The sequence below is a fragment of the Streptomyces sp. NPDC047525 genome, from assembly GCF_040643025.1.
GTDB classification, from domain to species: Bacteria; Actinomycetota; Actinomycetes; order Streptomycetales; family Streptomycetaceae; genus Streptomyces; species Streptomyces durmitorensis.
Genome location: NZ_JBEYTL010000006.1, coordinates 408274 through 465944, shown reverse-complemented (window position 1 = coordinate 465944; position 57671 = coordinate 408274). Strand labels below are relative to the sequence as shown.

Sequence of the window (57671 nt, the reverse complement as noted above, 5' to 3'; positions counted from 1 at the left end):
GGCGACACGGTCATCGACGGCATCAAGCTGGACGGCACCCGCCTGTGGCGGATCGACCTGGGCAGGAACATCCGCTCGGGCGCGCACTACACGCAGTTCCAGGTGTACGACTACGACGGCGACGGCAGGGCCGAGGTCGCCCTGAAGACAGCGGACGGCACGAAGGACGGCGCGGGCACGGTGATCGGCAGCTCGTCCGCCGACCACCGCAACTCCAGCGGCTACGTCCTGGCCGGGCCCGAGTACCTGACCATGTTCGACGGGCGCTCGGGCGCCGCCCTCGACACGGTCGACTACGTCCCGGCGCGCGGCAACGTCGCGAGTTGGGGCGACAGTTACGGCAACCGCGTGGACCGCTTCCTCGCCGGGACCGCCTACCTCGACGGCAGCAGACCGTCCCTGATCATGGCGCGCGGCTACTACACGCGCTCCGTCATCGCCGCCTGGGACTGGCGGAACGGAGCCTTCACCCGGCGCTGGACCTTCGACACCAACTCCTCGACGAACACCGGCAAGGGCTACGACGGTCAGGGCAACCACAGCCTCTCGGTCGCGGACGTCGACGACGACGGCAAGGACGAGATCGTCTACGGCGCGATGACCGTCGACGACAACGGCAGCGGCCTGTGGACGACCAAGCTCGGGCACGGCGACGCCGGGCACGTCGGCGACCTCGATCCGGCACGCACGGGCCTGGAGTACTTCAAGGTGTCCGAGGACAGCTCCAAGCCGGGCTCCTGGATGGCCGATGCCCGCACGGGACAGCGCCTGTGGACCACGGCGTCCGGCTCCGACAACGGCCGGGGCGTGTCCGCCGACATCTACGCCGGTTCGGCGGGCGCCGAGTCGTGGTCAGCGGCGGACAGCACCCTGCGCTCGCCGTCCGGTGCCTCGGTCGGCCGCGAGCCGTCCAGCGTCAACTTCGTGAACTGGTGGGACGGCGACACCACCCGCGAACTCCTCGACGGCACCCGGATCGACAAGTACGGCACGGGCGGCGAGACCCGCCTCCTGACCGGGGCGTCCGTAGCGTCCAACAACGGCACGAAGGCGACCCCCGCGCTCTCCGGCGACATCCTCGGCGACTGGCGCGAGGAGGTCGTGTGGCGCACCTCCGACAACAAGGCGCTGCGGATCTACTCCACCCCGCACGAGACGAGCACGAAGATCACCACGCTGCTCCACGACATCCAGTACCGCACGGCGCTCGCCTGGCAGAACACGGCCTACAATCAGCCGCCGCATCCGAGCTTCTTCATCGGCTCCGGCATGGCGAAGGCGCCGCGTCCGGTGGTGTCCACTCCCTGAGCCGCCCCGGCGAGCGGACCCTACTTCGCGGGACCGGGCCCCGAGCTCGCCCGCACCGTCAACTCCGGTACGAGCAGCGCCACTTCGTCGGATCCCTGCCCCCGCAGCTTCGCGACGACCCGCTCCACCGCCTGCCGTCCCATCTCCTGTGCGGGGATGGCGACGGAGGTGAGGCGCACCGAGGCCTGGGTGGCGACCTGGTCGGGGCAGATGGCGATGACGGAGACGTCCTCCGGAATGGCACGGCCCTGCCGGCGCAGCAGGCTCAGGAGGGGCTCCACGGCCGACTCGTTCTGCACGACGAACCCCGTGGTGCCGGGGCGTTCGTCGAAGATCCTGGCCAGGGTCGCGGCGAGTGCGTCGTACGTCCCCTCGCAGGGCCGGTGCAGCACCCGCACGCCGAGCTCACGGGCCCGCGCGCGCAGCCCGTCCAGGGTGCGCTCGGCGAACCCGGTGTGCCGTTCGTACACCGCGGGCGCCTCGCCGATCACGGCGATCTCGCGGTGGCCGAGCTCGGAGAGGTGGTCCACGCACTGTGCGCCGGTCGCCACGAAGTCGAGGTCGACGCAGGTCAGGCCCGCGGGGTCGGCGGGCAGGCCGATGAGGACGGCGGGCCGGTCCGTCTCGCGGATCAGCGGAAGCCGCTCGTCGTTCAGCTCCACGTCCATCAGGATCATCGCGTCGGCGAGCGCGCTGCCCTCGATGCGGCGGACCGCCTCGGGGCCCTCTTCGCCGGTCAGGAGCAGCACGTCGTACCCATGGGTGCGTGCGGTGGTGGCGACGGCGATGGCTATCTCCATCATCACCGGCACGTACATGTCGGTGCGCAGCGGCACCATCAGCGCGATGATGTTGGACCTGCTGCTGGCCAGGGCACGGGCGCCGGCGTTCGGGTGGTAGCCGAGCTCCCGGATGGACTGTTCGACGCGGTCCTTGGTGGAGGCGGAGATGGACCGCTTGCCGCTGAGTACGTAGCTCACCGTGCTGGCCGAGACTCCGGCGTGGTGGGCTACCTCGGCAAGGGTGACCATGCGGTTCTCCCAGACAGATCGACAGGTCGTGAGGCGGTGGCGAAGCGCTTCGACTTGGGGCCATCTCGACCCTAGAGGGACACCCATGCGCTGTCCATAGGCGTGTCGAAGCGCTTCGACTGCCCCTGTCAGCCCGGGGAGTTGTCGTCCCCGTAAACAATGCCACGGCCGTTCGTGGACACGTACACCCGCCCGTAGATCCGTGGATCACCGGTGATGGCGGCGCCGGTCCAGCCCCACTGGTGGGCGTCGTCGTTGACGCGCAGCCAGCTCTCGCCGGCGTCGGTGGAGCGGAAGATGCCGCGCACCCCGTCGATCTTCGCGCTGGTGTAGAGCGTCTGGTGCTCCGAGCCCGGCGCGGCCTTGCCGAAGCCGATCGTGTCGGCCTCCTCGACGCCCTGGACGCGGGTGAAGGTCGCGCCGGAGTCCGTCGAGTGCCACAGGCCGTACGTCCCGCCGGCCTTTCCGCCCGCGAGCCAGATGTCTCCCGCCTCTCCCGGCATCGCCTTGAAGCGCACCGCTCCCTCGGCCGGCAGACCGGTGGACGCCTTGGCCGTGAAGCTCGCCCCGCCGTCCGTACTGACGTAGAACGTCCCGGACTTGAAGCCGTAGAACGTCTTCGGGTCGGCCCGGTCGGACTCGACGACCGCGCCCTGCGGGATGCCGGAGGACGCCGTCCACGACGCGCCCCGGTCACCGCTGGTGTGCACGCCCGTGCCGTCCGGGCTCCACACGAAACGGCTGCCGTCGGCGGACGCGGCGACCGTGCCGCCGCCGGAGACTCCCGAAGGCTCCTTGCCCGCCGACCAGTTGGCGCCGTTGTCGCCGGAGAAGGCGATGCGCGGACCGCTGTCGAGCTGACCGACGCGCACGACCGTGTCCGGGTCGGACTCGGCGTGGTCGATGCTGGTCGTGGTGGTGAAGTTCGGCTCGGTGTACATCAGGGGCGGCACTTTGGTGACATCCGTGTGCCGGAAGCCCCCGATGTCGCCGAGCGCGCTGAGCAGCGGCGCCCCGGAGGCCGGCGCCGCGAGGTCGTTGACGGCGGTCTCCTCCAGGCCCTCCACCATCGGGGTGATGGTGAACTTGCCCCCGCTGTCCCACTGTTGGAGGTTCCTGGTGCCGTAGACGGTGGCCCCGGTGCCATACATCATGCGGTCGGAGTCGAAGGGGTCGATCTCCAGGGCCTCGGTCATCCAGCCCAGTTTGGGGCTCTGTTCGGGTGGCGCGGGGTGCGCGCCCCATGACAGCCACGGCACGGACGAGACGTCCATGGTGTAGCGGTTGGTGCGCTCGGGATAGGCGGCGTAGCTCCAGGCGCCGGTCCAGCTTCCGCCGCTGTCGGTGGAGCGGAAGATCTGGGTGTCGGGGAACCACGAGCTGTAGCCGGTGACCATGACGGTGCCCGGACGCTGCCGGTCGACGGTCAGTCCGCTGTAGCCGTAGTAGGTGTCGGCGTCGGTGGCGGGGCTGATGTTCTTCCACTCGCCGGTGCGCGTCGCGTACCGCCACACCTGGCCCTTGCCGCCGTCGTAGGGGCCGCCCTTGTCGCTGTAGGCGAGGTAGAGGTAGCCGTTCTCCGCGTCGAGCACGCCCTTGTGGGCGAGGTGTCCGGTGGGCTGGTCCGCGAGGCGGGTCCAGGTGGCGCCCGCGTCGGTCGAGCGGTAGACGGCGTTCTCCTTGTCGGCGACGCCCACGTAGACGGTCCTGGTGGGCGATCCCGACGTGCCCGTCGACTCGTCGAAGGTGACCCAGGCGATGCCCTGGTTGTCGGAGGCGTAGCCGGTGGAGTCCCCCGGATCCTGCCGGTAGTTGCCGGGGTTGGGGAACGCGGTCACCTCCGACCAGGTCGCGCCGGAGTCGGTGGAGCGCCACAGGCCGTGGCCGCTGGGCGCCCCGAGGTACAGCACGCGGTTGTCGTGCGGGTCGACGGCGAGGCGCTCGCCCATGCCGCGGCCCGGCATGTTCCCGCCGAGCTTGAACGGCAGGTCGGCCTTCTTCCAGGTCTCGCCCCGGTCGGCGGAGCGCATGACGGCGCCCTTGCCGGGGTCCCAGTCGTTCGTGTACGTGCCCACCGCCGCGTACACCTTGTCCGGTTCGACGGTGTCGGACGCGATGCTCACGACGCCGGTGTGGCCCCAGTCGTCCCAGCCCACCGAGTCGAGCAGCGGGGTCCAGGTCCGGGACGACTCCTGCCAGCGGTAGGCGCCGCCGATGTCGGTACGGGCGTACGCGAGGTTCTTCTCGGCCCGGTTGAAGACGATGCCGGGGACGAAGCCGCCGCCGTCCACGCGGACGTTCTTCCAGGTGTACGCGGCCGCCGCCGTCTCCTCGGCGTCGTCGGCCCCCGAGGACGGGGCGGCCACGAGCAGCATCCCCGGGATCAGACAGAGGGCGCCGAGCAGCTTGCCGCCGCGCTTCGTACGGCCGGTCACTGCGACCCCGGCCCCGGTTCGAGGAGCTCCGCGTACGCGCCCATGGCCAGCGCGATGTCGGCCTGCGCCCAGAAGCGGTGGTAGGTGAACTGCGGCGCCGCTCCCCCGGCGAGGTAGGCCTCGACCTTCGGCCAGTCGGGGTCGTCGCGGTAGAAGGAGCGGATGGAGGCGAAGTCGGACCCGGAGTCGATGGTGTCGCCATTGGGCATGGCGCCGGTCCAGCCGTTCGGGACGTACACCGCGCCGTCGAAGCGGTTGTAGTCGGCGCGGGTCTCGGGCACGGCGATGCCCAGCGGGTCCTGGTGGTGCTGCCACATGCCGTCCAGGAGCGCCTTGGCCGTGGTGGCGGCCGCGGTGTGGCCGGTGGCGGCGGCGTAGTACGTGAGGGTCTTGGCGTAGGCGGCGGCCACGCCCACGTCGTCGGTGCGGTCGACGACGGAGACATGAAGTCCCGTGTTGGCCCCGGGATTTGCCGGGGTCCAGGTGTCGGGCTGCCCGGACCACTTCAGGGTCGAGGGGAAGGTGTACGTGCCGTCGGCGGCGATCTTCGTCTCGGACAGCGCCCACGCCACCCACTTGTCCATGACCGTCTTGGCCGCGGGGTCGTCGGTCTCGTGGAGGTACTCGGCGACCCGCTCCATCGACCAGGCCTGGAAGCCGAACCACTGGTTGGACGGCGGGTCGTGGTAGACGGGCTTCTCGTCGTAGGCCATGCCGTAGAAGGTGGGGGTGCCGGCCGGGGGCTCGGCGTAGCTGCCCTGCCAGCTGTTGGTGGCGCCGCCCGCGATGGCGCCCTCGGCGGACTGGAGCCAGCGGTAGAACTCGATCTGCCGGGTCAGGCTCTTGGTCCAGTCGGCCTTGCCCGATGCCGACTTGGGGGCGAGCGGGGCGTAGGCGCTGAGGGCGAAGGCGGCCAGGGGGTTCTGGTATCCGCCGTGGCTGTGGCTCGATCCGATGCGCCAGGCCCAGCCCGCCGAGGTGTCGGTGGCGCCGCCCCAGGCGTAGTACCAGGACAGCAGGTAGTGCGAGCTGTTCTTGCCGCTGCCCGGCGCGCAGCCGGACGGATCGGTGCAGTCGCCGATGGTCTTGAAGTACTTGTCGAAGAGGGCGTAGCGCAGATAGTCGCCCATCTTGGCCGCCTTGGCGACCGTGGCCGCGACCTCGGACTCCTTGCCCTGGGCCGAGGCCCAGACGTGGGCCCAGTAGGCGGCCTGCACGGCGCGGGCGTCGGCGTCGGGGGCGTTGGTGTACTTCCACTGCTTGGCGTAGGAGGCGTCGCCGGTGAAGAGGTCGAGGTAGCCGTTCTTGCCGCCGTGCTCGAACTCGTCGCGGGTGGGGTGCGGGACGGTCTCCCAGACCGACTCCTGGGGGCCGCGCTGGAAGGTGTTGATGTAGACGGGACCCGCGGCGTCGCCGCCGTAGCCGTAGACGTTGTCGACGTCCTGCAGCCAGTGCATGCCGTAGATGTCGTCGGTGCCGTACGCGCTCTTCAGCTCGGCGGCGATCGGGTCGGCGCCGGCCTGGATCGCGGGGTCGAGCCGGGCCGGGTACTGCGCGGGCTGGTCGTGCTCGGGGGCGTAGGTGGCCGGTTTCGCCGCATTGTAGAAACTGTTCGTCGGCTGGTCGGCATGGGTCGGGATCATGAATTTCTCCATGGTTTCCCAGGCCGCGTTGAATCGCGTCCAGTCACCGCTGACCTTGCCGTACATGGCTTGCAGCCAGAGCAGATAGCTGTATGCCTCGGATGTCGTCTCGTGCCCGTGGTCGGGGGCTTCGACAATGAGGGTTTCGACGGAGTGGTACGGAATACCGTCCGGCGAGAAATAGCCGTTCGCGGAATCGGTGATCTTCGCGTAGAGGTCGAGGAAGCGCTGCTCGTACTCGGTGGCCGCGGCCGCTGCGTAGGCGCTGTGACCTGCGGGGTTGAGTGCCACGATGACGGGGGCCAGCGCGGCTCCGGCGCCCAGGGCGAGCAGGTTTCGGCGGCTGATTTCCGGTCTGGAGGGGCCGGGGCGGGGGGAACGGGGGAATGCGGACATGCGGGGGTGTCTCCTGAAGGATCGATGGGGGGGGCGCGCTCCGCTTGGGGAGCGGGGGAACCAGTGGGAGCGCTCCCAAAATTCAGCCGGACGGGCCCGATGTCAAGAGCTCGCACACGAAAGGGAGTTGTCGAATGAATTCGACAGCGGCGATCCGGGAAATCTGAGAAACCCGCCAACCTTTCTGTTCTCGGCGGCGACTTCCTGCTAGCTTCCACGGCACCAGTGGGAGCGATTCCGGTTCGATCCGAGGAGTCGCTCATGCCCCGCCCCCCGCATCTGCTCCGTCCCCCGCGTCTGCTCCGCACCGTTGCCGTGCTTGCGGGCGCCGTCCTCATCGCCGCCGGACTCGCGATGCCCTCCGCCCTGCCGACGGCGGGCGCTGCGCAGGCCGCGGCGGCAGCACCCCCCGTGCTGCACGCCGAGGGCAACCGGCTCGTCGACGCCGACGGCGCCGCGCACCGGCTGCTCGGAGTCAACCGCTCCGGCGGCGAGTTCGCATGTGTCCAGGGCTACGGCATCTTCGACGGCCCCGTCGACGACGCCTCCGTGAAGGCCATCGCGGACTGGAAGGCCAACACCGTACGCATCCCGCTCAACGAGGAGTGCTGGCTGGGAACCGACAACATCGACCCGCGCTACGCGGGCGCCAACTACACATCCGCCATCGAGGAGCTGGTCCGGCGCGTCCAGGACCACGGCATGACCCCGATCGTCGAACTGCACTGGTCCCACGGCCAGTACACCGGCAACTCGGCCGGCTGCCCGGACGTGCACGCCAGCTGCCAGAAGCCGATGCCGAACGCGCGGTACACCCCGGCGTTCTGGACCTCGGTCGCCGACACCTTCAAGGACGATCCGGCGGTCGTCCTCGACCTGTTCAACGAGCCCTATCCGGACCGCGCGACGCCCACCACCGAGCAGGCCTGGGACTGCTGGCGGGACGGCGGCACCTGCCCCGGCATCGGCTACGAGGTCGCCGGCATGCAGGACCTGCTCGACGCGGTGCGCGACACGGGCGCGAAGAATCTCGTGCTCGCGGCCGGCATCGCGTACTCGAACGATCTCAGCGGCTGGCTGGAGCACGCGCCCACGGACCCGGCGGGCAATCTCGCCGCGGCCTGGCACGTCTACAACTTCAACACCTGCTCCACCACCAGTTGCTGGGATGCCCAGCTCGCGCCGGTCGCCGCCGAAGTCCCGCTCGTGGCGGGCGAGATCGGTGAGAACACCTGCTCCCACGGCTTCATCGACTCCGTCATGAAGTGGCTCGACGCGCACCAGGCCTCGTATCTCGGCTGGACCTGGAACACCTGGGACTGCTCGTCGGGGCCTGCCCTGATCAGCTCCTACGACGGCACGCCCACGGCGTTCGGCGCCGGGCTCCGCGACCATCTGGCCGCGCTCGACAGCTGACCCATCCGTCCGACCCATCCGATCCCCCCGATCCGTCCCACCCATCCGATCCGTCCGAAGGGAATCACCCCCACCATGAGCCGCACGCACACCAGGCACCGCAGATCCCGCACCCTCTTCCTGGCCGCACTCGCCACCGTCCTCGCCACGACCGGAGGCACCGCGCTCGCCGTGGGCGACAGCGCGGGCAGCACGTCCGCCTCCGCGGCAGCGGCGGCGCGCGTCGACAACCCGTACGCGGGCGCCAAGCCTTACGTGAACCCGGAGTGGTCGGCGAAGGCCGCCGCCGAGCCGGGCGGCGACGCCATCGCGAACCAGCCCACCGGCGTCTGGCTCGACCGGATCGCCGCGATCGAGGGCGCGGGGGACTCGATGGGCCTGCGCGACCACCTCGACGAGGCGCTCCAACAGGGCGCGGGCGTGATCCAGTTGGTCATCTACAACCTGCCGGGCCGGGACTGTGCCGCGCTCGCGTCGAACGGCGAGCTCGGCCCCACCGAGATCGGCAAGTACCAGACCGACTACATCGACCCGATCGCCGCGATCCTCGCCGACACCAAGTACGCGAACCTGCGCATCGTCACGACCGTCGAGATCGACTCGCTGCCCAACCTGGTCACCAACACCGGCGGGCGCCCCACCGCGACGCCCCAGTGTGACGTGATGAAGGCCAACGGCAACTACGTGAAGGGCGTCGGCTACGCCCTGCGCAAGCTCGGCGCCGTCCCGAACGTCTACAACTACGTGGACGCGGGCCACCACGGCTGGATCGGCTGGGACGACAACTTCGCCGCGTCCGCCCAGGTCATGCACCAGGCGGCGACCGCCGACGGCGGCAGCGTCGACAACGTTCACGGCTTCATCACCAACACGGCCAACTACAGCGCCCTGAAGGAGAGCAACTTCAAGATCGGCGACACCGTCAACGGCCGGTCGGTCCGCGAGTCCACATGGGTCGACTGGAACCGCTCCGTCGACGAGCTCTCCTTCGCCCAGTCGTTCCGCAGCCAGCTCGTCTCCACCGGCTTCAGATCCGACATCGGCATGCTGATCGACACCTCCCGCAACGGCTGGGGCGGCGCGGACCGGCCTGCGGGCCCCGGCCCCACCACGGACGTCAACACCTACGTGGAGGGCGGTCGCAACGACCGGCGCATCCACATAGGCAACTGGTGCAACCAGTCGGGCGCGGGCCTCGGTGAACGGCCGACGACGGCCCCGGAGACGGGCATCGACGCCTATGTGTGGATCAAGCCGCCGGGTGAGTCCGACGGGTCGAGCAAGGAGATCCCGAACGACGAGGGCAAGGGCTTCGACCGCATGTGTGACCCGACGTACGAGGGCAATCCCCGCAACGGCTTCAACCCCTCCGGCGCGCTCCCGGACGCGCCGATCTCGGGGAAGTGGTTCTCGGCCCAGTTCCAGGAGCTCCTGAAGAACGCGTATCCGGCGCTGTAACAGGCGCTCGGGCGGCAACCTCGCGGGGGCGGGCGGCGACAACCACTTGTCGTACCGCCCCCGCGTAACTCCCGTGAGGTCAGGCGGAGTTGCGCCTCACCGCTTGGAGACCGGAGTGAGCCGCACGCCCAGCCGCACCCCCAGCCGCACCCCCACCGCCTTCCGGCGCAGAGCCCTCGTCGCCCTGCCCGCCGCCGCCCTGCTCGCCCTCATCCCGAGCAGCGCCACCGCCTACCCCAACCCCGGCCAGGTCACCGGCGACACCGTCGTGCACGACCCGACCCTGGCCCGCACGTCGTCGGGCAAGTACCTGCTCTACTCGACCGGCGACGGCCTGCAACTGCGCACCTCCACCGACCGGATCGCCTTCGGCCGCAGCGGCTCCGCCTTCCCCACGCGGCCGAGCTGGTGGAACAACTACAACTCCACCGGGGACGTCTGGGCCCCCGACATCTCGTACCACGGCGGCAAGTACCTGATGTACTACTCCGTCTCGTCGTTCGGCTCGAACAAGTCGGCCATCGGCCTCGCGGCCTCCACGACCGGTGAACCCGGCTCCTGGACCGACTACGGCGCGGTGTACACCTCGACCACGTCCAGCGACTACAACGCCATCGACCCGAACCTCTTCGTCGACGACGACGGCAAGTGGTGGCTGTCCTTCGGCTCCTGGTGGACCGGGATCAAGATGATCAGGGTCGACCCCTCGACGGGCAAGCAGTACGCGGGCGACACCGCCCGGCGTTCGCTCGCCTCACGGCCCACCGGCACCAAAGCCGTCGAAGCGCCCTACATCGTCAAGCGGAACGGCTACTACTACCTCTTCGCCTCGTACGACACCTGCTGTGCGGGCACCAGCTCCACGTACAAGATCAAGGTGGGCCGTTCCTCCAGCGTCACCGGGCCGTACGTCGACAAGAACGGCGTCGGCATGATGAACAACGGAGGCTCGGCGGTCCAGGAGAGCCACGGCCGCTACATCGGCCCCGGCGGCCAGTCGGTCATGAAGGACTCCGACGGCGACCTGCTCGTCTACCACTACTACGACGGCCAGGACAACGGCACCCCGAAGCTCGGCGTCAACCTCCTGAACTGGAGCTCCGGATGGCCCGTTGCCCACTGACCCTGCTCGCGGCCCTGAAACAGAGGCGGGCGGGCGGCAACGTCCGCCGCACCGGTGGAGACAGACAAGGGGGCGGGATCGACCCACCCACCGAATGACCGGAGGACAACTCATGCACGGAGCGCGCAGGACGAGCGCGAGGGCCGCACGGATCGGCGTGGCCGCGGTGGCCGGCGCCGCGATCGTCGGGGCGGTCGCCTGGAGCGGGAACGCCGCCGAGACCTCCGGGTCCGACGAGGACGCCATCGCGACACCCAGGGCGGCGCCGGCGGCGGCGGGCGTGCCGGTCGGCTTCGGTGCGGGCACCACGGGTGGTGGCAGCGCCACCGCCACCACGGTGAAGTCGCTCACGGCCTTCAAGGCCGCGGTCGACGGTGACAGCGCCAAGGTGGTGAAGGTGGACGGTCTGATCTCGCTGTCCGGTCAGGTCGACATCGGCTCCAACACCACGGTGCTCGGCGTCGGTTCGGCCTCCGGGTTCACCGGCGGCGGCCTTCGCATCAAGGAGGCCACCAACGTCGTCGTGCAGAACCTCAACATCAGCAAGCCGCTCGCGCCCGCCGACGGCATCACGGTCCAGGAGTCCACGAAGGTGTGGATCGACCACAACTCCTTCTCCGCGGACCGCGAGCACGACAAGGACCACTACGACGGGCTGCTCGACATCACGCACGCGTCCGACGACGTCACCGTCTCCTGGAACACCTTCAAGGACCACTTCAAGGGCTCCCTCGTCGGGCACAGCGACAACAACGGCGACGAGGACACCGGCCACCTGAAGGTGACCTACCACCACAACCACTTCAGCAACGTGTACTCGCGCATCCCGAGCCTGCGCTTCGGCACCGGGCACTTCTACGACAACTACGTCCAGGGTGCCGACACCGGGGCACACTCCCGGATGGGCGCGCGGATGCTGGTCGAGAACAACGTCTTCCGTGACACGAAGGTCGCCATCACGACCAGCCGCAGCAGTGACGAGGACGGCTACGCGGTCGCGCGCGGAAACGACCTCGGGGGCGCCGCCACCGAGATCTCCCAGGAGGGCGACTTCACCAAGCCGCCGTACGCCTACACGGCCGAGCCCGCCTCGTCCGTCGTCGGCACGGTGACGGAAGGGGCGGGCGCGGGCAAGCTCTGAGTCACTGGGAACAGGGGCTCAGCCCAGCCGGATCACGTTCCATGACAGCGGCTCCAGGACGGCGCTCAACATGCCGTCCTGGAGTGCTGTCCCGGTGACGCCGTGCGGGGTGACGCGCTCGGGCTCCGCGAGGGTGTTGCGGGCGTCCGGGTCCGCGTCGGCGAGGGCGCTGTGCTCGACGACGGTCGTCAACTCAAGGCCGTGGAGCGCGACTTCGAGCGGCATGGGTTCGCTCTGGCTGCGGTTGACGGCGAAGACGGTGACGGATCCGTCGTCGGCGCGGACGGCCGTCGCGTGCAGCAGGGGCACCTCTCCGAACTTCCGCGTCTCGTGCGCGGGCGATTCCACGCGTACGTCGAGGACCTGGCCGCGGCCGTGCCGGGAGGCCTGCGCGAAGGGGAAGAAGGTGGTCTGCCGCCAGGCGGGGCCGCCCGGCTCGGTCAGGATCGGCGCGATGACGTTGACCAGCTGGGCCAGGCACGCGACGGCCACCCGGTCGGCGTGCCGCAGCAGGGCGATCAGGAGTGAGCCGACGACGACCGCGTCGGTGACGGTGTAGTTGTCCTCCAGGAGCCGCGGCGCCTCGGGCCAGTCGCGCAGGCTCTCCTCGATCTCGGGGTGCGGCCGGGACTGGTACCAGACGTTCCACTCGTCGAAGGACAGGTTGATCTTCTTCTTGGACTTGAGGCGGGCGCCCACGTGGTCGCAGGTGGCGACGACGTTCTCGATGAAGGACTCCATGTCGACGGCGGAGGCCAGGAACGAGTCCCGGTCGCCGTCGGTCTCCTCGTAGTAGGCGTGCAGGGAGATCTGGTCGACGAGGTCGTATGTCTCGGCCAGGACCGTGGCCTCCCATTCGGCGAAGGTCGCCATGGACTGGCCGGAGCTGCCGCAGGCGACCAGCTCGACGTCCGGGTCGATCTGGCGCATCGCGCGGGCGGTCTCGGCGGCCAGGCGCCCGTATTCCTCGGCGGTCTTGTGGCCGGTCTGCCACGGACCGTCCATCTCGTTGCCCAGGCACCACATGCGGATGCCGAAGGGGTTCTTGTCGCCGTGCGCGGCACGCAGGTCCGAAAGCGCGGTGCCGGCGGGGTGGTTGGCGTACTCCTGGAGTTCCAGGGCCTCTTCGACGCCGCGCGTGCCGAGGTTCAGGGCCATCATCGGCTCGGCCTGCGGGCCGATCTTGCGCAGGAACGCGATGTACTCGGAGAGCCCGAAGCGGTTGGTCTCCGTGGAGTGCCAGGCCAGGTCGAGACGGCGCGGCCGCTCGTCGACGGGCCCGACGGAGTCCTCCCACTTGTACCCCGAGACGAAGTTCCCGCCGGGGTAGCGCACGGCCGTCACGCCGAGTTCGCGGATGAGGTCGAGCACGTCGGTGCGCAGCCCCGCCTCGTCGGCCGAGGGGTGGCCCGGTTCGTGGATGCCGGTGTAGACGCAGCGACCGAGGTGCTCGACGAAGGAGCCGAAGAGCCGGGGGTCGACGTCGCCGACGGCGAAGGCGGGATCGAGCGTGAAGCGGGCGGAACGGGTCATGATCCCCTCAACTTGGTTCGATATACCGGACGTTGAACGAATTCCCGGACAGACCGTAAGGCGGGCGCCGCCGCGGGTCAATGGGTTCAGTGGCCGCGGCGGCTCTTGATGTGCCGTCACACCCCTTCGTCAGGGAGCCGCATCAGGCGCAGGATGTTGCGGTGGTAGATCTGGTCGCGTGCCGTTTCCGTGAGGTCCAGTGCCTCGATGACGCGGATCGTCTCGCGGACGTAGAGGGGGCCTCCCTCGGGGTCGAAGGGGCAGTCGGTGCCGAACAGGACGTGCTCGGTGCCGAAGAAGTCCAGGCCACACCGGGTGCCGATGGCGGAGCCCGACAACGCCGTGTCGGCATAGAACCGGCGGAAGTAGTCCAGCGGCCGCTTGGGCAACCGCTCGCGGCAGAGCCGTTCGTATTCCTCCCCGGCCGTGCGGCTGCCGAGCTGGTCGCTCCATCCCAGGCCGATCCTGCCTTCCAGGTAGGGGATCATCGCTCCCAGATGGTGCGTGATGATCTTGATGTCCGGGTGCCGCTCGATGAGGCCGGAGAAGACGAGCCGGGCCATGGCCACGCTGGTCTCGTAGGGCCAGCCGAGAGCCCACCAGATCTCGTACGCGGAGGTGTCCTCGGTGGCGTAGTCCGCGAAGGCGGCGCTGCGGGTCGGATGCATCCAGACCGGCAGGTCTCGCGCCGCCATCTCGGCGAACACGGCCCGGAAGGCCGGGTCGTCCAGCGGCCTGCCGTTGACGTTGGTGAAGACCTGCACGCCGCGCGCCCCCAAGTCGTCGATGGCGAAGGCGAGTTCGACGAGCGCGGCATCGGGGTCGTTCATCGGCAGGGCGGCCACGAATGCCGGGAACCTGTCGGGGTGACGCGCGCACAGCTCCTGCATCGACGTGTTGGCGAGCCGCGCGAGGGCCGGGGACCGTGACGGTCCCGCGAGCAGTTCGACCGGCGGCGACGACAGGGTGAGCACCTGCTGGTAGCCGTCGCCGAACTCGTCCATCATCCGCAGCCGCGCGTCGAGATCGTGCAGCGCGGACAGGTCGAACCACCGCTTGAGGGCACCCCTGTCGACAGCGAGCTCGCGCATGCGCGCGAAGTACGGTGCGGGCAGGATGTGGCTGTACGCGTCCAGCTTGCGGGCGGTCATCAATATCCCCTCGACGTCTTCGGAACCCAGCGGGTGACCCTGCGGTCGACGGCCTGGACCAGTGCGGTGGCCGTGAGCGCGACCGCGATCACGACCAGGAGCACGGCGAGGACGCCCGCGCTGTCGAAACGCCCGCCCGCCTCGGTGACGACGTGCCCCAGACCGACGACGGCGATGAACATCTCGCCGTTGATCATCCCGGTGACGGCACGGCCGACACCGAGCCGCACCCCGGCCAGGATCAGGGGAGCGGCGGCCGGCAGCACGACGCGCAGCAGCACCTGGCCTTCGCCCGCGCCGTAGGAGCGCGCCATCTCCACCAGCTGCGCGGGGGCGGACTGCACGGCCGACGCCGTGTTCACGATGATGACGAACATCGCGTACATGACCACCACCGCGACGATCGAGGCGCGGCCCGCGCCGAGGAGGGCGAAGAAGACCGGCGCGAAGACCAGCGACGGGGCCGTGAGCAGCGCGTACACATACACGCCGAGCGCCGCCTCGACCTTTCGTGAGCGGCCCATGGCCATGCCGATGCCGAGCCCCGCGACGAGCGAAACGGCGAACCCCAGGGCCAGGTTGACCAGACTGTCGCGCAGACTTGCGTAGATCAGTCCGTCCGCCGCAAGCTCACGCAGCCGGGCAAGGACCGTGCTCAGCGGCGGGAAGAACGAGGCATCCGCGAGGCGCCCGGTCAGCTCCCAGGCCGCGGCGCCGACAGCGAGGCTGATCGGTGCGGCCGGCGCTTTCACCGGACCGCCTTCGACGGGCGGTGCTCCGTGTGCATGTCGCGGAGCCGGTCCCAGAGGTACGCCGTGATCTCGGTGTACCTGCCCGACCGTTCCAGGGAGCCGACGTCACCGGAGCGCGGCCGGGGCAGATCCACGGGCACGATGTCCGCGATCCGCCCTGGCCGGGCGCTCATCAGGACGACGCGGTCTCCGAGGAGCACGGCCTCCGCCATGCTGTGGGTGATGAACACGACGGTCAGCCGGTGTTCCTCCCAGAGCGACAGGAGCTCCTCCTGCAGCAGGCGCCGGGTCTGCTCGTCCACCGCTCCGAACGGCTCGTCCATGAGCAGTACTTGGGGCTCCACCGCCAAGGCCCGTGCGATGCCCACGCGTTGCTGCATGCCGCCGGACAACTCTCCGGGCAGCTTGCTCTCGAACCCCGCGAGGCCCACCGTACCGATCAACGAGTGGGCGCGTTCCTCGCGTTCGGCCCGGCCGACACCGCGCATCCGCAGACCGAAGGCGACGTTGTCGAGGACGGTCGCCCAGGGCAGCAGCGCGAAGTTCTGGAAGACCACGCTGCGGTCGGGGCCGGGGCCGCGCACCGGCGCGCCGTCGATGCGGATGTCGCCGGCGTCCCAGGGCGTAAGACCGGCGACGGCCTTCAGCAGGGTGGTCTTGCCGCAGCCGCTGGGGCCGAGCACGGTCAGGAACTCATTGGCGGCCACCTCCAGGTCAACGCCCCCCAGCGCTTGGACGGTGGTGCCGTCCTGTCCGACGAAGCTCTTGCCCAGTCCTCGGATCGAGATCATCGAGCGCCTCCGGCCGTCTGTGTCCGTGCCCATCGGGTCAGCTTGCGTTCGCCCCACCGGGCGAGAGAGATCAGGAGCAGCGCCTCCGCCAGGATGATCACGACGGTGCCGTAGAGCTGCGGCGCCTGGAGCAGGCCGCGGTATCTCAGGATCAGCCCGCCCAACCCGTCGGAGACCATGAGCAGTTCGACGATGACCATGCCGGTGACCGCGCGGCCGATGCCGAGCCGGGCGCCGGTCATGATCGCGGGAAGGGCGCCCGGCAGCAGGATCCGGGTCCAGATCCGTCCCTCTCCGGCCCCGAAGGAGCGGGCCATCTCGATCAGCGAGGGGTCCACCTGCCGCACGCCGGCCCGGCAGTTCACGACCACCATCACGACCGAGAAGACCGTGACCAGAAGGACCCGCGAGGCCAGACCCACACCCACCGACATCACGAGCAAGGGAATGATCGCGGCCATCGGCGTGACGAGGAGGATGTTGAGGTAGACGTCCGTGTACCGCTCGAGCAGCCGGAACCGGCCGAGGACGATGCCCGCGGGGACACCGACGACGAGGGCGAGGCCGAAGCCGAGCACGAGCGCCTGGTTGCTGACGTACAGGGCACGCCACAGCTCCGCGTCGGCGAGAAGCCAGGACGTGGCCCGGACCGTCTCGGCGAAGCCCGGAAGGAGCAGGCCGCCCCGCTGGCGGGCGTAGAGCTCCCAGGCCGCGGCGAAGAGCGCGAACGTGAGGAGCCGGTAGGGCCAGTTGGCGTCCAGGATCCTCCGGCGTGCCGCACCGGCCGTCACGGCCCCGCCCCGATGAACCGTCATGACGCCCCCTCGATGAAGCTGAGGTCGGCCGCGTCCCGCGTGGTCATCCCCCGTTCGATCACGCCGGCGCGGGCGAAGAAGTCGATGGTGCCCTGGACGTTGCGCCGCGTCAGGGCCGCCGCGTCGAAGAGCTTCGCGTCGCGGTAGCGCCGTGCGGTCGTGGCCACGTCCTCCTGGTCCTCCTCCGGCAGGTACTTCTGCACCAGGGCCACCAGGTGCCGCGGATCGGCGTTGATCCTGCCGTGCTCCTGCACCAGGGCGGTGACGAACTCCTGGGCCACCTCGCCGTGTCGGGTCAGGAACGCGGCGTTCGCGTACACGGTCTGCGGATGCAGGTCCGGCAGCGTCTCGGCGAAGTCGACGACCTTGGTGAGCCCGGAGGTGCCCGACGACTCCAGGGCGACCGCGTCGGAGATCTCCAGCGGCGTCGCGTCGATCTCCCCCGAGGCGAGGGCCTGTGCGCGCACGTCCGAGCCACCGATCGTCAGGTAGTCGGGACGCTTGCCCGCACCGCACTCGCCGGCCACCCAGTCCTTGGCGATGGCGGTCGCCACCGCGCCCTCGCTGAAGATCCCGAACGGGCGTCCGTTCAGGTCGTCGCAGGACGAGACGGCGGACCTGCCGTACAGCGCCCACTGGTTGCCGACGACATCGGCGATGATCTTGATGGGGGCGTCCTGTTCGATGGCGCTCAGCGCCGGGCCCGTCGCCTCGGCGGAGATCGCGTAGTCGCCCTTGGCCAGCCCCTCGACGGCCAGTTCCGGTTCTGCCAGTTCCACGACATCGACCTCGTGGCCCTGGTCGCGCAGGGTGTCGACGGCCGCCAGGAGCGGCACGGTCGTGAGGTCCGGTTCGATGAGCGCCACGGTGAACGAGAGCTTCCCGTCCGCGCGGACATGGGTGCCCGGACCGCCACAGGCGGTCGCGGCGACGACGGACAGGAGCGCGACAGCGGCGAGCCGTTTCGCGCGGGTCCAGACGTGCATGATCTCCCCCTTCGTTCTCCTCCACTTGCTTCGGTGCTTGCTTCGGTCGCCTGCTCGTACTCGTACGTTCTCCAAGGTCATCGCCTAGGAAAACGTCTTCCTTTCTCGGATGGTAGCGAGCCGGCACGGGCAACCGTCAAGAGGTCAACTCAGGTCATCGAGCTGGGCGTTGCACGCCACCATTGCGAACCATCAGCGTCCTGTGCCATGTTGAGGCAAACGTTTCCCGTGGAGGTGGGCCGTGACGTCACTGGTGGATGTCGCACGGGCGGCGGGTGTGGCCGTGGCCACCGCATCGCGGGTGCTGAGCGGGTCCGACCATCCCGTCTCGGCGAAGACACGCGCCAAGGTCATGGCGGCCGCCGAGAAGCTGGACTACTCGCCGAGTGCCCTTGCGCGGGCGATGGTCTCGCCCAACAGCCGTCTCATGGGCGTTCTGGTGAGCGACATCGTCAACCCGTACTTCTCCGTGATCGCCCGAGGCGTGGACGACGTGGCGACCCGGTCCGGCTACGTGACCATGCTGTCCAACGTCGACCGGAGCACCGCCACGGAGATCAGCCGGCTGCAGGCGATGCGGGACTACCGCGCCGCGGGAGTGATCTTCGCGGGCAGTGGCTACGTCGACGACCCGCACAGACCGGGCCTGCTCAAGGCCGTCCGCAAGGCGCGGGAGCAGGGCATCTTGGCCGTGTCACTCGCCGACCGCGACCTCGGCTGCCCGACCATCACCGTCGACAATCACGCCGCCGCCCACGACATCACGGACCACCTCGTCGCGCTCGGCCACCGCCGGATCACGTTCATCGAAGGGCCGTCCGGCATGACCGTCACCCGGCAGCGCAGGGAGGGATTCCTCGCCCGCATGCGCGACGCGGGACTCGGCGGCGGCGCGTACTGCGTGCCGGGCGGTTTCGACTACGAGGCCGGTCACACCGCGACCCTGCGGCTCATCGCACGCCGGCCACTGCCCGATGCCGTACTCGCGGCCAACGACGAGGTCGCGGTCGGTGCGCTCGGCGCCCTGCGTCAGGCGGGCATCGACGTGCCGGGCGAGATCTCCGTCGCCGGCATCAACGACCTCAGGGTCGCCCAGCACGTCGGCCTGACCACGGTGAGCCTCCCGCTGTACGAGATGGGCTCCCTGGCCGCCCGCCACATCATCGATTCCGCACCGGGCGCCGCCACCGATGGCGCTGCGACCACCACGCTCAGCCATCGGCTTGTCCCCCGGGAGACCACCGCCCGGCGCCCGCCGGAGCGATGAGGTCCCGCCGCTTCCCGGCCCGCTACTGCCCGGCCAGACCGGTATGGGCCACGCCGCTGACGATCTGGCGCTGGAAGAAGACGAAGACGATGACCAGGGGCAGGCCCGCCATGAGGCCGCCCGCCATCAGCTGCGCCCACTGGATCCCGTAGGAGTTCATGACGGTCGCGATGCCGTTCGGCATGGTCATCAGGTCGGGGTTGTTGGTCACCATGTAGGGCCACAGGAAGTTGTTCCACGACGCGATGAACGTGAAGATCCCGACGGCCGAGAGCGAGGGGCGGGACAGCGGCAGGACGATGGTGAAGAAGACCCGCCAGCGTCCGGCGCCGTCGATGTACGCGGCCTCCTCCAGCTCGTGCGGGATCGACTGGAAGAACTTGTAGAGGATGTAGACCATCGCGGCCGGCGCGCACTGCGGCAGGATCATGCCCCAGTAGGTGTCGACCATCCCCATGGACTGGACGGTCGTGAAGAGCGGCACGCCGAGCACGGCGGGCGACACCATCAGGCCCGCCATCACCAGGCCGAGGAGTGCGTTCTTGCCGCGGAACTCGGTGCGCGCGAAGCCGTATCCGGCGAGCGCGCTGACGAGTACGACGATGAAGGTGACGCAGACCGAGACGATGACCGAGTTCACGAACCAGTTGGTGATGTTGCCGCTCTCGAAGAGCGCCTTCCACGCCTGGCCCGTCCACTCCTGCGGCACCCAGTGGGTGGGCACCTCGACGGCCTCGGTCTCCGACTTCAGGGACGTGAACAGGGCCCACAGCAGCGGCGTCATCCACAGGGCGGAGACGGCGACGCCGAGCGCGGTGAGCACGATCTGGCCCGGGGTCCACTTGCTCTTCCTGGACACTGCGGCGGTGGTCATCGCACGCCCTCCTCACGCTTGCGAAGGAGCCACATCCGGCCGAGGGCGACGGCCGCGATGAGCACGAAGAAAATGATGGAGATCGCGGAGGCGTAGCCCACGCGGTAGGCGGTGAAGCCCTCTTCGAGCGTGTACTGGACGAAGGTCCGGGTGCTCTCCTCGGGCCCAGGGCCGAAGTCCTGCATCACCACGGCCTGGTCGAAGACCTGGAGCGAGGCGAGGATCTGCAGCGTGATCACGAGGCCGGTGATGTTGCGCAGCATCGGCAGGGTGATGTGCACCATCCGCTGCCAGGCGCCCGCGCCGTCGAGCTCCGCGGCCTCGTACAGATGCCGCGGGATGTTCTGCAGGGCCGCGAGGAAGAGCAGGAAGCTGAAGCCGACGGTCCACCACAGGGTGGTGATCACGACGGCGAGCAGGGCGGTGGACTTCTGGGTCAGCCAGGGCGTGTCGAGGCCGAAGACGTGGTTGATCATTCCGGTGCCCGGGTTGAACAGCCACTGCCACAGGTTGCCCGCGACCGTGGACGGCAGCAGGAAGGGGGCGAAGAAGCACAGCCGCCACAGCCACTTGGCGCGCTCGATGTGGTGGGCGAGCATCGCGAGCAGGAACGCGAGGACCACGATGCAGGGCACCACGAGCAGGGTGAAGTACGCGCTGTGGCCGAGGGAGTCCCACAGGAGCGGGCTGTCGAGGGCCTCGCGGTAGTTGTCGAGGCCGACGAAGCGTTCGCCCGTGCCGGAGATGTTGGCGTCGGTGAAGCTCAGCCACAGGCCGCGGCCGATCGGGAACAGCACGAAGAGGGCGAACAGGGTCAGGAACGGGGCGACGAACCAGCCGCCGTGCTGAAGACGGCGGGTCAGCCGGGCCCGGAGCGCATCGGTGCCCGCCGCCGGGACGGTCCGTACGGCGGCCGGTGCGACCGCGGTGTCGACGGCGCTCACGCGGCGGACCCTCCCTCGGTCGCGGAACGGCCTTCCATCGGGTTCTTCATGGCGACCAGCTTTTCGAGTACGTCCTTCATGCGGCGGGCCGTGGCATCCGGCTTGGCGGAGCCGACGTTGGAGGAGGCGATGACGGGGCCGATGCGCTGGGCGAGGAGTCCGGTGGATCCCGCGAACCAGGCGGACGGCTCGACCGCCATGTGGTCCATCGCCGAGACGTACTCGGACTGCGGCTCCAGTGACACGTACTTCTTGTCGTCCAGCGTGGGCAGGTAGGCGGGGATGTGGCCGCCGCGCGCCCAGGCCGTGGCGTTCTTGACGACGTACGCGGCCAGTTGGTGCGCTGCCTCGTTCGTGGCGCCGCCGCGCTGCGACTGGTGCGGCAGGACGAAGCAGTGCGACTCCGTGTGCGTTGCGGGTTCGCCGAAGACGGGCGGCAGCGGGGTCGCGCCGTAGTCGAGCTTCGCGCCGCTGAAGACGGGCACCGACCAGTTGCCCTCCCAGGTGAAGGCGGAGCCGTTGACGAAGGACTCGCCGTCGGCGATGCCGATCGCGGTGGAGTAGCCGTCGGTCAGGTGCTGCCGCAGGAACTCCAGGACCTGGGTGGCCTTGTCGGTGTCGAGGGTGACCTCCCGGCCGTCGGCGCTGAGGCAGGTGCCGCCGAGCTGGGTGTAGAAGGAGAGGAAGAACCACCAGGAGAAGTTGGGTTCGTCGGCCTTGATGCCGATGGTGTGGACGGCTCCCTCGACGGCCTTCTTGGCGGCCTTGAGCGCCTTGAACCAGTCCTCGGGCGAGGAGACCTTCGCCAGGTCACCGTCCGAGCCGAGCAGTCCCGCCTTCTCGCACACGTCCCTGCGGTAGAAGCAGAGCTGGGCGTGGATGTCGAGGGGAAGGCCGTAGAGCTTGCCGTCGACCACGGCGCGCTTCCACAGGACGGGGTTGAAGTCCGCCTCGCGCACCCCGTACTCGGCGAGCAGCCGCACGTCCCAGGGGTCGAGCAGCTGTCCGGGAGCGAAGCCGGGGATCCGGCCCAGGTGCATGACGGCGAGGTCGGGGGCGCGGTTCCCGGAGGCCGCCATGGCGAGCTTGGTGTAGTACGGATTGCCCCACTGGAGGGTCGAGTCCTTGACGTCAACCCGGGGGTTCGCGGCGCGGAAGGCGTCAAGCATCGCGATCATGTTGGCGCCGTCGCCACCGGAGAACAGATTCCAGTAGCGGACCCGTACGTCCGCGTCCGACGCCAGCGCGGAGGCGCTGCGATTCGCGGCGGCGAGTCCGAAGCTGCCCGCGACGGCGAGCGCTCCGATGCCGCCGAGCACACCTCGTCGGCTGGGGAGGGGTGGTGACATTGCGGCTCACTTCTGTTCGATATTTCGAATGCTGCTCGCAACTTCGAACGGGACCGTAAGGTCGAACGCCGGGCACGTCAACGGTTCGGACAGAGCCGGGGCCGAAGTCCCAGGAATTTCACGGAAGTTGTTCGACATCACGAACCCCGGCACGCACCTCGGCCACTTCCTGCGCAATGCGTTGACGTGCCGCTCCGCGCTACCTAAGTTGCCGTTCGACCTACTGATCAGCGTTCGACATACCGCACACAGACTGGGGTACGCATGGCACGCAGACGCTGGAGACTCGGGCTCACCCTCGGAGCCCTGCTCGCCGGAACGCTCGCCGCGGGACCCACCGCCGCGGCCGAACCCACCGACTACACCCTCTCCGTCGACCCGGCCCGCACCGGCGCGAAGATCGACGACTCGATGTACGGCGTCTTCTACGAGGACATCAACCGCGCGGCGGACGGCGGCCTCTACGCCGAGCTCGTCCAGAACCGCTCCTTCGAGTACACCACCGCCGACAACTCCTCGTACAAGCCGCTGACCTCGTGGGACACGTCCGGCTCCGCCCAGGTCCTGAACGACGACGGTCGCCTAAACTCCCGCAACCGCAACTACCTCTCCCTGGAGGGCGGTTCGTCCGTCACCAACTCCGGATACAACACCGGCATCGCGGTCACCAAGGGCAAGCGGTACGACTTCTCGGTCTGGGCCCGCAGCGGCGGGGCGGGGAGCGCGCCGCTGACCCTCGGCCTGCGCGACGCCTCCGGCGACCTCGCCCCGGCCCGCCGCGTCACCGCGCGCGGCGGCTGGGCGAAGTACAAGGCCTCGTTCACGGCGGGCCGCACCTCCGCCACCGGCAGGCTCACGGTCGCCTCCGGCACCCCCGTCGCCCTCGACGAGATCTCCCTCTTCCCCCGCGACACCTACAAGGGCCGCGCGAACGGCCTGCGCGCGGACCTCGCCCAGAAGATCGCCGACCTGAAGCCCGGCTTCCTCCGCTTCCCCGGCGGCTGCCTGGTCAACACCGGCTCCCACGAGGCGTACGACGAGCAGTCCGGCTGGCAGCGCAAGCGCTCCTACCAGTGGAAGGACACCATCGGGCCCGTCGAGCAGCGCGCCACGAACGCCAACTTCTGGGGATACAACCAGAGTTACGGCCTGGGGTACTACGAGTACTTCCAGTTCGCCGAGGACACCGGCGCCATGCCGCTGCCCGTGGTGCCCGCCCTGGTCACCGGCTGCGGCCAGAACAAGGCCACCGACGACCCCGCCCTGCTGAAGCGGCACATCCAGGACACCCTGGACCTCATCGAATTCGCCAACGGCCCGGCGACGAGCGAGTGGGGCAAGAAGCGGGCGGCGATGGGCCACCCCAAGCCCTTCGGCCTCACCCACCTGGAAGTCGGCAACGAGGAGAACCTCCCCGAAGAGTTCTTCGCCCGCTTCAAGGAGTTCCGCGCGGCCATCGAGGCGAAGTACCCGGACATCACCGTCATCTCCAACTCGGGCCCCGACGACAGCGGTTCGACCTTCGACAAGGCCTGGCAGCTGAACCGCGACGCGGACGTCGCCATGGTCGACGAGCACTACTACAACAGCCCGCAGTGGTTCCTGGAGAACAACGACCGCTACGACTCCTACGACCGCGAGGGCCCCAAGGTCTTCCTCGGCGAGTACGCGTCGCAGGGCAACAAGTTCTCCAACGCCCTGTCAGAAGCGGCCTTCATGACCGGTCTTGAACGCAACGCCGACGTCGTCAAGCTCGCCTCGTACGCCCCGCTGCTCGCCAACGAGGACTACGTGCAGTGGAAGCCGAACATGATCTGGTACGACAACGACCAGTCATGGGGCTCGGCCAACTACGAGACGCAGAAGCTCTTCATGCGCAACGTCGGCGACGAGGTCGTGCCCTCCACGGCCTCCGGCACCCCCGCCGCGTCCGGTCCCATCACCGGCGCCGTCGGCCTGTCCACCTGGGCGACCAGTGCCGCGTACGACGACGTGAAGGTCACCGGCGGGGACGGCAGAACGCTCCTGACCGACGACTTCTCCGGCGGTGACGGCCAGTGGAGCAAGGCGGCGGACAAGGGCACCTGGGCCGTCCAGGACGGCGCCTATGTCCAGTCCGACGAGGCCGCCGAGAACACCCTGGTCACGGCGGGCGACAAGGGCTGGCAGAACTACGACCTGAACGTGAAGGCCACCAAGAAGGCCGGCAAGGAAGGCTTCATGGTCGCCTTCGGGGTCAAGGACACCGGCAACCACTACTGGTGGAACCTGGGCGGCTGGAACAACACCCGGTCGGCCGTCGAGAAGACCGCCGACGGCGCGAAGCAGACCATGGTCCAGGACACGACGACCGTCGAGACGGGCCGCAGCTACGACCTGCGGGTGGAGGTGCGCGGCCGCCAGGTGACGCTCTTCCTCGACGGCAAGAAGTGGGGCTCCTTCACGGACGACAAGCCCGCCGAGCCGTTCCGCCAGGTCGTCACCCGCGACAAGGCCACCGGGGACCTCATCGCCAAGGTCGTCAACGCCCAGGGCACGGATGCGCGCACCAAGGTGGGCCTGGGCTCGGGCACGAAGGTGGAGCGGAACGCGAAGGTGACCACGCTCGCCGCCGACCCGGCCGCTGAGAACACGAAGGACGCGACGCCGGTCAAGCCGGTGACCTCGACGTTCAGGGGCGTGGCCGACACCTTCTCGTACACCTTCCCGGCGAACTCGATCACGTTCATGAGGATCAAGACGGCGGACTGACTCGCGCGGCAACCTTTCCTGCGCGCGGCGGGGACAAGGGGGTGCCCCCTGTGGGCACCCCCGAGCACCCCCGAGGAAAGGAACGACCGCTGTGAGCAGCAGCACCGGACGCCACCGCAGGACCCGCACGATCACCATCGCCGCAGCCGTCGCCGTGGCGGCGGGCGCGGGAGGCGTCCACCTGGGTCTGGCCCCGGACGACGCGGACGCGGCCGCGGCGAGCAGCACCGTGGTCGTGTCGACCTCCGCGGCGCTCGAGTCCGCGGTGGCGAGCGCGTCGGCGGGGACCACGATCCAGGTCCGCGGCGGCACGTACCACCCGGCCAAGACCCTCAAGTCGACGGCGGACGGCAGCGCGGCCGCGCGCATCACGCTCGCCGCGTACGGCACCGAGAAGGTGAAGATCGACGGTTCGAAGCTCGCCGAGGGCTCCTGGCTCGCCGGGATCTACGGCGACCACTGGACCGTGCAGAATCTCACCTTCCAGAACTCCCCCGCCCAGGGCTTCGTCGCCACCTCGTCCGTGGGTGGCATCTTCAAGAACCTGGTCACCGCCGACAACGGCGACTCCGGGTTCACCCTGCGCGGCGACGGCACGACGGACAACCTGGTGCAGAATCTCGACAGCCACGGCAATTACGACGCCGCCACCCACGGCCAGAACGCCGACGGCCTGGCCGTGAAGTTCGGCTCGGGCACCGGCAACAAGATCACCGGGGCTCGTCTGTTCAACAACGCCGACGACGGCATGGACCTGTGGCAGTACGCGTCCCCCGTCACCGTCGAGCACTCCTGGGCCTTCGGCAACGGCAAGAACCGCTGGAACGACTCCGCCTGGGAGGGCAACGGCAACGGGTTCAAGCTGGGCGGCGGCGGAGCGAGCGCCGCACACCTGGTGAACAACAACGCGGCCTGGGACAACACCCTCCACGGCTTCACCGAGAACTCCAATCCCGGCGCCGCCGGCCTCAACCGCAACACGGCGTACGCGAACAAGGAGACCGGCTTCTACTTCGCCACGGGCAAGGGCCGCCTGGCCCGCAATCTGGCCGTGGCCAACGGCACGGGTACGGCCAAGCTCGGCTCCGGCACGGTCTCGGCCGCCAACAACTGGGACAGCGGCGTGGCGACCCCCGCCTTCAGGTCCACGAACGCGGACACGGTGTACGGCGCCCGCCAGGCGAGCGGGGCGCTCCCCGCGACGACGTTCCTGACGACGGGCAGCACCGCCATCGGCTCGACCATGGACTGAATGCCGACGACATCATGCCTGGTCAACAGGGTGACGGAGGTCTCACCGGGGGGTTCGGTTGGCGGCCGGGTAAGGGGCAGTGACAGGATGAGGTCCATGACCACCAAGGCTTATTTCGACATCACCATCGACGGCCAGCCCGAGGGCCGCATCACGTTCAACCTCTTCGACGACGTCGTGCCGAAGACCGCGGAGAACTTCCGCGCGCTCGCCACCGGCGAGAAGGGCTTCGGTTACGCGGGTTCGAAGTTCCACCGCGTCATTCCGGACTTCATGCTCCAGGGCGGCGACTTCACCGCCGGCAACGGCACGGGTGGCAAGAGCATCTACGGCGCCAAGTTCCCCGACGAGAACTTCCAGCTCAAGCACACCAAGCCGGGCCTGCTCTCGATGGCCAACGCGGGCCCCGACTCGAACGGCTCGCAGTTCTTCATCACCACGATCGTGACGAGCTGGCTCGACGGCAAGCACGTCGTGTTCGGTGAGGTCGCGGACGAGGAGAGCATGGCCCTCGTCAAGAAGATCGAGAGCTTCGGCTCGCAGTCGGGCGCCACCAAGGCCGAGATCGCCATCGCCGCCTCCGGCACCCTCTAGTTCCGGCTGGCACCTGGCACGAGCCCCCGCCGCACCGGCGGGGGCTCACCCATGTCCCGGTCAACGGCCCGGGTCCGGCCATGGGTCGTCTCTACTGGGCGCGGCCGGTCACATAGCGCAGGCCGCCCAGAAGGTGGGCGCGGAAGTCCGGGTCCGCGTAGGCCTCGTCGGCGTGGCCAAGGGCCGTGTAGAACATCGGGCCGCCCTGGTTCTCGTGGCACCACACCAGGGGGTGGTCCGCTCCCATCCCGCCGCCTTCGTACGAGGATTCGTCGGCGGACGCCAGGACCCGCACCGCGCCGCGCGGCGAGGTCCGGAAGTCGTACCACTCGTCGGTGAACTCCCAAGTGGCGGGGAGGTGTTCGGTGGCCGGGTGTGTGCGGTCCTCGACGGTCAGGCGGCCTGGCTGGTAGGCGGGGTGGCGGGCGAAGCGCGCGCCGAGGAGCTCGCCGTAGTACGGCCAGTCGTACTCGGTGCAGGCCGCGGCGTGCACGCCCATGAAGCCACCGCCCGCCGAACGGTGTGCGCGCAGAGCCGCACGCCCCGCAGCGGTGAGGACGTCGCCGCTGGTGGAAAGGAAGACGATCGCCGCGTAGACGGACAGGTCCTGCTCGAAGGCGGCCGGATCCTCGGTCGCGTCGGCGGAGCAGCCGATCCCGGCGGCGAGTTCCCGCAGGGCGGTGACTCCCGCGGGGATCGACGCATGGCGGTAGGCGGTCGTTCGGCTGTAGATCAGCAGGCGGGGGCTCATGGGACCGATCGTAGAGACCAGTGGGTCACGTGCCGGAGGAGTCTTCGCCGGACAGTGGCACGGACGCGGGCGGCGCGGCGGCCGTCGTGGCCCGGTGTGCGTAGGAGAAGACCGCCGCCAGGCACAGTCCGAAGACCGCCAGCGAAAGCAGCGGACTGTCGAGGGAAGCCCACGGCACGTCCCAGCCCGCCCACTTGGGCACCGCGGCCGAGAGGCCGACCAGGGACTCGCCGGTGATGATGCCCGAGCTGAGCAGCACGACGCGGTCGCGGGACGCCTGTGCGGCGCGGTCCGGCGACGACGCCTCACCACTGGAGCCCTCATCGCCGCTGGGACCACCACCGGCCCGCCGTCGCGCCGCCCCCCGCAGCAAGGAGCCGAGCAGACCACCGACGAACAGCGGCACCGAGAGGCTGAACGGCAGATACATCCCGATGGCGATGGGCATGACGAAGAGCCGGAACGAGCTGCCGTACCGCTTGAGCACCGAGTCGGCGACGACGAGCGCGACCCCGACGGCGACACCGGTCCACAGCATCCGCTCCGGGAAGCGGCCCGCGTTGAACACCCCGTCGGCCAGGTGCGCGAAGATGGCCGCCTGCGGCGCCTTCAGGGCGTCGGCGTCCGTGGTGCCGATGCCGTAGCCGCGCTGCAGCAGCACCACGATCGGCGCGACCACGAAGGCGAAGGCGACCACCCCCAGGAGCTGGACGAGCTGCTGTCGTCTCGGTGTCGCCCCCACCATTGCTCCGGTGGCGAGGTGTTGGGCGGTATCGCCCGCAGTCGCCGTCGCCGTGCAGACGAACAGGGAGGTCAGCAGCGCGCACAGGGCAAGGCGTGCGTCGAGGTCGGCTCTGGCCACCACGAACACGAGGGTGAACAGGAAGAAGGCGCTGATGGCCATGCCGGAGATCGGATTGTTGGAGCTGCCCAACTGGCCGACGATGTAGCCGGAGACCGCGGCGAAGGCGACGACGAGCACCAGGATGACGATGGCCGTGGCCAGGGCCAGTGACGGGGAACCCACCGCCCACCAGATGAACCCGAAGGTGGCGAGCGCGGTCAGCGCGATCGCCGTCAGTACGGCTCTCATCGGCAGATCGGTGTCCGTTCGCTCCTGCGCCGCGCCGCGGGCCGGGCGCAGTCCCGCGAAACCGGCCCTGACACCGCGTGCGATCGATGTCCTGGCCTGCACGATCGACCAGCAGCCGCCGACGATCATGGCGCCGATGCCGACGAACCGGATGTCGGAGCTCCAGGTCTGCCGGGCGAGCCCGACCAGTTCCGTGTGCGGCACGCCTGTGGGGTCGGCGACCAGAGGGATGGCGACCAGCCAGGACAGCGCGCCGCCCATCAACATGAGCGAGGCGAAACGCAGTTCCAGAATGAGGCCGACGCCGACCAGCGCCAGGGAGAGGTCGATACCGCCGTAGAAGACCCGGCCGCCGATCCTGACCGCCCCCTCCACCGCGCCGGAGATGACACCGGCGAAGCTCTGCAGTGCCTTGAACACCGCGCCGCCGACGACGGCAAGCAGCGCCGGGCGCAGACTGTTGCGACCCACCGCCCCGGCCCGGGAGACCTTGGCGCAGGCCTCGCTCTCGGGAAAGCGCAGCTCGGGCGAGAGGCGTGTCAGCGAACGCCGCAGCGGGATCACACACAGCACGCCGAACACACCGCCGAGCGCGGCCGCAAGGCTCACCTCCCAGTAGTCGAGGTCCTGGCGGACTCCGCTCAGGACGAGCGCGGGCGCGGTGAAGACCACGCCTACGGCAAGCGCCTCTCCCGAGGAGGCGATGGTCTGGGCGAGGTTGTTCTCCAGGAGGGTCGTTCGGCGTCGTACCATCCGGATGACACCCGTGCAGATGAGAGCGGCGGGAATCGCGGCGGACACGGCCAGGCCGGAGTAGAGGGCCAGATAGGTGATCGCCCCCGTCAGGGTGAGCCCGATGGCGAAGCCGAGAGCGACCGCGGTGAGGGTCAGCTCCGCGGGTCCGCGCGCGCCCCGGTCGGCCCTCACTCGACACGCAGCCGCATCAGGGCGTGCACCGCCTCCGCGTCCCGGTCCAGTTGGGCCGGGTCTTCGTGCACCAGGCGGACCAGCCCCCAGGCAGTGGACAAGTCCTCGGTGACCGGCCAGTCCGCGCCGACCTTGGCGATCATCCGGTCGCCGTCGTACGAAGGCAGCTTCGCGACCTCCGCCGCGCCCTCGTGGCCGAGCACCCGGCCGGGCCGGTCGTTGATCAGGCAGCAGACGCAGTAGTGCCGCTGGAAGCGGTACTCGGGCGGCCGGGTGTATTCGTCGAGGAAGATGCGGACGTTGTCCTGGAAGGTATGGAGACCGGAGCACTTCTGGATCATCAAGGGAGTGCCGGCGCCGGGGAGCCGGTTGTTGACCTCGATGGCCCGGGGCCCGCGGGAGGTCATCTTGAACTCGGTGTCGTTGATGCCGTACCGCACACCGATCGCCGTGTTCGCCGACCGGATATAGGGCAGCACCTCCTGAGCCAAGGGGTCGTCGAGGGGCAGAGACCTGAAGGTGCGGTAGATGCTGGGGTGGCCGTCCCGTTGGATCTTCTCGTAGCGGGCAACCGATACGAGGGCAGCCTCGGGGGTGCCGTCGTGCAGAAGGTTCATGAAGTACTCGTCGCCGTCCAGATACTCCTCGGCCAGCACGGCATCGGACATACGGTCGTAGACATCAGGGGAGTGGAGGATGGTGCGGAACGCCCCGGCCACCTCACGCTCGTCGGTGCAGACATAGACGTGCGAGGCCCCGGCGGAGGCGGGGGGCTTGAGGACGATCGGGTAACCGGCCGCCTCGGCCCAGGAGAGCACGGCGGTGAGGCTCGTGGACTCCATGTGGTCGGCGCAGGCGACTCCGTGGGCTCGCCAGTACTCCTTCATGACCCGCTTGTCCGTACGGGCTCGTATGCTCGATACCGGGTTGCCGATGAGCCCCAGCCCCTCGGCGAACAGGTCAGTGACGTCCAGGGCGGTCTGCGCGCCCGGGACGACTGCGGCAACGGCGCGGTCCTTGAGGAAGGCCAGGGTGTCGGCCACTGATGTGTGGCGATGGATCTCGCTGAAGGTGTCCCCGAGGAACGAGTCGGCGATGTACGGAGTCCGGAACTCCTGGGTCATGACGGCGATCGGCCGCAGCCCCATGGCCGTTGTCTCGGCTCCGTAGGGCACCGCCGCCGACACCGGGTCCACGATGGCGATGGCCTGTCCTGGTACGGGCATGGGCGTTTCCTTTCCTCGGTTCCGGTGGTGGCGGTCAGGAGATGAACTCGAAGTAGCCGTTGGCCGAGAAGTCGAACCCGGCCCGCTTGAACCGCTCTCCCGGCATGGGGAATCCCGCGGCCAGATATTTGTTCAGGAAGAAGTCGCCCTCGGGGGTCTGCATGTCCAGGCCGCCGCCGGTGTTCGGCCTGGTGGCGTCCGGATGCGGGGAGTACGGCCCGGCCGCGGTGGCCATCGCTTCGCGTGCGTACTCGACGAGGGTGTTCTGCATCCCGCTGCCGTCCGGCATCCGCACCTTCGGGCGCAGCCTGACATAGTCCGGCAGGCTGTCCGCGAAGGCCGCCCTGAGCAGCCACTTCTCCTGTCCTTCGCGCATCTTCAGGCTCATCGGCAGGGCGTAGGCGAACTCGAGCAGCGCACGGTCCATGAACGGTACGCGGGTCTCGACCGAGTTGAGCATGCTCGACCGGTCCACCCGTTGAAGGTCCGTGCGGTGCAGATTGCCCACCCGGTAGCGCATCAGGTCCTGCGGATCCGGATGGGTGCGGAAGAGGTCGTATCCGGCCATCACCTCGTCGCTGCCTTCGCCGCACAGTGCGAGCCTGAAGCCGTTCTCCTTGGCCAGCAGGAAGGCGAAGTAGCCGACACAGGTGTCCATTGCGTCGATCGGCTCGAAGAACTCCGCCCCGTACACGATGTCGTCGATGACGTCGATCAGTGCCGCCCGGTCCAGCTGCGCCACCAGGTGCGGGACGTCGAACTCCTTGCAGTACCGCTGAGCGACCTCGACGTCGGCGGCGCCCTCCAGGCCGATGGTGACCGCGGTGACGTCTGGGTGGTACTTCATCGCGGTGTGCAGCACGGCCGCGCTGTCGATGCCCCCGCTGAAGGTCACGGCCACCGGGAGGTCGGTGTCGACCTGTTTGCGCACGGCGGTTTCGAACAGTTCCCGGTAGAGAGCCACTGCTCGACGCTCCGGCAGTGGCTTTCCCGTCGGCTCAGCGAGGCCGTAGTAGCGGGTGGTCCCGGTCTCGGTCACATAGGTGCCCGGCAGCACGGTGCGGATCCGGGTGCCGTGCTCGAGCAGGCACTTCTGCTCGGAGGCGAAGTAGTGCACCCCGTCCTCGACCGCGTAATAGAGCGGCTTGATGCCCACGTGGTCCCTGGCCGCCAGAAAGCGACGGCGCCGACCGTCGTAGAGGACGAAGGCGAACATGCCGTCCAGCCTGGCCACGCACTTTTCGCCCCACTCCAGGTAGGCGTGCAGCACGACTTCGGTGTCCGAACGGGTGCGGAACTCATGGCCGAGAGACCGTAGTTGATCGCGCAGCCGGCCGAAGCCGTACAGCTCGCCGTTGTAGACGAGTTGCACCTGTCCGCTGGGATCGCACTGCGGCTGGCGGCCGTGCGCCCGGTCGACGATCGCCAGGCGATTGGTGCCCAGGGCCACACCCGGACCGCTCCAGCGTTCCGCGAAGTTCTCCGGATCCCCCCGATACCGGATCCGGTCGAGCATCGACACCAGGGCGTCCTCCCGGGCCGCCGTCCGTCCGGCGCTCTCGGTGTCCCGGTGGAGGTCCACGATTGCCGCGATTCCACACACGCTGATCCACTCCTTCCGGCCATGGCCTAGGCGGTGACCGTGCCGCCCAGGCGCCGCAGGTCGTCGAAGAAGCCCGGATAGGTCTGTGCCACGTACTGCGGATCCTTGATGGTCAGTCCCGACCTGCTGCGCAGCGCTATGACGCTCATGGCCATGACGACGGCGTGGTCGTAGTGGCTTTCCACCACGGCGTCGCCGGGTGAGCCCGCGCGCGAACCATGCACGATGAGGGTGTCCCGCTCCTCCTCGGTCGAGATGCCCGCGCGCTGCAGTTCCCGCCGGAAGTCGCTGATGCGGTCGCACTCCTTGTACCGCAGATGCTCGATGTTGTAGAAGCGGCTGGTGCCGTCGGCGTGCGCGACGAGCGCCGCCAGCGGAAGCACCGCGTCGGGTGCCTTCGAGCCGTCGAAGTCGCACGGGCTCAGATCGCCGCCGCCGTGTACCCTCAGGCTGCTCTGTTGCTCGGTCACCGGCACCCCGATCTGAGCCAAGTACCGCAGGACGCCGCTCAGTTCCTCCAGGCCGTTGTGCCGGATCTCGACGCTGGAGTCGACCGCGGCGGCCACGGCGAGCAGGGCCGCGGTGCTCGCCGGGTCACTGCCCACGGTGTAGTGCGCCGGGTGGAAGGCGGTGTCGGCAGGTATGCGGTAGTGCATCAGCTCGTCGTCGGCGTCGACCCGGATGCCCGCGGAACACAGCACCCGTAGCGTCGTATGCACCATGGGCCGGGCCTTCAACTCGTCCTCGACCCGCACTTCGAGCGGTGCGTCCAGGAGCGCGCCGAGGTAGAGCAGACCACTGAGGAACTGTGAGCTGCGGCGCCCGGAGATGCCGACCGCGCCGCCGTGCACGCCCGGGCCGCCCTCCAGGGTGATCGGCAGTCGGCCGTGGTCGCCGTCCAGGGTGCAGCGCACTCCGAGCGTGCGCAGCGCGTCGACCATCTCCTGGTTGGAGCGCCGGCCGAGCGATTCGACGTACGGGGTGATGAAGGTGGTCCGGCGCAGGTGTGCGGTCGCGCCGAGCAGGAGGCGCAGGACGATGCCGGAGTTGCCGGGACAGAGGGTGGTGCCGTCGCGCAGCCGGTCCGGTCCGGTGACGTCGACGGCGCCGGTGTCCGTGCGGCGGATCTGGGCGCCCAGGGCCTCACAACAGTCGATCATTGCCTGGACGTTGAGGCTGTCGGCGAGGTTGTCGATGCGGCTGGTGCCGGGCGCCAGGGTGGCGGCGAGCACCGCACGGGCCGAATAGCTCTTGGACGCCGGCGGTGCGAGGGTGCCCTCGAGCTTGTCCACCGGGTGTATCTGCACTTCCTTGTACTGGAGAAGGTCCACGACGCTGGCTTCCTTCCTTCGTGGCATGTTGTGGTCCGACGGATCAGATCCTGGTGCGGTGTGCGGGGCCGAGCTCGGGCTCACCCCACTCCCAGCGGATGCCGAGAGAGCCGAGCGATCGGAGGTAGCCGGGGTAGCTCGCGTGCAGGTACTCGGCCCCGTCGACCGGCGTCGGCCGCCGCGCGCCGAGCGCTGCCGTGGCCAGACTCATGAAGATGCGGTGGTCGCCGTGGCCGCTGAGCGGGACGCCCCCGGCCGGGCGCTGGGGTCCCGACGTGGTGAAGCCGTCGACGCTGCCCGTGCGGTCGTACGTCGGCGAGATCGCGCACCCCAGTCTGCGGAGCTCGGCGATCATCACCTCGATGCGGCGGCTCTTGTGGTTGTTCACATGTGCCGCGTTGCGCAGGGTCACCCGGGCGTCCACGAACGGGGCGAGCGCGGCGAGCGTGGGCACGACCGTGGGGATGTTGCGTCCGTCGATCTCGACGTGCCGTCCCTCCGGTGCCGTGCACTCGATCCGCAGAGTCTGCTCGACCGGGTCGTGCCGGGCAGCGATGCCGAGGCGGTTCAGCGTGGCCAGGAATTCCGTCTCCGAACTCAGGGCGGAGGGGCAGTAGTCGAGAACGGTGACGGTGCCGCCGCCTCCGGTCAGTACGGCGCACGCCGGGTAGGACAGGGCGGTGAAGTCGGAGGCCAGGTGGTAGAGCCTTGACTGGTATGACCCGGGGTGGACGGTGTAGCTCCCGCCGTCGGCCGTGACGTCGATGCCGTGGTCCCGCATCATCGCGAGGGTGAGGCCGACATATCCGGAGCCAACTGGCCGGGGTCCTGCGCCGTGGATACGGACGGGGCGTTCGGCGAGCGGAGCGATGAGCAGGACCGAGGTCAGGACCTGGGAGCTGTGCAGGGTGTCGACGGTCGTCTCGCCGCCCAGTCCGCTGCCGCCGGACACCCGAACCCGCAGATGGGTGGCGTCACTGAGGTCTTCGATGTCGGCGCCGAGATCCTGCACGAAGCGCAAGTGCTCCAGGACGGGCCGGGCGAGCATGGAGGCGTCGGCTTCGAGCACCGTCTCCTCGCTGAGCAGACATGCAAGCGCCGCTACGGTGCGGAAGTTGAATGCCGAGCCCTCCATCGAGAGCGGCGATGGCGCCTTGTGGCGGGAGAGGGACTTGCCGACCCCGGTGAGGACCAGCCGATGGTCGTCACGCTGCCCGACGCCGAGGCCGAATCCCTGCGCGGCCCGGAGCAGGCTCTCGGCCTCGGACGACCAGGCCGGGTGCACCACGACGCTGGGGGCGTTGGCCAGGAGGCTGAACAGGATCGCGCGCTGCATGTGGGGCTTGGAGTACGGCACCCGGACCTCGCCTGCGGGGGCGGATCGCGGGGGGTGGATGCGGATCTCTGTCATGTCGCGTCCGAGCCGATGGCGGTCGCGGTTATCTCGACGAGCAACTCCGGCCGTACGAGCGTGGCCTGGACTGTGGTGTTCACCGGCGTGCTGACGCCGAATGAGTCCTTGAAGGCCCGGGAGTAGTCGTCGAAGTACTTGAAATCGGCCAGATGGGTCACTGTGCTGACCACGTCCTCAAGATCCGAGCCCAGCTCGCGCAGGGCACGCTGAATCTTGCGGATGATGAAAAGCGTCTGCTCGTAGGCGTCGTCGCCCTGGGGTTCGCCCGTGCCGTCCGCGGCGACGGTGCCGGCGATGAAGATCTGGTCTCCGTGGCGCACGCCTCGTGCGTAGCCCATCTGCGTCTCCCAGATTGACTCGCTGAAGACCTCTTTCCTGCCGAAGGGAGTGGGAAAGGGATCAGCAGTGCCTCGGTGTTGGGTCACGGTTCCTCCTGGACTCGTCGCCATTGATGTGCCGCAGCAGCGCACGCCAGCAGAATGAAGCCACTCCGGCAGGGGGTGCGCCCGAGGTCGGACGCTTCCGGACCGTCCCGGACGCGGGGAGATCCTGCCGGACGCCATCGCCCCCACCACGGCAGGACCGCCAAGGCCCCGCAGCGGCCGCTACGTTCGCCGCCTCCCGCCCCGCCAGTTGAGCGCACCCTCATCCGCGTACGTATGTACGGGAGACACCACCTTCACCATCCGGAGCTCTCCCATGGCAGACGCGGGCAACGTCACCGCCCTCTTCCGCGCGTCGACCGCGCACAGCCCCTCGTACTCCGCACTGAACAGGGCGGCGACGGACGGCGGTCGGCCGCTCGTCGACTTCTGCATCCCGTGCAATCCCTACTTCCCGACGACCGAGATGTACGAGGAGCTCGGCGGGCGGCTGCGGGACATCCTCACCTACTACCCGAGCGGCGCCGACACCATCGCGGCCGAGCTCAGTGCCGTGCTCGGGCTCAATCCGCAGACCGTCGTGATGGGCAACGGATCGACCGAACTCATCACCTGGATCGACCACTTGCTGGTGCGCGACGCGCTCGCCGTGCCCGTGCCGACCTTCGGGAGGTGGACCGACCAGTCGATGGAGACCGGCAAGCGGGTGGACATGTACCTGCTTCCGGAGGCCGACGGCTTCGTGCTCGATCCGGCGGCCTACGTCGACTTCGTGCGCGCCCGCGGCTCCCGCACCGCGGTCATCTGCAACCCCAACAACCCGGACGGAGGCCTGCTTCCGCGCCGCTCCGTGCTCGCGCTGCTCGACGCGCTGCAGGATCTCGACCTGGTCGTCGTCGACGAGTCGTTCCTCGAGTTCGCCGACGCGGGACCGGAGTCGAGCGTCGCCGACGAGGCGGTGCTTCGCCCCAATGTCATCGTGCTGCGCAGCCTCGGCAAGAACTTCGGGCTGCACGGCGTGCGCTTCGGCTATCTCGTCGCCAATCCGGGCCTGGCGGGACGGGTGCGGGCCGCGCTGCCGAAGTGGAACCTCAACTCCTTCGCGGAGACGGTGGTGTTCATGCTGAAGCAGCACCGCCACGCCTATGACCTGAGTCTGCGTCAGGTGCGTCGCGACCGCCAGGAGATGATCTGGCACCTCGGCCGGCTTCCCGGACTCACCAGCTATCCCTCGCAGGGCAACTTCGTGTACGTGCGGCTGCCGGACGGCGTCGACGGAGCGGTCCTGCGGGACCGGCTGCTCGCGGAGCACGGCATCCTGGTGCGCGAGTGCGGCAACAAGATCGGCAGCTCCAGCCGCTTCCTGCGCCTGGTCGTGCGTCCGCCGGTCGACGTGGAGCACCTGGTGATCGGTCTCGAAAAGGTGCTGTACGCGACCGGGGACGCCGGACTCCTGCCGGTCCCCTACGGCTCGGGGAACCCCGCGGTGGACCGCCTGGTGATGCGGGCCTGAGTCAGGTCACCGGTGCGCGAAGCCGCTCATCGCCTCCGTGGGCACGCCGTCGTAGTCGAAGAGCGCCTGGTTCTCCCAGGCGTTGCCCGTCGAGGGGTCCGTCGGGTCCCAGCCGTTGCCGTCGACGGCGGTCCAGGTGGCGTCCCACCAGAAGACGCCGAGCCCACGGCCGGACGGGACCGCCTCGACGACGCTCTGGATGTCGCGGAACCAGGCCGCCTGGCCCGCCTCGGTCGCGGGGTAGCCACCGACGAGTTCGTCGGCCTTGTCGATGACGTTCTCCCAGTCGTCGTCGCTGTCCAGGCGGAAGGGGTAGGCGGTCTCGGCGACGTAGAGCGGCTTGGCGTAGCGCGCCGCGAGGTCGTCCATGTTGGCCTGGAGGTCACTGAGCGCGCCGTGCCAGTAGCCGTAGAAGGACAGGCCGATGACGTCGAAGGGCACGTTGCGGGAGACCGCGTTGTCGAACCACGTGCGGTACAGGGCGTTGTCGCCGCCGTTGGCGAGGTGGAGGGCGACGAGCGTGCTCGACGAGACGGCCTTCGCGGCCGTGGCCCCCGCCGTCAAGAGACCTGCCAGCTGTGCCCAGTTGGAGGTCGAACCCGTCGGCCACAGCATTCCTCCGTTCAGCTCGTTGCCGATCTGCACCATGTCGGCCGTCGTGCCCTGCGCCTCGAGGGCGCTGAGGACGTCGTACGTGTGGTCGTGGACGTCTGTCTTCAGCTGGGCGTAGGAGTGTCCCGACCAGGCCGACGGGATGGTCTGGGCGCCGGGGTCGGTCCAGGTGTCGGAGTAGTGGAAGTCGACGAGGAGCTTCATGCCCCGCGCCTTGACGCGCTTGGCCACGGCGAGCACCTGGGCCTTGTCGCAGTAGCCGTCGGCCGGGTCGACCCATACGCGCAGGCGGGCGTAGTTCATCCCGGCGGACTTGAGCACGGCGAGCGCGTCAGCCGTGGCGCCCGATCCGGTGCGGTAGACGCCGCCGAAGTCCTCGCTCTTCTTGAGTGAGGAGATGTCAGCACCCTTGACGGGCAGGCTGGTTGAGCCCGGCGTGAGCGTGATGTCGTCGAAGTTCGCCCAGTTCCCCGCGTTCGCGTCGGAGTACAGGCGAACGGTGCACGCGTTGCCGGTCACCCTGACGGAGGTGACGAGGCGGATCCAGGTGCCGTTCGGGGTGGGCGGCAGGTCGGTGCGCTGTTCGGCGGAGCCGCTCTTGAGGGCCAGGTACGCGGAGTTCTGCCCGCCGCTGGAGCGGACCCAGGCGGTGAGCGTGTACGTCCCGTCGGCGAGGCCGGTGAGGTACTGGTACGTCTCGACCTTGTACGCCGACGCCGACCAGTGCGCAAGGCGCAGGCTGCCGCTGCGGCCGCCCGCCTCCGTGAAGGAGGCGCCGGTGCTGCCGTAGGTGCTCCAGCCGGTGGTGCCGCTCTCGAATCCCCCGTTGGTGAGGGTGGACGCGGCGCTCGCGGACCGGGCGGGCAGGGCCATGACGGCGGCGCCTCCGAGGGCGGCCGCCAGGACGGCTCTGCGGGTGGCGCGTGATCCGCGTACGTCGCACCAACCGGGTGTTGTTCCGTTTCCGTGCATCGTCGATGTCCCTTCGACTTCGCGGTACTTGGGGTGGGGATGGGGGACGGTGGCGCCGCGCTGGAAGACCTCCGCGCTCGAAGGTCTCCGCGCGACGCCACCGGGCCGGGTGGGGTCCCCCACGGACCCGCCCGGCGTCTGGGGGACGGGTCAGCCGTCGAGGCGGACGACCCGTACGGCGCCCGCGGGCACCGCGAGGCGGCCCGCGGCGCGCTCGCCGGTGAGGAGTTCGGTGCCATGGGCGTCGAGCGGCACCTTGGCCTCGGACTCGGTGTGGTTGATCGCGAAGACGTAGGTGCCGCTGCCGCCCCGCCGGGTCACCACCTCGACGTCACGCGGGAGTTCGGGCCGCTCGGTGACGCCCGCGTCGGCGCAGGCGTCGGCGAGCAGGGCGTCGAGATCGCGGGCGGTCAGGCGCGTGGAGACGTACCAGGCGGTGCCGTCGCCGATGCGGTGCCGGGTGACGGCGGGGCGCCCCGCCGTCAGGCCGTCCGCGTACGTCCACACGGTCTCGGCGCCGCGCGGCACGACGAACTCCGTCCACACGTCGCCGGTGAGTTCGGTGCCGCCGGGTCCCGTGATGCGCACCGACCGGCCGTCGAGCAGCGGTGAGAACTCCTCGACGGTCAGGCCGAGCACGTCGCGCAGGGCGCCGGGGCAGGGGCCGGGGTGCACGGCGTCGTGCTCGTCGACGATGCCGGAGAAGTAGGAGACGAGGAGGGTGCCGCCCTGCGCCACATACTCCTTGAGGTTGAGCGCGGCGGCCTCCGTGGCCAGATACAGCGCGGGCACCACCACCAGGGGATACGCCGACAGGTCGGCCTCGGGGTGGGCGAAGTCGACGGTGAGGTGGCGGTCGTAGAGGGCCTCGTAGAACGTGTCGGCGCGCTCCCGTGCGTCGTGGTCCTCGCTGGGCCGCCACTGCAGGGACTGCGCCCACCAGGAGTGCCAGTCCCACAGCATCGCCACGTCGGCGACGGTCCGCGTGCTCTTCAGGGACGCCAGTTCACCTACTGACGCGCCCAGTTCGACGACCTCGCGCCAGACCCGGGAGTCCGTTCCCGCGTGCGGAAGCATCGCCGAGTGGAACTTCTCCGCGCCGCGCCGCGACTGCCGCCACTGGAAGAACAAGGCGCCCTCGGAGCCGCGCGCGACGTGGGCCAGGGAGTTGCGGGCCATCTGCCCCGGCGCCTTCGCGGGGTTGCGGGGCTGCCAGTTGACGCCGGACGTGGAGTGTTCCAGGAGCAGCCAGGGGGCGCCGCCCGCGACCGAGCGGGTGAGGTCGGCGGCCATGGCGAGGTTGACGTGGGTGCGGCGGCCGTCGGTGATCAGGTAGTGGTCGTTGGTGACGAGGTCGACCTCGCGGCCCCAGGCCCAGTAGTCCAGGGAGTCGCACTGGCTCAGGGCGGTCATGAAGTTGGTGGTGACGGGGGTGCCGGGGGCGAGGCGGTGCAGGATGTCGCGTTCGCGCACGAAGTTCTCGCGCAGGGTGGCGTCGGCGAACCTGCGGTAGTCCAGGGCCTGGGCCGGGTTGCCGACGGTGGGCGTGACGCGCGGCGGTTCGATCTCCTCGAAGGAGCCGTAGCGCTGCCCCCAGAAGGCCGTGCCCCACGCCTCGTTGACCGCATCCACGCTTCCGTACGCCGCCCGGAGCCAGACCCGGAAGTGTGCGGCGCAGGACTCGCAGTAGCAGGCGGAGACCGGCACCCCGTACTCGTTGTGGACGTGCCACATCGCGAGCGCGGGGTGCTCGGCGTACCGGCGGGCCAGCTGCTCGGTGATGGCGGCGGACGCCTCGCGGTAGGCGGTGTTGCTGTGGCAGATGGCGCCGCGTGAGCCGAACTCGTAGCGCACGCCCTCGGCGGTGACGGGCAGGGCGTCGGGGTGCGCGCGGTAGAACCAGGCGGGCGGCGCGACCGTCGGGGTGCCGAGGTCGGCGCGGATGCCGTTCTCGTGCAGGAGGTCCATGACCCGGTCGAGCCAGCCGAAGTCGTGGGTGCCGGGGGACGGTTCGAGCAGGGCCCAGGAGAAGATCCCGACGCTCACCATCGTGACGCCGGCCTCGCGCATCAGCGCCATGTCCTCGCGCCAGACGGTTTCCGGCCACTGCTCGGGGTTGTAGTCCCCACCGAAGGCGAGCCCGGTCAGGCCCGTGGGGGTGGTCTCCGGCATGGATCTCTCCCGAGTCATCGATCAGTTGGGTCCATCAAATGGGAACGTGCACACACACTTTCACGGTTCTGAGTTCAACATAACCGCACAGCAACAACCATTGACAAGTGTCCTGGATGTTTCTCTACTGTGAACGCTCACAGATGCGTGGCAGGCCGCTCGACACAGCAGGCACAGCCACCCGGTAAGGGGAGACCATCCATGCCGTTCACGAAGCACCGCCGCTTCTACGCCACTTCGCTCACCCTCGCCCTCGGCGCCGCCGCCCTCACCGCCTGCGGCTCGACGGACGACGGGAGCAAGGGGGAATCGGGCCCCGCCTCCCTGACGTACTGGGCCTGGACGCCCGGCATGGACAAGGTCGTCGACCTCTGGAACAAGGGCCCCGGCAAGAAGGAACAGATCGACGTCACGGTCAAGAAGCAGGCCTCCGGCGACACTCTGGTCACCAAGATCCTCACCGCCCACAAGGCCAAGAAGGCCCCCGACCTGGTCCAGGCCGAGTACCAGGCGCTGCCGACCCTCGTCAGCAACGACGCGCTCGCCGACATATCCGGTGAAGTGGGCGCGGTGAAGGGCGAGTTCCCCGAGGGCGTCTGGCAGCAGACGACACTGGGCTCGGACGCGGTGTACGCGGTGCCCCAGGACTCGGGGCCGATGATGTTCTACTACCGCGCGGACCTCTTCAAGAAGTACGACCTCAAGGTCCCCGCCACGTGGGACGAGTTCGCCGAGACGGCCCGAGCGCTGAAGAAGAAGGCGCCGGACAAGGACCTCACCACGTTCTCCGCGAACGACTCCGGGCTCTTCGCGGGCCTCGCCCAGCAGGCGGGCGCCAAGTGGTGGACCACCAAGGGCGAGAAGTGGAAGGTCGGCATCGACGACGGCGCCACGCGCAAGGTCGCCGACTTCTGGGGCGGCCTCGTCAAGGAGGGCGCCGTCGACAACCAGCCGATGTACACCCCCGCCTGGAACAAGGCCCTGAACACCGGCAAGCAGATCGCCTGGGTCAGCGCCGTGTGGGCGCCCGGCACCCTCACCACCGCCGCGCCCGACACCAAGGGCAAGTGGGCCATGGCGCCGCTTCCGCAGTGGACCAAGGGCGCGAACACCACGGGGAGTTGGGGCGGATCCTCGACCGCCGTCACCACCGACAGCGGGCACAAGGAGGCCGCCGCCAAGTTCGCGGCCTGGCTGAACACCGACCCGAAGGCACTCGACGCGCTCGCGAAGGAAGGCGGCATCTATCCCGCCGCCACCGCGGCCCAGACCAGCGGCGCCTTCACCGAGCCCCCTGCCTTCTTCGCCGGCCAGAAGGACTTCTACCCCCAGGCCGCGAAGATCGCGAAGACCGCGGCTCCCGGCGCCTGGGGCCCGAACGTGAACGTCGCGTACACCTCGTTCAAGGACGCCTTCGGCTCGGCCGCCAAGAACAAGTCCGACTTCGGCGGCGCCCTGAACACCATGCAGGACACGACCGTCGCCGACCTGAAGAAGCAGGGCTTCGGAGTCGCGCCGTGACCTCCGCACGCCCCCGCCCCCGCCGCCGCACGTCCCACGGGGTCAAGAGCGCTCCGTACGCCTTCCTGCTCCCCGCCACGCTGCTCTTCGCCCTCTTCTTCGCGCTGCCCATCGGCTACGCGCTCTGGCTCAGCCTCCACAAGGTCGAGGTGAAGGGCCTGGGCCTCGGCAAGGACGCCCGGCGCGAGGTGTGGGCCGGGATCGGCAACTACACCGACGCGCTCACCGACTCCGAGCTCCTGCACGGCGCGCTGCGCGTGCTCGGGTACGGCGCCATCGTCATCCCGGTGATGCTCGGCCTCGCCCTGCTCTTCGCGCTGCTCCTGGACACCGAGCGGGTGCGCCTCACTCCTTTCACACGCCTCGCGATCTTCCTGCCGTACGCCGTGCCCGGGGTCATCGCCGCGCTCCTGTGGGGGTTCCTCTACCTCCAGGACGTCAGCCCCTTCTTCTACGTCCTCGACGCACTGGGCCTGCCGCAGCCCGATCTGCTCGACGGCGGCCCCCTCTATCTCGCGCTCTCGAACATCGCGGTCTGGGGCGGCACCGGCTTCAACATGATCGTCATCTACACCTCGCTGCGGGCCATCCCGGCCGAGGTCCACGAGGCAGCGAAGCTGGACGGCTGCTCGCAGCTGCAGATCGCGCTGCGGATCAAGATCCCGATGGTGGCGCCCTCGCTGGTGCTCACCTTCTTCTTCTCGATCATCGCGACGCTCCAGGTGTTCAGCGAGCCCACCACGCTCAAGCCGCTCACCAACTCCGTCTCCACCACCTGGAGTCCGCTGATGAAGGTGTACCAGGACGCCTTCGGCAAGGGTGACATCAACTCCGCCGCCGCCACCGCCGTGATCATCGCCGTCGCCACGCTCGTCCTGTCCTTCGGGTTCCTGCGCGCCGCGAACTCCCGTACGAAGAAGGAGGCGGCCCGATGAGTTCGCCGAGTTCGCTCGCCGTCCGCGAGACCCGGCCCGCCGCGGGCACCACCCCCGGCACCGCACAGGGCCCGCCCCCGCCCCGCCGGTTCGCCGTCCTTCCGACCGCCGTCCTCGCGCTCGGCGCCCTGTACTGCCTGCTGCCCGTGCTCTGGGTGGTGATCGCCTCCACCAAGTCGGGCCGCGAGCTGTTCTCCACGTTCACGTTCTGGCCCGGCAGCGGCTTCGCCGACAACGTCACGGACCTGTCCGCCTACCGCGACGGCATCTACTGGCAGTGGATGGGCAACTCCGCCCTCTACGCGGGCCTGGGCGCGCTCCTGTCCACGGCCGTCTCCGCGGTCAGCGGCTACGCGCTCGCGATCTACCGCTTCCGCGGCCGCGAGACCGTCTTCAACATCCTCATGGCGGGCGTCCTGATGCCGCCGGTGATCCTGGCCGTGCCGCAGTACCTCCTGCTCGCGAAGGCCGACCTCACCGATTCGTACGCATCGGTCCTGATGCCCCTGATCCTCTCCCCCTACGGCGTGTACCTCGCCCGGATCTACGCCGCTTCGGCCGTGCCCGGCGATGTCGTGGAGGCCGGGCGGATGGACGGCGCGAGCGAGTGGCGGATCTTCACGCGGATCGCGCTGCCGATGATGGTGCCGGGCCTCGTGACGGTGTTCCTCTTCCAGTTCGTGGCGGTGTGGAACAACTTCCTGCTCCCCTACATCATGCTCAGCGACGACGAGAAGTTCCCCATCACGCTGGGTCTGTTCACGCTCCTGGAACAGGGCTCCAACACCCCCGCGCTCTACACCCTGGTGATCACCGGGGCCCTTCTGGCCGTCGTACCGCTCATCGCCCTCTTCCTGGTCATCCAGCGCTTCTGGAGCCTCGACCTGCTGTCCGGAGCCGTAAAGTCGTGACCATGAACGCAACGGGGGGCAGGCGCAGGCCGCCGACGATCCACGACGTGGCCCGCGAGGCCGGCGTCTCGCGCGGCACGGTGTCCCGCGTCCTCAACGGCGGGCACTATGTGAGCCCTTCCGCCCAGGAAGCCGTCAACGCGGCCATCCGCAAGACCGGTTATGTCGTCAACCGGCACGCCCGCTCGCTGATCACCGGGCGCTCCGACTCGGTGGGCTTCCTGCTCACCGAACCGCAGGAGCGCTTCTTCGAGGACCCCAACTTCAACGTCCTGCTGCGGGGTTGCACCCAGGCGCTCGCCGCGCACGACATCCCGCTGCTCCTGATGCTGGCCGGAACCCCGGACGAGCGGCGCCGCATCATGCGCTACATCACCGCGGGCCACGTCGACGGGGTGCTCCTGGTCTCCAGCCACTCCGGTGACCCCGTCGCGGACGAGCTGCGGGAGGCCGGGGTGCCGCTCGTGGCGTGCGGGAAGCCGATCGGGCAGGCCTCCAAGGTGAGCTATGTCGCCGCGGACGACCGGGACGGCGCACGCGACATGGTGCGCCATCTCCTCTCCCTCGGGCGGCGCCGTATCGGCACGGTGACCGGGCCCCTCGACACCCCCGGCGGCGTGGACCGGCTCGCGGGCTACCGGGAGATCCTCACCGAGGAGGGCATCGCGGTCGACGAGCGGCTCATCACGTCCGGCGACTACAGCCGGGCGGGCGGTGAGGCCGCCGCGACCCGGTTGCTCGCCCAAGCCCCTGATCTGGACGCCGTGTTCGTCGCATCCGACCTCATGGCGCAGGGCGTCCTCACCGCTCTGGACCGCGCGGACCGCCGCGTCCCGCAGGACATCGCGGTCGGCGGCTTCGACGACTCGCCCGCCGCCCTGACCGCCCGCCCGGAGCTGACGACGGTCCGCCAGCCCTGGGACCGCATCAGCGCCGAGATGGTGCGGGTGCTGCTGGCCCAGATAGGCGGCGAGGACCCGGCCGCGGTCATCCTGCCGACCGAGCTCGTGATCCGCGGCTCTGCCTGACGTACAAGGAGGAGGCCGCGGGGTGGGCTTCTCCCCCCACGGCCGTGAGGGAAGGACCCGAACATGACTGACGCCTTGGCCACCGGCCGGGACGGCGCCGTGACCAACTGGGCCGGGAACATCACCTTCTCGGCCCGTGAGCTGCACCGGCCCGCGTCGCAGGCCGCCCTGCGGGCCCTCGTCGCGGGCAGCCGCCAGGTGCGGGTGCTCGGCAGCGGCCACTCGTTCAACCGGATCGCCGACGTGGACGGCGACGGAGCGGACACCGTCCTGCTCTCGCTCGCCGCCCTTGAGCCGTCCGTCGACGTGGACACCACGGCGCGCACCGTGCGCGTGTCAGGTGGCGTGCGGTACGCCGAGCTCGCCCGGCACGTCGCCTCACACGGGCTCGCCCTGCCGAACATGGCCTCGCTGCCGCACATTTCGGTGGCCGGTTCGGTCGCCACCGGGACGCACGGCTCGGGCAACGGCAACCGGTCGCTCGCGGAGGCCGTACGCGCGGTGGAGCTGATGACCGCCGACGGGGAGACGCGCGTACTGAGCCGGGGCGACGACGGTTTCGACGGCGCGGTGGTCTCGCTCGGCGCGCTCGGCGTGGTCCTCGCCCTCACCCTCGACCTGGAGCCGGACTTCGCGGTGAGCCAGCACGTCTTCGGGGAACTTCCCCTGGCGGGGCTCGACTTCGGTGCGGTGTCGTCGGCGGCGTACAGCGTGAGTCTGTTCACGGACTGGCGCGGGCCGCGCTTCAACCAGGTGTGGCTGAAGCAGCGCGGCGATGCCGCCGCCGGTTTCCCCTGGGCGGCGCCCGTGAGCGAGCCGCGCCATCCGGTGCCGGGCATGCCCGCCGTCAACTGCACCGAGCAGCTGGGCGTGCCGGGGCCGTGGCACGAGCGACTCCCGCATTTCCGGGCCGAGTTCACGCCGAGCAGCGGGGCCGAGCTCCAGTCGGAGTATCTGCTGCCGCGCGAGCACGCCATCGCCGCGCTGCACGCCCTGGATGACCTCAGGGGCGAGGTGGCGCCGGTCCTCCAGGTCTGCGAGGTGCGCACGGTCGCCGCCGACACCCAGTGGCTCAGCCCGGCACACGGCCGGGACACCGTGGCGTTCCACTTCACCTGGGTGCCGGACGCGGTGTCCGTCCTGCCGGTGGTCGCGCTCGTCGAGGAGCGCCTGGCGCCGTTCGCGCCCCGGCCGCACTGGGGCAAGGTCTTCGCCGCCGATCCCGCCGAGCTGGGCAACCGCTATCCGCACGCGGCAGACTTCGCGACGCTCGCCCAACGCCTCGACCCGCAAGGCAAGTTCCGCAATGCCTTCGTGCGCTCTTTCGTGCGTCCCCTTCTCCGGTAACCCGGCTGCGTGAGAGCCACGGCCACTCCGGGCCATCCTCGGAGTTCCGGCGTAGAATTGCAGCAAACCGGTCAATTCGACCAGCAGTGGCAGAGCGCCCCGCCCGCAGCTTCCTGGCCGAAGGATGGGGAGCGAAATGACCGCGCAGACACATGACCTCGACCCGGTGCGACAGGAGCGGTTCGCGGAGCGGATGGTCGAGGTGCTCAATGACTCCTGCCTGGGATACCTGTGCAGCCTCGGGCACCGGACGAGGCTGTTCGACGTGCTGTCCGGCCTGCCTCCGGCCACCAGCGAGCGGATCGCCGAGGCCGCGGGCCTGGATGAGCGCTACGTACGGGAGTGGCTAGGCGGGATGACCGTGGGCGGCTTCGTCGAGTACGCCCCGGAAGACGGCACGTACCGACTGCCGCCCGAGCATGCCGCCTCCCTCGTCCGGGCCGCCGGCCCCGACAACATGGCCTCCTTCCTCCAGGACCTCGCCCTCTTGGGCATCGTCGAGGATCAGGTCCTCGAGTCGTTCCACCAGGGCGGCGGCGTGCCGTACTCGTCCTACCCCCGTTTCCAGGAGCTCCAGGCCGAGGAGACCGCGAGGGTGTACGACGCCGCTCTTGTGGAGGCCATCGTTCCGGTGGCGCCCGGCCTGCCGGAGCGGCTGCGTGAAGGCATCGACGCGCTGGACGTCGGTACGGGGCAGGGGCATGCGGTGATCCTCCTGGCCGAGGCGTTTCCCGCCAGCCGCTTCCGGGGCGTGGACATGTCCGAGACCGGCATCGCGGCGGCTCGCGCCGAGGCTGCGCGGCGCGGTCTTGCGAACGTCCGGTTCGACGTGGCGGACTCGGCCGAGCTGACCGGCTCGTACGACTTGATCACTGCCTTCGACGTGATCCATGACCTGGCCCGACCGGCGCGCACTCTGTCGGCGATCGCCGACGCCCTGCGCGACGACGGTGTGTTCCTGATGGGGGACATCGCCGCGTCGAGCAAGCTGGAGGAGAACCTCGACCATCCGCTGGGCCCCGCCCTTTACACCTTCTCGGTCTTCTACTGCATGACCGTCTCCCTCGGCGAGGGCGGCGCCGGCCTCGGCACGGTGTGGGGCAGGCAGACCGCCCTGCGCATGCTGGCCGAGGCCGGATTCGGCGACGTCGACGTCCGCCAGGTGGAGGGCGACATCCTCAACGTCTACTACGTGGCACGACCGGGGCACTGACGGGGCTTACGCCCCTCCGGCGGCATCGGCGACGGGAACGCCGAAGTCCGGTGTTCCGTCGGCCTTCCAGCCGAGCCTCTGGATGCGGGTGTGGCGGTTGGGATCGTGCAGGGGGTCGCCGACGATGTCCTTGTACTGGCGGGCGTGGTAGACGAGGACGTCGGTGCGGCCGTCCTCGGCGACGGTGAAGCAGTTGTGGCCCGGACCGTACTGCTTGGTCGTGTCGTTGCTGGTGAAGACGGGGGTCGGCGACTTGGCCCAGGAGGCGGGGTCCATGAGGTCGCTGCGGGTGTCGGCGGTGAGCAGCCCGATGCAGTAGTTGAAGTCGGTCGCGGACGCCGAGTACGAGAGGAAGACGCGGCCGCCCCGCTGGATGACGGAGGGCCCTTCGTTCACCTTGAAGCCGACGCACTCCCAGTCGTACTCGGGTGTGGTCAGGCGTATCTGAGGGCCCGTCAGTGTCCAGGGGTTCGCCATCCGCGACAGGAAGACTCCGGTGTTGTTGTCCATGCCGGGCTCGTACTGCGCCCAGGCCAGGTAGCGGCTGCCCCGGTGCGTGAAGGTGGTGGCGTCGAGCGAGAAGGTGTCCCAGGCCGTGGTGAGCTGCCCCTTCTCGGTCCAACTCCCCTTGAAGGGATTGGCGTTGGTGTTCTCCAGGACCCAGATGCGGATCTTCCACACGTCGTCGGCCGGGGCCGCGGCGAAGTAGATGTACCACTTGCCGTTGATGTGGTGGAGTTCCGGCGCCCAGATGTGCGAGGCCATGTCGCCGCTCGTGTGCCGCCGCCAGATGACGGACTCGTCCGCCCGTGTCAGGCCCCGCAGGGTGCGGGAGCGGCGCAGGATGATGCGGTCGTACTCGGGAGAGGTCGCCGTGAAGTAGTAGTGGCCGTCGGTGTGGCGGCGGATGTGCGGGTCGGCGCGCTGCTCGACGAGCGGGTTGCGGTAGGCGGCGGCCGCCCGGGACGCGGCGTGGGCGGGCGCCTGGGCGATGACCGGCGCGGCGGCGATGGCGGCGCCTGCGGCCAGCGTTCCTCTCAACAGGTTTCTGCGGCTGGGTACTTCGCTGTGACTCATGCGGCTCCCTGGTGGGCGGGGTGGGACCGGGTTACGGGACGGACTTCTCGGCGGCGGACGGCGCCTCGGGACGCGGTGCGGCCGAGGGTGCGGACGTCGCGCTCGGTGCGGACGTCGCGGTCTGCGGAGGCGGTGTGCTCAGCGCGCGCCTCAGCAGGGGGACGGCGAGCAGGCCGAGCACGGCCACCGCGAGCAGGAACAGCAGGCCGGTCAGGGCGCTGCCGGTGGAGTCGACGACCGCCGCGATGCCGAGCGGGCCGAAGCCGCCGCCGAGATTGCCGACCGCGTTGACCGCGGCGATGCCCGCGGCCGCCGCGGCGCCCGTCAGGAAGCGCGGGATCAGCGCCCAGAAGGCGGGCTGCGCCGCGTATCCGCCGACAGCCGCGGCACACAGGCCGAGCATCTGCACGACGGGGGACCCGAAGAGCGCGGTGACGGTGAACCCGGCGACGGTCAGGCCGAGCATCGCCGCGGTCCACAGGTAGGGGGTGTCGCGGCGGGCCACCAGGCGGGGCACGACGACCAGTCCGGCGGCGACACACACGTACGGGATGGCGGAGACGAATCCGACCTCGGTGCTCGTCAGGTCGCCGAAGCCGTCGATGATCGTGGGCAGCCAGAAGGAGAGGCCGTAGGTGGACAGGGGGAAGGCGAGGAAGAACACGGCCGCCGTCAGGACGCGGCGGTCGCGCAGGACCGCGAGCGCGTGCTGCGGCTGCTGACCCGCTTCCGCCCGGTCGGCGGCCAGGGCATCGGTGAGCCACTGGCGTTCGTCGGCGGCGAGCCAGCGCGCCTTCTCCGGTCCCGCGGGCAGCCGGGCGAGGACGACCGGGGCGACCAGCACGGCCGGGATGCCGGTGGCCAGGAACACCCACTGCCAGCCGGTCAGGCCCCAGGTCCCGTCGAGGTCCATCAGGACACCCATCAGCGGGTTGCCGACGATGAAGGAGACCGGCGCGGCGAGCATGAACGCACCGATGGCGCGGCCCCGGTGGCTGCCGGGGAACCAGCGGGAGAGGTAGTAGAGCACTCCGGGGAAGAACCCGGCCTCGGCGGCGCCGAGCGCGAAGCGGGCCAGGTAGAACTGCCAGGTGCTGTGCACGAGCGTCGTGGCGATGGTGACCAGGCCCCAGGTCAGCAGGATCCGCGCGATCCAGCGGTGCGCGCCGACGCGGTGCAGCATCAGGTTGCTCGGCACTTCGAAGAGGGCGTACGCGGTGAAGAAGAAGACCTGGCCGAGGGTGAACGCCGTGGCGCTGACGCCCAGTTCCGCCTGGAGCTCAAGTTTCGCGAAGCCGACGTTCGAGCGGTCGATGTAGGCGATCACATACAACAGGCCGAGAAACGGCAGCAGCCGCCACGCGGTCTTCTTGAGCACTGTGCGCTCCATGGTGCGAGCGTCCCCTCATACCGACGTTCGTGATTTCGAACGCCATCTGATACTCCGAACGCCGAAACGGTAAGGGGGTGTTGGGGCAAGGTCAACGGTTGCGACGAGATACGCCCGCGCGCTGCTGTTCCGCCTGCCAGGCGCTCCTACTCCGCCCGCCCGAGCGCCTCCTCGCACGCCTTGATGTACGCGCTCACCAGCGGGCGGCCGTCGTCACCCGCACGCCAGGCCAGGGCGAACCGGCTGGGCGTGATGCCGCGGACCGGGCGCGTGACGACGCCGCCGAGCGTGATCAGGGGCGCGTTGCCCGCGGCCACCAGGCAGACGCCGCGACCGTCCACCAGCGCCTCGTACGTCTCGTCGGTACTGGCGATCTCCGCGCCGATGCGGGGCGCGGTGCCCTCGCGGGCGTCCAGGGCGAGCCAGTAGTCCCGCAGCGCGCCCGCGCTCTCGGGCAGGGCGAGGAAGGGCTCGTCGGCGAAGTCGGCGAAGTCGACCTCGTCCAGGCCCGCGAGGCGGTGGGTCGCGGGCAGGGCGACATGGCGCGGCTCGTCGGCGACCACCACCCACGCGTAGCGCTCCAGGCCGGGAAGCGGCAGCCAGACGAAGGCCACGTCCGCCGTGCCGTCCGCGAGACCCGCGCTCGCGTCCTCCCAACTCACCTGCCTCAGCCGGATCGTGGCCGCCGGACGGGCCTCGGTGAAGCGGGACCGCACCGCGGGCAGGAGACCGCCGCGTGCCGGTCGCGTGCTCATGCCCACGGTGAGCGTGGCCCGCTCCTCGGTCTTCGCGCGCTCCACGGCCCCGACCGCCGACTGCCATCCCTCAAGCACCTGTTGGGCGTATGGCAGAAGCGCCGCACCCACAGAAGTGAGCCGCACGCCGCGGTGGTCCCGTACGAACAGCTCGGCCCCCAGCTGCCGTTCCAGCGTCCGTATCTGCTTGCTCAGGGCGGGCTGCGAGACGAAGAGCCGCTCGGCGGCCCGCGTGAAGTGCAACTCCTGCGCCACCGCGACGAAGTAGCGCAGATCTCTGCTGTGTACGTCCCTGCCGTGTAGGTCCATAACCATCAGCTATCACGTCAGGTCTTGGACGGGCCACCAGATTCTGCCGCAGGATGATCCACACAGCCGGGGAACGGATGAACCGGCCGACATCTCAAGGGAGTTCGTGATGACGAAGGTATGGCTCGTGACGGGCGCGAACAGCGGATTCGGCCGGGCGATCACCGAGGCGGCCGTCGCCGCGGGCGGCGTGGTCGTGGCCACCGCCCGCAACGCGTCCTCCCTGGACGACCTGGCCGCCGCCCACCCCGACCAGGTCGAGGCACTCACCCTGGACGTGACCGACACGGCGGGCATCGAGGCCGCCGTGCGCGACGTCACCGACCGGCACGGGCGCATCGACGTCCTGGTGAACAACGCGGGCCGCAGCCACGTCGGCGCCCTGGAGGAGGACTCGGACGCCGAGCTGCGTGCCCTGTTCGACGTGCACGTCTTCGGTCCTGCCGCGCTGACCCGCGCCGTGCTTCCGCACATGCGGGCACGGCGCTCGGGCGCGATCGTGCAGATGAGCAGCATGGGCGGGCAGATGTCGTTCGCGGGGTTCTCGGCTTACAGCGGCACGAAGTTCGCCCTTGAGGGAATGTCGGAGGCGCTGGCCGCCGAGGTGGGCCCGCTCGGCATCAAGGTCCTGGTCGTGGAGCCCGGCGCCTTCCGCACCAGCCTGTTCGGCAACACCAGCGCGAGCCCCGTCGAGATCCCGGACTACGCGCAGACGGCGGGCGCCACCCGCACGATGGTCGCGGGCGGCGACGGCGAGCAGCCCGGCGACCCGGCGAAGGCCGCCGCCGCGATCATCACCGCGCTCGACGCCGACGACACTCCGCTGCGGCTGCCGCTCGGCGACGACGCCGTGGACGCGGTCGTCGGCCACCTCGACTCCGTCCGTGCGGAGATCGCCACGTGGGAGAAGGTGACACGGGCGACCGCCTTCGACGCCTGAGGCAGTCTCAGAACCGGCGTCAGCGGTCGCGCTTGACCGCCCGCAGCACCACGAACTTCGGGTCGCTGGCCACCACTTGGGAGTTGCCGAAGAGCTTGCGCAGCTTCACGTGGTACCCGAGGTGGCGGTTGCCGACGACCCACAACTCGCCGCCCGGACGCAGCGCGGCGCGTGCCCCGTTGAACATCCGCCAGGCGGTCGCGCCGGAGGTCGCCTGGTGGCTGTGGAACGGCGGGTTGTTCAGGACGAGGTCCACCGTCCCGTCGGGGACGGTGGACAGCGCGTCGCCCGCGACGAACTCCGCCCGCGTGGACGCGGCGGCATTCGCGCGGAAGGTGGCCTTCGCCGACGCGACGGCGGGATACGACTCGTCGATGAAGGTGACCGTGGCCTCGGGGTCCGCGACGGCGGCGGCCGTGCCGAGCACGCCGTTGCCGCAGCCCAGGTCCACGATGTGCGCGGCGCCCCTGCCGGTCGGCAGGTGGTGCAGGAAGAAGCGGGTGCCGATGTCGAGGCGGTCGGCACAGAACACACCCGCGTGGTTGACGACGGTAAGACCCGCGCCCGCGCCGGAGTCGGCGTCGAGGACGTAGCTGCGCGGCCAGGGGCCGGCGCCGGGCTCGCGCTCCGGATCCGGCGTGCTGAAGATGAGACGTGCCTTCTGCCGGGCCAGCGACGTCCGCGTAGGGCCGATGATCCGCTCGAAGAGGTCGAGCGTCGAGGTGTGGATCTCGTTCACCATGCCGGTGCCGACGACGACCGTGCCCGCGTGCAGGGCGGGCGCGAGCCGGTGCAGCTGGTCCTCCAGGAGCGACAGGCTCTTCGGCACACGGACCAGGAGTACGTCGATCCTGCTCGGCGCGGCGTCGTCGGTCGTCGCGAGCCGCACCGCGTCCGGCGCGAAGCCGGCGCGTGCCACATTGGCCCGCGTCGCCTCCCGCGCGAGGAACGAATCGGTGATCAGCGTCGGCCCGTGCTCGGCCAGCGAGGTGGTCAGCGCGCCCCAGCGGTCGCCGACGACGGCCACGGAGCCGGAGAGGTCGACGGGCTTCGCCCCGTCCTCCGTCTCGCCCGCCAGATGCCGCAGCAGATAGGCGTCGGCGGCGGACCAGGCGCGCAGCGGATCGCGGGAGTCCTCGGGAAATCGTGTGAGGTCGTACGCGCCCCATGACGTGCTCAGTCGGTTCATCGTGCCTTCAGGCTAACCGAGTGGCGGGCGGACGATCTTCGCGGATGCCTGTTCCCGCTGGGGCGGACCGGGACCGCTGCGCCGAATAGCGGCTCATGTAGTGCGGACGCGGCCCATTCTCCTTACCGTCCTTTCGTGGAGCACCCGCGCATCCCACCCCCGAGGAGCCGTCATGCCGGAGCTGTTCATCGGCGGAACATGGACCACTGCCGTGGACGGGCAGGTACGGGAAATCCGCTGCCCCGCGGACAACACCCTGGTCGCGACCGTCGACGAGGCCGGGCCGAAGGACGCGGCGGCGGCGATCGCCGCCGCCCGTGAGGCCTTCGACCGCGGACCGTGGCCCGCCACTCCGGCGGCCGAACGCGGCCGCCTGCTGTTGCGCGTGGCCGATCTCCTCGAACGCGACAAGGACGCGCTCGCCCGCGCCGAATCCCTGGACACCGGGAAGCGGCTCGTGGAGAGCGAGTACGACATGGACGACATCGCGAACTGCTTCCGCTACTTCGGCAACCTGACGGCGGCGGGCGGCACCGACCGGGTCGTCGACGCCGGCAGCCCGGACGTGGACAGCCGCGTGGTGCACGAGCCGGTCGGGGTGTGCGCGCTGATCACTCCGTGGAACTATCCGCTGCTGCAGACCGCGTGGAAGGTCGCCCCGGCGCTCGGCGCGGGCAACACCTTCGTCCTCAAGCCCAGCGAGCTGACCCCGCACACCTCCATCATCCTGATGCGGCTGCTCACCGAGGCCGGGCTGCCTGCCGGGGCGGCCAACCTGATCCTCGGCGCGGGCCCCACCGCGGGCGCACCGCTCAGCGAGGACCCGCGGGTCGACATGGTGTCGTTCACCGGCGGTCTGGTGACCGGACGGCGCATCATGGCCGCCGCGGCACCCACGGTGAAGAAGGTCGCCCTGGAACTGGGCGGCAAGAACCCGAACATCGTCTTCGCCGACGCCGACTTCGAGGCGGCGGTCGACTACGCCCTGATGGCGATCTTCCTGCACTCGGGCCAGGTCTGTTCGGCAGGGGCGCGGCTGCTCGTCGAGGACTCGCTGCACGACAGGTTCGTCGACGAAGTGGTCGAGCGCGCGCAGCAGATCCGGCTCGGCGGTCCCTTCGACGACAACGCCCGCACCGGTCCGCTGATCTCCGCCGCGCACCGCGACAAGGTCGAGGCGTACGTGGCGGCCGGCATCGCCGAGGGCGCGGTGCTGCGTTGCGGCGGCGCGCGCCCCGACGACCCGGCGCTGAAGGACGGCTACTACTACCCGCCGACCGTGCTCGACGAGTGCACCCCCGGCATGTCCGTGGTCACCGACGAGTCGTTCGGCCCGGTGCTCACCGTCGAGCGTTTCCGGGACGAGGCCGAGGCGATCGCACTCGCCAACGACACCGTTTACGGCCTCGCGGGCGCCGTCTGGACGCAGGACACCGGCAAGGGCCAGCGCGTGGCGGCCGGGATGCGCGCCGGAACCGTCTGGATCAACGACTTCCACCCCTATGTGCCGCAGGCGGAGTGGGGCGGCATGAAGCAGTCCGGCTTCGGGCGCGAACTGGGGCCGGCCGGCCTCGCCGAGTACCAAGAGGCCAAGCACATCTGGCGCAATCTCGCAGCGACACCGCAGAGGTGGTTCGAATGAGCACAGAATCCGGCCCAGGAACGGGCCCCGCCGTCCCGGAGAGGACGCAGGGCCAGCAGGACGACGATGCGCTCGGCGAGCTCGGCTACCGCCCGGAACTCAAGCGGACGCTGGGCAACTTCCACACCTTCGCGGCCGGGATCAGCTACATCTCGATCCTGACCGGCACCTTCCAACTGTTCTACTTCGGCGTCAGCTTCGGCGGCCCCGCCTACTGGTGGTCCTGGCCGATGGTCTTCGTCGGTCAGCTGATGGTGGCCCTGTGCTTCTGCGAGCTCGCCGCCCGGTATCCGGTCGCCGGCTCCATCTACAACTGGGCCAAGAAGATGGGCGGCCCGCACGTCGGCTGGCTCGGCGGCTGGATGATGATGACGGCCACCATGGTCACGCTCTCCGCCGTGGCACTCGCCTACCAGATCACGCTGCCGCAGATCTCCGACTGGTTCCAGTTCGTGGGTGACGGCAGCGGCAAGAACGACGCGGCCGCCAACGCCGTGCTCCTCGGCACGGTCCTCATCGTGTTCTCCACCGCGGTGAACGCCTTCGGGGTCAAGCTCATGGCCCGGATCAACTCGGCGGGTGTGTTCATCGAACTGATCGCCGCGGTCGCGCTGATCATCTTCCTGGCGGCGCACATCACCCGTGGCCCCAGCAGCGCCCTCACCGAGACGAACGGCCTCGGCAGCGGCCAGACGCTCGGGTACTTCGGCGCCTTCCTGACCGCGTCGCTGGCCTCCGCCTACGTCATGTACGGCTTCGACACGGCCTCTTCGCTCGGCGAGGAGTCGCACAACCCGGGCCGCAACGCACCCCGCGCCATTCTGCGCGCCCTCATCGCCTCCTTCACCATCGGCGCGTTCATCCTGCTGTTCGCCCTGCTTGCGGTGCCGGATCTACAGGCCGAGGAACTCTCCACCGGCGGACTGCAGTACGTGGTACTCGAAACGCTCGGCTCGACCATCGGTGAGATCTTCCTCTGGGCGGTGGTCGTCGCCATCACCGTCTGTGTCCTTGCCGTGCAGGCCGCCGGCATCCGGCTGATGTTCGCCATGGCGCGGGACAACAACCTGCCGGCGGGCACACATCTCGCCAAGGTCAGCCCCCGCTTCCAGACTCCCGTGGTGCCCGCCGTGCTGATCGGCATCGTGGGTGTCGTCATCCTGGTGATCAACATCAACCAGCCGCAGATCTTCTCGGTGATCACGAGCATCGCGATCATCATGATCTACGTGGCCTACCTTCTGGTCACCGTGCCCATGCTGCTCAAGCGGCTGCGCAGGGGGTGGCAGCCCGCCGAAGGGCAGTTCTCGCTCGGCCGGTGGGGGCTGCCGATCAACATCGTCGCGGTGATCTGGGGCCTGGCCATGTCCATCAACCTCGCCTGGCCCCGCGCCGAGGTCTACAACGCGACCGGACCGCAGCACTGGTACCTGCGCTGGGGCGCCTTCCTGTTCATCGGCATCGTCGCCCTCGGCGGCTTCGCCTACTACTGGTTCGTGCAGCGGCACAAGACGGGCGTCCTCGCCGAGCACCGCTTCGAGGAGATGGTCGACCCCACCACTCCCCCGTCACCGCCCGCCGCCCCCTGAACCCCCTGTGATCTGGAGTCACCATGCCCGCAGAGAGTCCCCAGGCCGAGTTCGACTACGTGGTGGTCGGCGGCGGCACGGCAGGCGCCGTCGTCGCCGCGCGGCTGACCGAGGACCCGGACGTCAGCGTCTGCGTCCTTGAGGCAGGACCTTCGGACGTCGGCGACGACAATATCCTCCAACTGACCAAGTGGATGGCCCTGTTGGAGTCCGGCTACGACTGGGACTACCCGGTGGAGCCGCAGGAGAACGGCAACAGCTTCATGCGGCACGCCCGCGCCAAGGTGCTCGGCGGCTGCTCGTCGCACAACTCCTGCATCGCCTTCTGGGCCCCCGCCGAGGACCTCGACGAGTGGGGCTCCCTGGGCTGCACGGGCTGGAGCGCGGCGGACTGTTTCCCGCTCTACCAGCGCCTGGAGACCAACGACGCGCCCGGCGACCACCACGGCCGCTCGGGCCCGGTGAACATCATGAGTGTTCCGCCGAACGACCCCTGCGGATCGGCCCTGCTGGAGGCGTGCGCGGCGGCGGGCATCCCCACCACCCCGTTCAACACCGGCAAGACGGTGACGCGCGGCGCCCACTGGTTCCAGATCAACTCCCGTACGGACGGCACCCGTTCGTCCGCGTCGGTGTCGTATCTGCACCCGATCCTCGGCAAGCGACCCAACCTCGAAGTGCGCACCGGCCTCCAGGCCAAGCAGCTCCTCTTCGACGAGAACCGGCGCTGCACGGGAGTCGCGTATCTGGAACCCGACACCATTCACAGCGGCAGCGTCACGGCGCGCCGCGAGGTGATCGTGTCCTGCGGGGCCATC

General features: G+C 69.7%; 44 protein-coding genes and 1 pseudogene (2 of these 45 only partly in view). 20 read left to right on the top strand and 25 right to left on the bottom strand.

From position 1 onward, the window contains the following. Positions 1–1308, top strand: the 3' portion of a protein-coding gene (locus ABZ833_RS20275) for a rhamnogalacturonan lyase (RefSeq protein WP_361048503.1). 597 nt of this gene lie to the left of the window's left edge; 1308 of the gene's 1905 nt are visible here — the last part of the coding sequence; the start codon falls outside the window, past its left edge; the stop codon is at positions 1306–1308. 20 nt (positions 1309–1328) lie between these two features. Here ABZ833_RS20275 and ABZ833_RS20270 read toward each other — a convergent pair whose 3' ends face one another. The 3 genes and pseudogenes from ABZ833_RS20270 to ABZ833_RS20260 all read right to left on the bottom strand — a co-directional run. Beyond that, positions 1329–2339, bottom strand: a complete 1011-nt coding sequence (locus ABZ833_RS20270) for a LacI family DNA-binding transcriptional regulator (RefSeq protein ID WP_361048501.1) — start codon at positions 2337–2339, stop codon at positions 1329–1331. A 128-nt stretch (positions 2340–2467) separates the two neighbouring features. Then, positions 2468–4714 (bottom strand): xyloglucanase, encoded by a 2247-nt coding sequence (locus ABZ833_RS20265; protein WP_361048761.1) that lies wholly within the window; start codon positions 4712–4714, stop codon positions 2468–2470. Positions 4715–4770: 56 nt separating this feature from the next. After that, a pseudogene (locus tag ABZ833_RS20260) lies at positions 4771–6669 on the bottom strand (glycoside hydrolase family 48 protein); the annotation flags it as partial. 405 nt (positions 6670–7074) lie between these two features. Here ABZ833_RS20260 and ABZ833_RS20255 point away from each other — a divergent pair. From ABZ833_RS20255 to ABZ833_RS20240, 4 genes are all read left to right on the top strand, one after another. Beyond that, positions 7075–8229, top strand: coding sequence for a cellulase family glycosylhydrolase (locus tag ABZ833_RS20255; protein WP_361048499.1), 1155 nt, complete (start codon positions 7075–7077; stop codon positions 8227–8229). A gap of 75 nt (positions 8230–8304) precedes the next feature. Next, entirely contained in the window at positions 8305–9687 is a 1383-nt protein-coding gene (locus tag ABZ833_RS20250) for a glycoside hydrolase family 6 protein (RefSeq protein ID WP_361048497.1), read from the top strand. Positions 9688–9802: 115 nt separating this feature from the next. After that, a complete protein-coding gene (locus tag ABZ833_RS20245; RefSeq protein ID WP_361048495.1) occupies positions 9803–10810 on the top strand; it encodes an arabinan endo-1,5-alpha-L-arabinosidase in 1008 nt (335 codons plus the stop codon). A 112-nt stretch (positions 10811–10922) separates the two neighbouring features. Next, positions 10923–11951, top strand: coding sequence for a polysaccharide lyase family 1 protein (locus ABZ833_RS20240; RefSeq protein WP_361048493.1), 1029 nt, complete (start codon positions 10923–10925; stop codon positions 11949–11951). Between the two features lie 18 nt (positions 11952–11969). On the opposite strand, the gene ABZ833_RS20235 is transcribed toward ABZ833_RS20240, so the two are convergent. From ABZ833_RS20235 to ABZ833_RS20210, 6 genes are all read right to left on the bottom strand, one after another. After that, positions 11970–13484 carry an alpha-N-arabinofuranosidase gene (locus ABZ833_RS20235; protein WP_361048491.1) on the bottom strand — a complete coding sequence of 505 codons (1515 nt, stop codon included), beginning with the start codon at positions 13482–13484 and terminating at the stop codon, positions 11970–11972. Positions 13485–13600: 116 nt separating this feature from the next. After that, entirely contained in the window at positions 13601–14635 is a 1035-nt protein-coding gene (locus ABZ833_RS20230) for an amidohydrolase family protein (protein ID WP_361048489.1), read from the bottom strand. Continuing rightward, entirely contained in the window at positions 14635–15387 is a 753-nt protein-coding gene (locus tag ABZ833_RS20225; RefSeq protein WP_361048487.1) for an ABC transporter permease, read from the bottom strand. The genes ABZ833_RS20230 and ABZ833_RS20225 overlap by 1 nt, the downstream gene beginning before the upstream one ends. Further along, positions 15384–16211, bottom strand: a complete 828-nt coding sequence (locus ABZ833_RS20220; RefSeq protein ID WP_361048485.1) for an ABC transporter ATP-binding protein — start codon at positions 16209–16211, stop codon at positions 15384–15386. Before ABZ833_RS20220 ends, ABZ833_RS20225 begins: the two co-directional genes overlap by 4 nt. Further along, on the bottom strand, positions 16175–16993 hold the full coding sequence (locus ABZ833_RS20215) for an ABC transporter permease (RefSeq protein ID WP_361048483.1): 819 nt from the start codon (positions 16991–16993) through the stop codon (positions 16175–16177). The genes ABZ833_RS20220 and ABZ833_RS20215 overlap by 37 nt, the downstream gene beginning before the upstream one ends. Further along, complete coding sequence (locus ABZ833_RS20210) at positions 16990–17979, bottom strand: ABC transporter substrate-binding protein (RefSeq protein WP_361048481.1); 990 nt, start codon at positions 17977–17979, stop codon at positions 16990–16992. Before ABZ833_RS20210 ends, ABZ833_RS20215 begins: the two co-directional genes overlap by 4 nt. Before the next feature lie 241 nt (positions 17980–18220). Here ABZ833_RS20210 and ABZ833_RS20205 point away from each other — a divergent pair, with 241 nt between their 5' ends. Further along, complete coding sequence (locus ABZ833_RS20205; protein WP_361048479.1) at positions 18221–19246, top strand: LacI family DNA-binding transcriptional regulator; 1026 nt, start codon at positions 18221–18223, stop codon at positions 19244–19246. A 22-nt stretch (positions 19247–19268) separates the two neighbouring features. On the opposite strand, the gene ABZ833_RS20200 is transcribed toward ABZ833_RS20205, so the two are convergent. Genes ABZ833_RS20200 through ABZ833_RS20190 form a run of 3 tightly spaced genes read right to left on the bottom strand, consistent with a single transcriptional unit; the run spans position 19269 to position 22413 of the window. After that, the gene (locus ABZ833_RS20200) at positions 19269–20120 is read right to left on the bottom strand and encodes a carbohydrate ABC transporter permease (RefSeq protein WP_361048477.1); all 852 of its coding nucleotides are present in this window, start codon (positions 20118–20120) and stop codon (positions 19269–19271) included. Then, a complete protein-coding gene (locus ABZ833_RS20195) occupies positions 20117–21064 on the bottom strand; it encodes a sugar ABC transporter permease (RefSeq protein ID WP_249591594.1) in 948 nt (315 codons plus the stop codon). Before ABZ833_RS20195 ends, ABZ833_RS20200 begins: the two co-directional genes overlap by 4 nt. Then, entirely contained in the window at positions 21061–22413 is a 1353-nt protein-coding gene (locus tag ABZ833_RS20190) for an extracellular solute-binding protein (RefSeq protein WP_361048474.1), read from the bottom strand. The genes ABZ833_RS20195 and ABZ833_RS20190 overlap by 4 nt, the downstream gene beginning before the upstream one ends. 264 nt (positions 22414–22677) lie before the next feature. Here ABZ833_RS20190 and ABZ833_RS20185 point away from each other — a divergent pair, with 264 nt between their 5' ends. From ABZ833_RS20185 to ABZ833_RS20175, 3 genes are all read left to right on the top strand, one after another. Further along, positions 22678–25164 (top strand): alpha-L-arabinofuranosidase C-terminal domain-containing protein, encoded by a 2487-nt coding sequence (locus ABZ833_RS20185; protein WP_361048472.1) that lies wholly within the window; start codon positions 22678–22680, stop codon positions 25162–25164. A gap of 91 nt (positions 25165–25255) precedes the next feature. After that, a complete protein-coding gene (locus ABZ833_RS20180; protein ID WP_361048470.1) occupies positions 25256–26416 on the top strand; it encodes a right-handed parallel beta-helix repeat-containing protein in 1161 nt (386 codons plus the stop codon). 96 nt (positions 26417–26512) lie between these two features. Beyond that, positions 26513–27010 carry a peptidylprolyl isomerase gene (locus ABZ833_RS20175; RefSeq protein WP_249591590.1) on the top strand — a complete coding sequence of 166 codons (498 nt, stop codon included), beginning with the start codon at positions 26513–26515 and terminating at the stop codon, positions 27008–27010. Positions 27011–27101: 91 nt separating this feature from the next. Here ABZ833_RS20175 and ABZ833_RS20170 read toward each other — a convergent pair whose 3' ends face one another. The 7 genes from ABZ833_RS20170 to ABZ833_RS20140 are packed head-to-tail and all read right to left on the bottom strand — an operon-like array spanning position 27102 to position 35780. Further along, positions 27102–27761: a ThuA domain-containing protein gene (locus tag ABZ833_RS20170; protein ID WP_361048468.1), complete on the bottom strand. Its 660-nt coding sequence runs from the start codon at positions 27759–27761 to the stop codon at positions 27102–27104. 25 nt (positions 27762–27786) lie between these two features. Continuing rightward, on the bottom strand, positions 27787–29781 hold the full coding sequence (locus ABZ833_RS20165) for an oligopeptide transporter, OPT family (RefSeq protein ID WP_361048466.1): 1995 nt from the start codon (positions 29779–29781) through the stop codon (positions 27787–27789). Continuing rightward, the gene (locus ABZ833_RS20160) at positions 29778–31007 is read right to left on the bottom strand and encodes an ATP-grasp domain-containing protein (protein ID WP_361048464.1); all 1230 of its coding nucleotides are present in this window, start codon (positions 31005–31007) and stop codon (positions 29778–29780) included. Before ABZ833_RS20160 ends, ABZ833_RS20165 begins: the two co-directional genes overlap by 4 nt. A gap of 34 nt (positions 31008–31041) precedes the next feature. Beyond that, positions 31042–32610 carry an asparagine synthase (glutamine-hydrolyzing) gene (asnB, locus tag ABZ833_RS20155; RefSeq protein ID WP_361048462.1) on the bottom strand — a complete coding sequence of 523 codons (1569 nt, stop codon included), beginning with the start codon at positions 32608–32610 and terminating at the stop codon, positions 31042–31044. A 26-nt stretch (positions 32611–32636) separates the two neighbouring features. Further along, positions 32637–33941 (bottom strand): 3-phosphoshikimate 1-carboxyvinyltransferase, encoded by a 1305-nt coding sequence (aroA, locus tag ABZ833_RS20150; protein WP_361048460.1) that lies wholly within the window; start codon positions 33939–33941, stop codon positions 32637–32639. A gap of 43 nt (positions 33942–33984) precedes the next feature. After that, positions 33985–35352: a hypothetical protein gene (locus ABZ833_RS20145; RefSeq protein ID WP_361048458.1), complete on the bottom strand. Its 1368-nt coding sequence runs from the start codon at positions 35350–35352 to the stop codon at positions 33985–33987. Next, the gene (locus ABZ833_RS20140; protein ID WP_361048456.1) at positions 35349–35780 is read right to left on the bottom strand and encodes a Rid family hydrolase; all 432 of its coding nucleotides are present in this window, start codon (positions 35778–35780) and stop codon (positions 35349–35351) included. Before ABZ833_RS20140 ends, ABZ833_RS20145 begins: the two co-directional genes overlap by 4 nt. 274 nt (positions 35781–36054) lie before the next feature. On the opposite strand from ABZ833_RS20140, the gene ABZ833_RS20135 reads away from it, so the two are divergent. Then, positions 36055–37251, top strand: coding sequence for a histidinol-phosphate transaminase (locus ABZ833_RS20135; protein WP_361048454.1), 1197 nt, complete (start codon positions 36055–36057; stop codon positions 37249–37251). A gap of 6 nt (positions 37252–37257) precedes the next feature. Here the strand turns inward: ABZ833_RS20135 and ABZ833_RS20130 are convergent, their stop codons facing one another. Together ABZ833_RS20130 and ABZ833_RS20125 are read right to left on the bottom strand one after the other, a co-directional pair. Further along, entirely contained in the window at positions 37258–38736 is a 1479-nt protein-coding gene (locus tag ABZ833_RS20130; protein ID WP_361048759.1) for a glycosyl hydrolase 53 family protein, read from the bottom strand. Positions 38737–38985: 249 nt separating this feature from the next. Beyond that, complete coding sequence (locus ABZ833_RS20125) at positions 38986–41007, bottom strand: beta-galactosidase (protein WP_361048452.1); 2022 nt, start codon at positions 41005–41007, stop codon at positions 38986–38988. Positions 41008–41208: 201 nt separating this feature from the next. Between ABZ833_RS20125 and ABZ833_RS20120 the strand changes: the two genes are divergently transcribed. The 6 genes from ABZ833_RS20120 (at position 41209) to ABZ833_RS20095 (ending at position 47962) form a co-directional block, all read left to right on the top strand. Beyond that, on the top strand, positions 41209–42528 hold the full coding sequence (locus tag ABZ833_RS20120) for an extracellular solute-binding protein (RefSeq protein WP_361048450.1): 1320 nt from the start codon (positions 41209–41211) through the stop codon (positions 42526–42528). After that, a complete protein-coding gene (locus ABZ833_RS20115; RefSeq protein ID WP_361048448.1) occupies positions 42525–43463 on the top strand; it encodes a sugar ABC transporter permease in 939 nt (312 codons plus the stop codon). The genes ABZ833_RS20120 and ABZ833_RS20115 overlap by 4 nt, the downstream gene beginning before the upstream one ends. Then, positions 43460–44374: a carbohydrate ABC transporter permease gene (locus ABZ833_RS20110; RefSeq protein WP_361048446.1), complete on the top strand. Its 915-nt coding sequence runs from the start codon at positions 43460–43462 to the stop codon at positions 44372–44374. The genes ABZ833_RS20115 and ABZ833_RS20110 overlap by 4 nt, the downstream gene beginning before the upstream one ends. Next, positions 44371–45402, top strand: coding sequence for a LacI family DNA-binding transcriptional regulator (locus ABZ833_RS20105; protein ID WP_361048444.1), 1032 nt, complete (start codon positions 44371–44373; stop codon positions 45400–45402). Before ABZ833_RS20110 ends, ABZ833_RS20105 begins: the two co-directional genes overlap by 4 nt. A gap of 63 nt (positions 45403–45465) precedes the next feature. Continuing rightward, positions 45466–46749: an FAD-binding protein gene (locus ABZ833_RS20100; protein WP_361048442.1), complete on the top strand. Its 1284-nt coding sequence runs from the start codon at positions 45466–45468 to the stop codon at positions 46747–46749. 136 nt (positions 46750–46885) lie between these two features. After that, on the top strand, positions 46886–47962 hold the full coding sequence (locus ABZ833_RS20095) for a methyltransferase domain-containing protein (RefSeq protein WP_361048440.1): 1077 nt from the start codon (positions 46886–46888) through the stop codon (positions 47960–47962). A gap of 6 nt (positions 47963–47968) precedes the next feature. Here the strand turns inward: ABZ833_RS20095 and ABZ833_RS20090 are convergent, their stop codons facing one another. The 3 genes from ABZ833_RS20090 to ABZ833_RS20080 form a co-directional block, all read right to left on the bottom strand. Then, complete coding sequence (locus tag ABZ833_RS20090) at positions 47969–49039, bottom strand: glycoside hydrolase family 43 protein (protein ID WP_361048438.1); 1071 nt, start codon at positions 49037–49039, stop codon at positions 47969–47971. Positions 49040–49070: 31 nt separating this feature from the next. Next, positions 49071–50429 (bottom strand): MFS transporter, encoded by a 1359-nt coding sequence (locus tag ABZ833_RS20085; protein WP_361048436.1) that lies wholly within the window; start codon positions 50427–50429, stop codon positions 49071–49073. Positions 50430–50575: 146 nt separating this feature from the next. Then, the gene (locus ABZ833_RS20080; protein ID WP_361048434.1) at positions 50576–51499 is read right to left on the bottom strand and encodes a LysR family transcriptional regulator; all 924 of its coding nucleotides are present in this window, start codon (positions 51497–51499) and stop codon (positions 50576–50578) included. 103 nt (positions 51500–51602) lie between these two features. On the opposite strand from ABZ833_RS20080, the gene ABZ833_RS20075 reads away from it, so the two are divergent. Then, the gene (locus ABZ833_RS20075; RefSeq protein WP_361048432.1) at positions 51603–52433 is read left to right on the top strand and encodes an oxidoreductase; all 831 of its coding nucleotides are present in this window, start codon (positions 51603–51605) and stop codon (positions 52431–52433) included. Positions 52434–52452: 19 nt separating this feature from the next. On the opposite strand, the gene ABZ833_RS20070 is transcribed toward ABZ833_RS20075, so the two are convergent. After that, the gene (locus ABZ833_RS20070; protein ID WP_361048430.1) at positions 52453–53622 is read right to left on the bottom strand and encodes a methyltransferase; all 1170 of its coding nucleotides are present in this window, start codon (positions 53620–53622) and stop codon (positions 52453–52455) included. A gap of 172 nt (positions 53623–53794) precedes the next feature. On the opposite strand from ABZ833_RS20070, the gene ABZ833_RS20065 reads away from it, so the two are divergent. The 3 genes in view from ABZ833_RS20065 to ABZ833_RS20055 are tightly spaced (at most 23 nt apart) and all read left to right on the top strand, a layout consistent with a single transcriptional unit that may run on beyond the window. Continuing rightward, on the top strand, positions 53795–55264 hold the full coding sequence (locus tag ABZ833_RS20065; protein WP_361048428.1) for an aldehyde dehydrogenase family protein: 1470 nt from the start codon (positions 53795–53797) through the stop codon (positions 55262–55264). Then, positions 55261–56853, top strand: a complete 1593-nt coding sequence (locus tag ABZ833_RS20060; RefSeq protein ID WP_361048426.1) for an APC family permease — start codon at positions 55261–55263, stop codon at positions 56851–56853. The genes ABZ833_RS20065 and ABZ833_RS20060 overlap by 4 nt, the downstream gene beginning before the upstream one ends. Before the next feature lie 23 nt (positions 56854–56876). Beyond that, positions 56877–57671 carry the 5' portion of a GMC family oxidoreductase N-terminal domain-containing protein gene (locus ABZ833_RS20055; RefSeq protein WP_361048424.1) on the top strand. Its footprint extends 768 nt past the window's final position, so the window shows 795 of its 1563 coding nt (coding positions 1–795); it begins with the start codon at positions 56877–56879; the stop codon falls past the right edge of the window.

Excerpts from the sequence above, each read along its gene's own strand:
- ABZ833_RS20270 (WP_361048501.1), bottom strand. The coding sequence starts at position 2,339 with ATGGTCACCCTTGCCGAGGTAGCCCACCACGCCGGAGTCTCGGCCAGC.
- ABZ833_RS20090 (WP_361048438.1), bottom strand. The coding sequence starts at position 49,039 with ATGAGTCACAGCGAAGTACCCAGCCGCAGAAACCTGTTGAGAGGAACG.
- ABZ833_RS20100 (WP_361048442.1), top strand. The coding sequence starts at position 45,466 with ATGACTGACGCCTTGGCCACCGGCCGGGACGGCGCCGTGACCAACTGG.
- ABZ833_RS20170 (WP_361048468.1), bottom strand. The coding sequence starts at position 27,761 with ATGAGCCCCCGCCTGCTGATCTACAGCCGAACGACCGCCTACCGCCAT.
- ABZ833_RS20250 (WP_361048497.1), top strand. The coding sequence starts at position 8,305 with ATGAGCCGCACGCACACCAGGCACCGCAGATCCCGCACCCTCTTCCTG.
- ABZ833_RS20070 (WP_361048430.1), bottom strand. The coding sequence starts at position 53,622 with ATGAACCGACTGAGCACGTCATGGGGCGCGTACGACCTCACACGATTT.
- ABZ833_RS20235 (WP_361048491.1), bottom strand. The coding sequence starts at position 13,484 with ATGACCCGTTCCGCCCGCTTCACGCTCGATCCCGCCTTCGCCGTCGGC.
- ABZ833_RS20075 (WP_361048432.1), top strand. The coding sequence starts at position 51,603 with ATGACGAAGGTATGGCTCGTGACGGGCGCGAACAGCGGATTCGGCCGG.
- ABZ833_RS20175 (WP_249591590.1), top strand. The coding sequence starts at position 26,513 with ATGACCACCAAGGCTTATTTCGACATCACCATCGACGGCCAGCCCGAG.
- ABZ833_RS20215 (WP_361048483.1), bottom strand. The coding sequence starts at position 16,993 with ATGACGGTTCATCGGGGCGGGGCCGTGACGGCCGGTGCGGCACGCCGG.
- ABZ833_RS20130 (WP_361048759.1), bottom strand. The coding sequence starts at position 38,736 with ATGGCCCTGCCCGCCCGGTCCGCGAGCGCCGCGTCCACCCTCACCAAC.
- ABZ833_RS20085 (WP_361048436.1), bottom strand. The coding sequence starts at position 50,429 with ATGGAGCGCACAGTGCTCAAGAAGACCGCGTGGCGGCTGCTGCCGTTT.
- ABZ833_RS20145 (WP_361048458.1), bottom strand. The coding sequence starts at position 35,352 with ATGACAGAGATCCGCATCCACCCCCCGCGATCCGCCCCCGCAGGCGAG.
- ABZ833_RS20210 (WP_361048481.1), bottom strand. The coding sequence starts at position 17,979 with ATGCACGTCTGGACCCGCGCGAAACGGCTCGCCGCTGTCGCGCTCCTG.
- ABZ833_RS20230 (WP_361048489.1), bottom strand. The coding sequence starts at position 14,635 with ATGACCGCCCGCAAGCTGGACGCGTACAGCCACATCCTGCCCGCACCG.
- ABZ833_RS20110 (WP_361048446.1), top strand. The coding sequence starts at position 43,460 with ATGAGTTCGCCGAGTTCGCTCGCCGTCCGCGAGACCCGGCCCGCCGCG.
- ABZ833_RS20265 (WP_361048761.1), bottom strand. The coding sequence starts at position 4,714 with ATGCTGCTCGTGGCCGCCCCGTCCTCGGGGGCCGACGACGCCGAGGAG.
- ABZ833_RS20095 (WP_361048440.1), top strand. The coding sequence starts at position 46,886 with ATGACCGCGCAGACACATGACCTCGACCCGGTGCGACAGGAGCGGTTC.
- ABZ833_RS20160 (WP_361048464.1), bottom strand. The coding sequence starts at position 31,007 with ATGCCCGTACCAGGACAGGCCATCGCCATCGTGGACCCGGTGTCGGCG.
- ABZ833_RS20200 (WP_361048477.1), bottom strand. The coding sequence starts at position 20,120 with ATGACCACCGCCGCAGTGTCCAGGAAGAGCAAGTGGACCCCGGGCCAG.
- ABZ833_RS20220 (WP_361048485.1), bottom strand. The coding sequence starts at position 16,211 with ATGGGCACGGACACAGACGGCCGGAGGCGCTCGATGATCTCGATCCGA.
- ABZ833_RS20240 (WP_361048493.1), top strand. The coding sequence starts at position 10,923 with ATGCACGGAGCGCGCAGGACGAGCGCGAGGGCCGCACGGATCGGCGTG.
- ABZ833_RS20255 (WP_361048499.1), top strand. The coding sequence starts at position 7,075 with ATGCCCCGCCCCCCGCATCTGCTCCGTCCCCCGCGTCTGCTCCGCACC.
- ABZ833_RS20080 (WP_361048434.1), bottom strand. The coding sequence starts at position 51,499 with ATGGTTATGGACCTACACGGCAGGGACGTACACAGCAGAGATCTGCGC.
- ABZ833_RS20060 (WP_361048426.1), top strand. The coding sequence starts at position 55,261 with ATGAGCACAGAATCCGGCCCAGGAACGGGCCCCGCCGTCCCGGAGAGG.
- ABZ833_RS20135 (WP_361048454.1), top strand. The coding sequence starts at position 36,055 with ATGGCAGACGCGGGCAACGTCACCGCCCTCTTCCGCGCGTCGACCGCG.
- ABZ833_RS20190 (WP_361048474.1), bottom strand. The coding sequence starts at position 22,413 with ATGTCACCACCCCTCCCCAGCCGACGAGGTGTGCTCGGCGGCATCGGA.
- ABZ833_RS20065 (WP_361048428.1), top strand. The coding sequence starts at position 53,795 with ATGCCGGAGCTGTTCATCGGCGGAACATGGACCACTGCCGTGGACGGG.
- ABZ833_RS20125 (WP_361048452.1), bottom strand. The coding sequence starts at position 41,007 with ATGCCGGAGACCACCCCCACGGGCCTGACCGGGCTCGCCTTCGGTGGG.
- ABZ833_RS20185 (WP_361048472.1), top strand. The coding sequence starts at position 22,678 with ATGGCACGCAGACGCTGGAGACTCGGGCTCACCCTCGGAGCCCTGCTC.
- ABZ833_RS20120 (WP_361048450.1), top strand. The coding sequence starts at position 41,209 with ATGCCGTTCACGAAGCACCGCCGCTTCTACGCCACTTCGCTCACCCTC.